We start from the raw sequence: 49,766 nt of genomic DNA on the forward strand, positions 1-49,766 counted from the left end.
GACAACGTTCTCCATTAGATTATGAAAAGGCCCATCAAAAGATGGTTATGTGTGTCTAGAATTTTGGTGGCTATTCAAACTCTAAAAGATTTATATACTCAATTTGGATTTGAAGAAGGTAAACAAAAATATTCAGATTTAAAACCAGCACCTATACCACCTTTTAGTTATAAATTACCAGCGAATAGAATGTTTATCGTTGGTTATTCGCATTTTGACTGATTAAGCACTGATGATGGTATATATGATTTAGCATTAGAAGATGAATTTTTAGAGAATCAATTTAACATAGTAAAGAATATGAATGAAAATAGTGGCTTACCAGATATCGATGCGGGTGGATATATTTTAGATATAGATCTTGATTATTTTCATACACAAAAATCAATTTCGCCTCATAATCAGTTTTTTTTAGTAAATTGGTAAAAGAGTCTGTTGCGATTACTATTGCTAAAGAAAGCAGATGTGTATTAGATTTACGTACAGATGGTGAAGAAATTACTAGTAAGAGTTTACTGAAAGACTTATTAGATCATATTGCAAGAATCTTAAGTAATTAGAAGTATAAGATTTCTTTTATCTACACTTATCATCAATAAATTGTTCTAATTCACGTCTTCAAAGATGATTTAAAATGTAGATTTTCTAATGCCCAAACAATCCCGCTTCCTCTGTATTGGTGGTTTCCTCAACGGAACCCAAGTCAAAGACCAAGGTGATAGTTTTATCTGTGTCGAAAAAGGTAAAAACGTCATCTACACCAAAAAGGAAATTTTCCATCCTGATTCATGGAATCATGACTACTATGTTTGTGAAACCATCACAGACAAACAGGCTCGTAATTGGGTCTATGACATTGAAAGCTGATTAAACCGTTATTTTTATAAATTTCAGATATTAAATAGCCCCAAGGTTAAGGGGCTATTTAATATACATGAGAAGACTTTATTGTATTTGGGTTTCCTGACTGCGACTTTCACCAGATTCTCATAAATCATCCATAATCTTTTGAGTTTACCAATACCCCAGTATTTTCCACCAAATTCCGCCTAATACTATAAAAATAAGCATATTGATTACACTCATGACAAAACCGGCTTTCCACCACTCAACGAGCGTTGTATAACCTGAACCGTAAATAATAGGTGAGGTCCCGGTCGCATAATGGGTAAGTGTCATCATGATACTTGAGGCAGCGGCCATCATTAAAGCAAAATACATTGGGGGAGCACCTACTGCAATACCAGCTATGTAAAATGCTGAAAACATTGCGGTAATATGAGCAGTTGTACTGGCAAAAATATAATGGGCATACATATAAGACAGTAATAAAAACATGGATGCGGGAACCCAGCTCAAACCCATTTGTTCAATGCTGGCTTGTAAGGCACTGGAAAACCATGCGATTAGTCCTAGCTTATTAAGAAAGGTTGCCATCATGACCAAGGCTGCGAACCATGTAATAGTGTCCCAGGCGCTCTTATGTGTCAAAACATCTTCCCAAGTTAGAACACCGGTTAGCAGTAAAAGTGATAATCCAATAAATGCAGTGGTCGTCGGGTCTAATGACCATATATCACCCAGAATCATGGCTGGAATCCCTGCCCAGAGTACCAATAAAACGCCGAAGACAAACAGCATTATCATTTCATCTCTGCTGATGGGCCCCATTTCTCTTAAACGATCTTTGGCAAACTGCGCAGCATCCGGTGTCTTTTTAATTTCGGGTGGATACATGAAATACAGTACAAGTGGCATTACAGCAAGCGCCACAATCCCGGGTAAAACCATGGCCAATGCCCATGTAGTCCAACTCAGACTAATTTGCATGTCGGTTGCATCTGCAATAAGTTGAACGATTAAAGGGTTTGGTGCAGTCGCAGTGATAAACATTGCAGACGTAATGGGATTGGAATGATAATTCACCAAAGCTAAGTATTTGCCGATTTTACCTTCCGTACCTTTTGCCGGATCGGAGTCAAAACTTGTAGCAATGGAGCGGACGATCGGGTGAATGATCCCACCGCCACGCGCAGTATTACTTGGCGTGACTGGAGCAAGAATTAATTCTGATAGGGCCATACTATAACCAATACCTATCGTTCTTTTGCCCCACACCGCAATAAAATAATAACCTAGCCGAGCTCCCAAACCTGTTTTTTGTAATCCTTTCGAGATCATGATGGATATACCAATCAACCAAATCAGTGGAAGAGCAAAGCCACTTAACGCATCTTTAATCGCATCAGCAGGGTTGTCGGAGGTCACGCGTGTAACTGCGACGAGAGCAATTGCAATAATTGAAATGGCACCGATCGGCATCGCTTTACCGATAATGGCAGCAATCACGCCTATGAACATGGCGAACAGCAACCAGGCATTCGCAGTAACGCCTTGTGGTATAGGAATAAGAAGCCAGATAATCAATGTGATAGCCACGGAAACTAATGTTGGTATTAATTTAAATCCCATCACGCCTTACTCCCACACATAATAATAATTATTATTTGATCATAATGATCACAACTGATATTGAAGTCTAGCGTTGGTAACATATTCTCCATAAAAAGAGCAGGGGCTTTAAGGTGGCCTCAATAAAATTTATTAAACTATTTATGTAAAATATATTTTAAATATAAATTAATAATAGTGAAGTTGATTTGCACTTAATTGCTGAAAAATTTTTTAAATATAATAATATTTAATATTATAGATAGTTTTAATCCCTGGTGTTTATCACTAAAAATATAATTGCAAGAGTGATAAAATTATTTTATATAACCCTCTATTATAATAAAAATGATATTGATGAGGGTTTATTTGTTTTAAAATAATTGTTTAGAAGGTTTTAAGATTTTTATTAGAGTTAACTGTTAGTAAATTGAATTTAAATGTTTTTTTTAAATTATGAGCTTGATTGAATAAATAATCTTAAGCTAGTTCAGTCATGCTGGTTATATTTTTATTGATGGATTTTAAATTTAATAATACTATTTTTGTGCAAAATTATAAAATTCTTATTAATAAAATATTAATATAGATGTTGGGGGTATAAATTTTATACCGTTTTTCTTATATGTTGAATATATCAAAATGGAAAAGGCAGAGAAGGTTGGTGGTTTTAGTGGATTTATCTAATTGCACATTCTAGATTTTATATTTTATTATGAGTTTTTATAATAAATCGAGATAATATATAGATTTCTAAAAAAATAAGTACCTTAGAATATATGGGTAAGGTATCTCTTCGATCGCTGGTTAATTGAAAAAAGATGTGTGTTGGAATTTTTTTAAATTAAAGCTAAGAAAACTTATAATTTGATATATTTCAAAATTTTGGAATATTTTAATTTCATTAAAGGTTTAACAAAAACAGTAAGATATATAACACTTATCTGATTGATTCACTGTGTAAAATTGCGGAAAACTACATACTAGAGGATAAATTTATTGCTGGACTGAATATGAATTATGAAATGGATGCCTTTCTGACCATTATCATCGCTGTTTTTGTTTTGATGGTCGGATTTTTGGTAGTAAATAAAATCAGAATTCTAAAACAATATAATATTCCTGAGCCTGTTGCCGGAGGGCTTGTCGCTGCAGTAATTACTTATATTTTATTTAAAAATTTTAATATTACAGTAAATTTTGATGCCAACATTCAGCAAATATTTATGCTGATGTTCTTTACCTCTGTAGGTCTCAGTGCCAGTTTGGTAAAGCTGAAAGAGGGAGGTAAGGCTCTTTTTCTATTTTTAGGTTGTGTCGTGGCTTTTGTTTTTGTGCAGAATGTCGTCGGAATCAGCCTGGCCAAGGTCTTGGGCCTAGATCCCCTGATTGGTTTGATTACAGGTTCAGTCACCCTAACCGGAGGTCATGGTACGGCCGGTGCATGGGGTATGGTTTTTGAAAGGGATTATGGTATTCAGGGTGCTGTAGTTTTAGGTATGGCCAGTGCAACTTTTGGTTTAGTCATCGGCGGTATGATGGGTGGGCCAGTGGCCAAGTTTCTGATTCGTCGTCATCAGCTGGCAGAAGAATTAGCACCAAGTTCAGGGCGAAATGAAGCCCCACCTTCATCTGAAACGGCGCCTTTTGAATACCCGGAAAAAACTCGACTGATCACAGCAGATGATGCAGTAAAAACGCTAGGCATGTTTGCGATCTGTATCAGTTTTGCCTATTTCATGACAATAGCGGCTAAAGGACAGTGGTTCGAACTTCCGTCTTTTGTATGGGCCTTGATGTGTGGAGTGATTTTACGGAACTTTCTGGAACATGTACTCAAAATTGAAATATTTGACCGGTGTATTGATGTTTTTGGAAATGCCTCATTGTCTTTATTTTTAGCTATGGCATTGATGTCATTGCAGTTATGGTTACTGGCAGATTTGGCTGGAGCATTGGTAATTATATTGATTGTACAAGCCTTTGTTCTTGCACTTTATCTATACTTTGTGACATTTAGGGTGATGGGTAAAAGTTATGATGCTGCAGTATTGTGCGCGGGACAATGTGGGGTCAATCTGGGTGCCACTCCAACAGCAATTGCCAATATTCAGGCAGTTACCAATACTTATGGACCTTCACATAAAGCTTTCCTGATCATCCCTTTAACAGGTGCTTTCTTTGTGGATATTGTGAATGCAGTGGTGATTCAGTTTATATTGAGCATCTTTGGTTAAGTTGCTGAATTTTTTCAAAAATCTATGAATATTATTTCAAAAAATTTAAGCATTAAAAAGCCCCATGGTTAGGGGCTAGTCGTATACAGGTCAAGCCCATATACTGTAAGAGGCTCATCTCAAACTGGGTGTATTAGAACACAGTCATCGTGAAATAACCACTTGAATCTGCTCTAGACCGCTAGTTGTTGTTCAATTACTGGCCATAAATTCTGATGCGATTTCTTGAACATCAGCATATGGCCAATGGTTTTATGCGCATAATTTTCAGGTTTGAGCTCAATCATCTGGGTTGATGCCTGAGGATATAGTCGTAGTAAATCCTTTACATTCTCTTCCGTGGCAATTTCGTCATCCGAGGACCAGATCGCAGTAATCGGGCAGGTGATTTGAGTATGAAAATTTGAGTCAGGTGAAACAAGTTTACCGATCGCATTGATGACATAACCCGGTTTGCTGCAAAATTGTGCCCATTGTTGTGCTACATCTTTCGGCAGGTTTTCCCCCATGCCAATTGCTTGGGTCGGGCCATAGCCTTTCGTGATCCGGAACAGAGGGAAAATAATATTAAACATGACTGGTGCCAGCAGTTTGGTTTTACCTTTAAGTCCTTTCAAATGTCCGGTTGAACCAGACACTGCCACTACTTTAGCGACTTTAGAATAATTTGGCACAATGCCTAAAAGTTGACCGCCAGCACTATGTCCCAGTAACGTCACTTTTTCTGCATGGGTTCGCGCCAATAAAGTATCAATCGCGGCCGGAATATCCAGTTGCCCCCATTGTACAATACTGGCTTTTGAATTTTTCAACGGACCTGCCAGTGAATCACCAATTCCCCGAAAATCAAAGACCATGACTGCATAGCCTTGAGCCTGCAACCAGACACAGAATTGATGATAAAACTGCTTGGTAATGCCGGTGGCTGGACACACTAATACAGGCAGTTCTTTAGATTCAGAAATAGCTGCATAAAAACGTGCACTTAAGTTATAGCCATCCTGGCACTGCAGAGTCAATGTTTCAAATTCAGACATACGTTACACTATAATTTTAGAGTCCTGATCAAGCTTTTACTCTACAGATTTTTAGCAGGGTAGCTTGGCTAAAACATGACTTAAAAGTCAGTAAAATAATAGAGAGGGAATGAACTTATGCAGCTAATGGAGCTTGAGCTGGCCGTTAAAATAGCCATTATTTTTAGTGGAATATTCTTGTGGGTGGGAATGTTTACCGGCGTCTGGAAATATTGGCAGATTCGTCAATCACCTCAGTCACGCGCACATTATTATGTCGATATTGCTCATCGTAGCAGCCTGCTTTATGCACCAGCCACATTAATTTTAGCAGTGCTGGCATATTGTTCAGCGTTGCCAAGTGTCGTGAACTTAATTTGCGTACTCATCAATATCGTGTTTTTCAGCTTTTCTATTGCGGCTTATATGCTGCATGGTTTCCTGCAAGACACGACCAATCAGTTTAAGCAGCCTCATCAATTAGGTAAGTTTCATTTACCTGGTAGTTTAATGACTTTAGCTATGCTGGGATTAATTGTTGCAGAATTAGGCGGGACAGGAATATTGCTTTATGGGGGATTTGCTGGATTGTTTTAATGATTATTTTTAATAAGTATTCTGAAAATGTGAGAATAATTGAAATATTAAGACTCTTTTTTCACCAGATGGATGACTGGCCAATCATCCATCTGGGCTAATTTAAAATTTGATTATCTGTATTTCTGGTCGATGGCCGCCCAAAGGAAAAAGGCGGCTGAGACAATCAGTGCATAACCAAAGTATTCAAGTTTTAAATTACCTTGAATTAAACAATGGACGGTTAAAGTCAGCATGAGAGCAAAAGTGGTGCATATAAATGTCACCAGATTGGTGTTGTTGGCTTTAAGAGCGTCAATGAAGACTTGCTTGTTGAAATGTAATGATAACATCTCCATCCCTCCCATTTATTTATGTTATTGAAGATTAAAGCAGATTTAATCAGTCAGAATTGAACATACAGTTGTACTGTTTAATTCAGACCTTTGCAACTGCCCTAACAGGCTTTTCCAGTCAAAATGGCCATCTTTAGTCGAATAACTACATAATTGATTGATTATGTGAGTATTTATTTTTAATGATTTCACCTCCAGATAGTTTGTCATACAAGCTGCGTCGAAATTCACTACGACAAGATAGAAAATGCAAATTCTACGCCAAATATATGTAGCATTAATCAGAACTATGTAAGACTACGTATCACTCGCTGGGGAACTTGGTATAGGTTGGCAACAATAGGTATCTAAAATTAGGAAATTAAAAGTTTTGTTTATATTTATATAAAAAATAAAATAATTTAAGCAGAACCTTATTTTATAAAAAGAATTTTATAGAAGGTCTAAATAGGAAAATTATAGCCGTGATTTGATGTCATTGTGTAGAAACAATAAATGTCCGTTTGGGTAAAACCTGACAATTATTGATCATGCTCAAACCGGATTTTGGGTAAAAATACGATTTATCAGACGTCCTAGAAATTTTAGTTTCTAATACGGTCAATCACAGCTGTAATCAGCAATACAATCATGGATGGAATAAACCAAGCCAGATTCTGCTCTGAAAGTGGTAGATTTTGTAACAATACGGGCAATTCAAAACCGGCAACTTTTATTCCGTCAAAAATACCAAAAATAAAGGCAACCAGGGTTACAGGAGCAATTACATGCGAGGGTTTCTTGAAGAAACTTGCACAGAAACTCAGCATAATGACACTAATCGCAGGCGGATAAATCGCACTCAATACGGGCACTGAAACGGCGATCAGTTTGGTTAAACCCAGATTTGAGATAACCAGTGAGAAGCCGACCAGAATAAAGACAAAAATCTTGTACGGAATTTTGGTTAAACTGGAGAAATACTCGGCACAGGCACAGGTCAGGCCAATTGCAGTCACCATACAGGCAATAAAAATCATGCCCGACAGGAAGTAAGCGCCCATATCGCCAAAGGCATGTTGTACATAGGCATGCAGGATAATGGCACCATTGGCTGCATTTGGTGCAATATCATGGCTACCAAGCCCAAGTTTAAACAGGCTTAAATACACCAGAGTTAAACCAATACCAGAGATAATGCCGGCATTGACTGCATATTTGGTAATCAGTTTTTTATCCGTTACACCACGTGAAGTAATGGCTTTGACAATTACAATACCGAAAACTAAAGCGCCTAAAGTATCCATGGTTAAATAACCATTCACGATGCCTTCAGTCACTGGACTGGTAATGTAATTATCAATCGCAGCAGGCGGATTGCTGGCAGGAATCATCACGGCTGCTACACCCAAAATCACCAGAGCGATAATTTTAATTGGCGAAAGGAAATAGCCGACGGTATCCAGAATCTTGTTTGGATATAAAGACACCACTGTCACTATGGCAAAATAGATAATGCTATATATGAGCAGGCTGCCAGATTCATTGCCAAAGTAAGATGAAAAACCGATTTCATAAGAAACGGTTGCAGTACGTGGGGTTGCAAATAAAGGGCCAACAGCCAAGTAACACACGACAGTCAGCAAAATACTGGCTGCTTTACCAAGAGGTGAACTTAGGGCCTGAATGGAACCTTCAACGCGAGACAGGGCAATAATGGTGATCACGGGTAAGCCCACTGCTGTAATAAGGAAACCTAAAGCAGCGAGCCATACGTGTTCACCGGCTTGTTGAGCCACAATCGGTGGAAAGATAATGTTGCCCGCACCAATAAATAATGCAAAGGTCATAAAACCTAAGGCGACAATATCCCGGGTACGCAGACTTGTCATAAAGGGAGATCAATAGAACAAAAGAAAGCAATTTTAGTGTATATGTCGAGTTTTTGGGAGCTTATTTTAAGGCGGGAAGCCTTGATTTTATTGAGTTTGCAAATTACATCACTCTACATTCAAAACTTGGTAGAAATATATAATTGATAATTCTTTGGAAAATAGATTTTTCTAGGTAAATTTATAAGATTTCGGTCGCTGCATTTAAAACGGGTTATTTATTGTTTGTATAAATATTCAACAGGAGAAATGCCAAGTCCTAAGAAAATTGCTGTATTAAAGGGCAAGAGGCGCGACATATTGCGTAAAAAAGGGATTATAATTCACGGATTCATAGTGAGGATAGGTATATGCGCGCTCCAGCGATTGGTCTTAAAACTGAGCAAGATATTGAAAAACTGCGGATATCCGGTCGTTTAGCTGCAGAAGTTTTAGCAATGATCGGGGAGCATGTCAAGCCTGGTGTCACAACTGAATATCTGGATGACCTCTGCCATGATTTTATTGTAAACACCTTGAAAGTGACTCCAGCCAATATTGGTTATTATGGCTATACCAAAACCACCTGTATTTCACCGAATGAAGTGGTCTGTCACGGCATTCCATCATCGAAAATCGTTTTGCAGGATGGCGATATTATCAATATTGATGTCGCGATTATTAAGGATGGTTATTTTGGTGATACCAGCCGGATGTACTATGTCGGAACGCCATCTCCAGAAGCCAAGCGACTGGTCAATACCACCTATGAAGCCATGGTGGCGGGAATCCATGCTGTAAAGCCGGGCGCAACCTTGGGCGATATTGGTCATGCCATTCAAACCGTTGCTCATCGTGAAGGTTATTCCATTGTGCGTGAATACTGCGGTCATGGTATTGGAAAAGTCTATCATGAACAGCCAAATATTCTGCATTATGGTCAGCCCGGTCAGGGCATTAAACTGGTTCCGGGCATGGTCTTTACCATTGAGCCAATGGTGAACATGGGCAAAGCGCGGGTAAAAGAGCTGAAAGATGGCTGGACTGTGGTTACTACAGATAAGTCATGGTCTGCACAATGGGAACATATGGTCTATGTGACTGAAACCGGTTTTGAAGTCTTGTCGCCTTGGCCTGAAGGTACGGGTGAGTATCCTGAAATTTAAAATATCAATTAGATGATTTTATTAGGATTCACTTACTTACAGAAATTACAAATCCATTGTTCTTGCTGACGAGAACATACAAAACACTACAAAAAACAGTGGTTTAAGATCATTTATTTGATTAAATTAAGAGTCAGATACATAGGTTCCCTTGTTTTTGATCACTAGGCTGTAGTGAAAGTTTCTCTGGCTCATTTTTCCCCAAGAATGAGCTATTTTTTTGTCTCGGGATTCTATTTTATTCAAAATATATTACTTAACTATAGTTAAGTATTTAAGTTATCGTGATTTAATTCGGCAACCAGATAATCAATGAAGACCCGGACAGCGGGCAATAAGCCGCGACGTGAAGGATATACTGCATGAAAAATACCATGCGGCGCTTTCCAGTCGGGAAGTACCCGAACCAGTTCACCACTTGAAATATAGTGTTCGACCACGTTATCTGGTAATAAGGTCACTCCTGAGCCTGAGGCGGCCAGTTGTGCCAGCATATTCAGGTCAGAACCCATAACGGTTGGATTGACACGGATTTTTTTCTGCTCTTGCTGTCCGTTTTGTAGGGTCAGAAACTGTTCGGGATGGTCTTCTGCCATACTCAGGATTTTATGTTCAGACAGTTGTTCTGGGTTTTTCAGGTCACCAAATTCATTCAGATAACCCTGACTGGCAAATAAATGCTGTTCAATTTTTTCAAACTGTCGAATCACCAGATTTGGATCGTCATCCAGGCTAGAGCGCACGCGTAAAGCCAGATCAAAACCTTCATTGATAATATCGACCCGGCGATTGGTGATCATCATCTGGACTTTAATTTCGGGATATTTTTTCAGGAAATTTGGCAGAATTTTTGCCATTTCGTTCTGGGCGATCGATACCGGAAGGCTGACTTTAATGGTTCCACGCGGTTCAGTGCTGAGATGATCGACCAGATCATGGGCGGCTTGCGCAGCATTAAGCATCACCTGTGCATGCCGGTAAATATTCATGCCGATATCAGTCACAGCAAAATGCCGTGAACTGCGCTGGATCAGGCGTACTCCAAGTCGTTCTTCAAGATTATAGACGCGGCGGCTGAGCTTGGATTTGGGAATATCAGTGGCTCTTTCGGCTGCACTAAAGCCGCCATGTTCAACCACTTGAGCAAAACAGTAAAAATCATCCAGATCCGTCAGCATCGTTTAATTCCATTTCTGCAACAATAGGCTGATTAAAAAGAGATTGTTGCGCCGTGTCAACTATAGAATGCAATTACTGAAAGACATTTAAACTTTAGGATCAAATAGGCTAAGCAATGTTTTCATGCCTTCTGTCGCAGTCTGGGAAATCTTATGAAACTGGGCTGGTAAGTACTGTTGATCTGCTTTGGGATCAATATAGTAGGCAGCGCATTCAGGCGGAATTTCATGGATTAAACCCGCCACCGGATAAACCTGTAAACTGGTGCCAATGACGACTAAAATATCGGCATCTTGTATACAGGCTTGCGCATCGGTATAAGCAGGCACAGCCTCGCCAAACCAGACCACATGCGGGCGCAGTGGATATCCCGCCTTACAGAAGTGCTTGTTTAAATCTAGCTCAGTACCTTCAATGGGGTAAAATTCGGTGGTGTACTGGCAATTTGGTCCTGAAGTTTTGGTCAAGCGGATATTGCCATGCAGATGAATGACTTTGGAGCTGCCGGCACGTTCATGTAAATCATCAATATTCTGAGTAATTATATGCACATCAAAGTTATCTTCAAGATTGGCGATCAGCTGGTGGGCTGCATTTGGCTGTGCTTCCAGAATATTTTTACGACGTGCGTTATAAAAGCGTTGCACCAGTTCCGGATTTTTGGCCCAAGCCTTAGGTGTGGCCACATCTTCTATACGATACTGTTCCCAAAGGCCATTACTGTCGCGAAAAGTGTTGATACCACTTTCGGCACTCATGCCTGCACCTGAAAAGATCACCATTTTTTTCATTATTCTGTCTCCTGAGTTTTTAGGCGACTACAGGGCTAAACTGAGTATTTTCCTTTAAAAATACGCCAAGTTCCTTTGCAAATTTTAAGGGCTCAGTCAGTAAAGGGGTATGGCCCGACTTGCTGAAAAGTACCTGTTTGGCCTGAGGCAGGCTTTGGGCAATCAGATGCTGTCCCTCAATCGGATAAAGCTTGGATTGTACACCGCTAAAGAAAGTCACCGGGCAGCTAAGTTGAGCCAGAGCTTCGCGGTAGTCCTCGCGATGGTACAAATAATTATTAATATACCATGCCATATAGTCCACCCGGCTGGAAGGTAATAACAGACTTTGCAGTCGTGGTTGATTCAAAATGAATTCGAAAGCTTTCAGACTATATTTTTGTTTATTTTGTAGCTGAATAAACTTTAACCATAGGGTGGCAATGTGTTTACGCACAGAAACGTCAAGGTTGCGGATCAATTCAACTTGCTGGTATTGCGCAAGTAGGGCAGAGAGCTGCTGCAGGATGTCGATAAATTCCTGATGGCGTGGACCAAAAAGGCCAAAAGCCCAGGCATCATCGACTGGTATTTTAGGGGTTTGATCAATATGCAAATAAGCTGTTATATGTTTGGCAAAGTTACCATAGTGCAGCCCATGCATGGTTGTCGTCGCGCCCATAGAGTAAGCAATCACAATGAATTTATCTAAATTGAGCTGCTGGACCACTGATTGAATATCCAGCCAGTGACTGGAAATCGCATCCAGATCTGGCGGAATTTTACAGCGACTGGAAGCCCCAAAGCCGCGCCATTCCGGAATAATAAAACGGAAATTTTTCTGATGCGGATAGAGAAAAGCTTTCCATTGCCAGCTCAGCATGCCAAGTCCCGAGAGGACCAGTACCGGTTGTCCTTGACCGTATTCGCGTACAAACAGCTGTTCACCATCGGGCATGCGATAAAAGGGCATGTGTATCTCCGTATTAAGGGTTATTTTGCATCAAACTGTTTGAGTCGCGGAATGACCTGTTCTAGCCAGGAAATCCAGCCCAGTTCCTGATCAATTCCCAGCTGCAGGATCATTTTATGAATATACAGGGTGCGGTCAGTTTCGTTCGCTTCGGCAAAGTCTTTGGCAAAAATGTGCTCATAGGTTTTCAGTTTTTCTTTATGCAGTTCCAGATGGCGTTCCAGTTCAGGCAGAGTCCTGTTCCCGCCAAGCTGGGCTTCGGCACGCAGACGCACCATCAGTTCTTCGCGCAGTTGTGCTGGTGAACTGTGTTCTAGCATCCAGCTGGCCAGTTCTTCCCGACCGAGGCGTTCTACCTGATAGGTTTTTTTACGGCTATTTGAATCTTCCTCTTCTATCGTCGAAATCCAGCCTTTTTGCAGCATGGCATTCAGTTCACGATAGATCTGCTGATGGGTAGCATTCCAGAAAAAGCCCATGGAACGGTCAAAACGACGTGCCAGTTCAATGCCGGTACTGGGCTTTTCGATCAGGCTAGTCAGTAGAACATGCGATAAAGACATAAACGTCTCAAAAAAATGACTCTGGATTATTATGCAACATGTTGCATAAAAATCAATTCTGCACTATAAATTAGTGCAACAAGTTGCATAAGGCTGATATCTGATAGAAATAATCAGTCAGCCTGAATAAAAATAGCCAGCACGTGTGCACGCTAGGGAGTTGAAATGTCTAAATATCCGAATTTACTTGCCCCACTGGATCTGGGTTTTACTACGCTTAAAAACCGTGTCCTAATGGGCTCTATGCATGTGGGCTTGGAAGAAGCACCGGGTGGTTATGATCGGATGGCTGCTTTTTATGCAGAGCGTGCCAAAGGTGGAGTAGCTTTAATTGTCACCGGCGGAATTTCTCCAAACGATCATGGAGTGACTTTTCAGGGTGGATCCAAGCTTGATACAGTTGAAGAAGCTGAAAAGCATAAGGTGATTACGCAGGCAGTGCATGAAGCTGGCGGTAAAATTGCCATGCAGATCCTGCATACCGGACGATATTCCTATCAGGCAGAAAATGTCGCGCCGTCACCGATTCAGGCACCGATTAATCCGGTCAAACCGCATGCTTTGACTTCTGCAGAAGTGCAGCAGACCATTGATGATTTCGCAAATTGTGCCAAGCTGGCTCAGTATGCTGGTTATGACGGTGTGGAAATCATGGGTTCGGAAGGCTACCTGATCAATGAATTTATCGCAGCACGTACTAACCACCGTGATGATGAATGGGGCGGCAGCTATGAAAACCGGATTCGCTTCCCGATTGAAATCGTGCGCCGTACCCGTGAAATGGTAGGTAAGAACTTTATTATCATTTACCGTCTTTCAATGCTGGATCTGGTAGAAGGTGGTTCAACATTAGAAGAAGTGATTCAGCTGGCCAAGGCAATTGAAAAAGCGGGTGCTACCATTATCAACACCGGCATCGGCTGGCATGAAGCGCGTATTCCGACCATCGCCACCAAAGTACCACGGGCAGCCTTTACCTGGGTAACACGCAAGCTGAAAGGGCAGGTAAGCGTCCCGCTCATCACCTCTAACCGGATTAATACACCGGAAATGGCTGAGTATGTATTGGCTTCGGGTGATGCTGATATGATCTCAATGGCTCGTCCAATGCTGGCGGACTCAGAGTTTGTATTAAAAGCTGAACAGGGCCGTAGCGATGAAATCAATACCTGTATCGGCTGTAACCAGGCCTGTCTGGATCATATTTTCTCGATGAAAATTGCCACCTGTCTGGTCAATCCGCGGGCCTGTTATGAAACCGAGCTAATTTTTAAAGAAACCAATGTAGCAAAAAATATTGCCGTGATTGGTGCAGGGCCGGCCGGTTTAAGTTTTGCTATTTATGCAGCGAATCGTGGTCATCATGTAACTATATTCGAAGCCGCTGCGCAGATCGGTGGGCAGTTCAATATCGCTAAAACCATTCCAGGCAAGGAAGAGTTTTATGAAACTTTACGTTATTTTAAGCGTCAGATTGAATTGCAACCACGTATCAAGTTATTGCTGAATCGTAAGGCGACTTTTGAGCAGCTGGTTTCTGCAGAATTCGATGATATTGTGGTGGCAACAGGGGTAACACCGCGTCAGCTTAATATCCCAGGTATTGATCATCCTAAGGTGCTGTCTTATCTTGACGTACTAAGAGAGCGTAAACCAGTTGGTCAGCGTGTCGCGATTATTGGTGCAGGCGGTATTGGTTTTGATACAGCCGAGCTTCTCAGCCATGGTGCCGAAAGTGGTAGCGTCAATCCGGAAAAATTCTATGATGAATGGGGGATCGATACCGACTATGAAAATGTCGGTGGACTTAAACCAGCCCATGTAGAACAACCGCAGCGTGAAATTTATTTGTTGCAACGTAAAGCAGCTTCTGTGGGTTCCAGTCTGGGTAAAACCACCGGTTGGATTCATCGTACAGGCTTGAAACACCGTCATGTAAAAATGATTGCAGGGGCAAGTTATGAAAGAATTGATGATCAAGGTTTACATATTGTTGTAAATGACAAACCTGCGTTGCTGGAGGTCGATCAAATTATCATTTGCGCCGGTCAGGAATCTTATACTGCTATGTTTGATGAATTGAAAGCGGCAGGTAAAAGTGTTCATCTGATTGGTGGTGCGAAAGAAGCAGGTGAGCTGGATGCCAAGCGCGCAATCCGTCAGGGCGCTGAATTGGCTGCGGTGATCTGAAAATATTAAAACCCGCTTTCCTCCCTCTCCTTTAATAAAGGAGAGGGTTAGGGAGCGGATTTATAATAAAAAATCCCCCTTGCGAAGCAGTACTTCTCACCTTTAATAAAGGGGGAATCCCGTCTATTAAAAAATATCAAAAAAAGGACTCCAAAATGACCATCGAAACTACAAGAAAGTCCATTGCGCGCTGGCATGAGATGCTGGAAAAGGATGATCTGTCGATCTTGAATGAGCTACTTGCTGAAAATGTGGTGTTTCGTTCGCCAGTGGCTTTTCAGCCTTATTCTGGAAAACAGGTGGTATTCTTTATCCTGTCCAATGTAATTCAGGTCTTTGAAAATTTCACTTATCACCGTGAATTCTTCAGTGAAGATGGTAACAATGTCGTACTTGAGTTTTCTGCTCAAGTGGGCGATAAGAAACTGAAAGGAGTTGACATGATTCATTTTGATGATGAAGGTCAGATCACTGACTTTGAAGTCATGCTTAGACCTAAATCCGGACTAGAAGCTTTAGCCTTACATATGGGCCAACGGATGCAGTCATTCCAAGCTAAAACTTAATTCGAATTATTGATATCAAGTCGGCATGAAATTTGTAAATCACAGCTAGTAACGCTAGAGGGGATGACAGATGAAAATGTTGCTTAAAAAAATGGGTCAGCTTTCCAGTGAATATCTGGATCGCTTCAGTGGAGCAGATCAGCCGACCCTCTATTACAATCCGAATGGTATTTTTTCAGGATTAATTGAATATTTACCACAACTTAAACAGAAATACCGTCCTACGCCATGGCTAGCCAATGCACATGCACATATTCTGTATCTGGATCTGATAAAAAAACGGACCATCAAGCTGAGATATGATTTGCTTGAGCAGCTAAAAATGTCAGATGGCGGTATTACCGGTATTGCATGGTATGGTCTGGATCTTCCTGCAAATACACCTACCATTGTTTTATTGCATACGATAACCGGTTCTCCTGAGTCAATGCGGGAACTGGTACGGGATCTGCATAAATATACCGGTTGGCGCGTGGCTTTATGCTTACGCCGTGGCCATGCCCACCTGCCAATGCCTGTCCCTAAAATGAATCTTTTTGGTTCGACCCAAGACTTGCGGGAACAGTTGCTTTATATCCAGGATAAATTTCCTCAATCCGATCTTTATGGGGTTGGCTCATCTGCCGGTACAGGTTTGCTTGTCCGTTATCTCGGCGAAGAAGGCGAACAGACACCATTAAAAGCCGCATTTGCCTTGTGTCCAGGCTATGACATGGAAACGGGATTCGATTATGTCCATCCATTTTATAGTAAGGTCATGACCAAAAAACTGATTAAGCGTTTTATCCAGCCTTATCAGGAAACCTGGCAAGTCTGTCCGAGCTGGAAAAGATTACTGGAAGTTAAAGATCTATCCGAGTTTGAACGACTCTATTTTGAGCTGGCCGGATTTAAAGATTATGTGAGTTATACGCAAGCCACCAATCCTATCTACGTCTTTGAAAATGTCAAAATTCCATTGATGATTTTGAATTCGGAGGATGATCCGGTTTGTAATATCCGGAATCTGGAGCCTCATAAGGATAAAATCAGAGCCATGCCGAATATTGTCGTGATTACCACTAAAAGAGGCAGTCATTGCGGTTTTTATCAAGGCTTGATGCAAACCGAATCATGGGCCACTCGTCTGATGGCAGATTACCTGATTCATTTATCTCGTACGCAAGTACAGGCATCTGCCTAAAAAGTCTTAATAAAAAACCCAGCAAATGCTGGGTTTTTTTGATGAATGATCTTGTAATTAGTTAAGTGCTGGCATTGCTGCGGCAATCGCATCAGCAACTGCATCATCTTCAGACTTGTTTTCTGGGTCAGAATTGGTTTTAGGTGCAGGTGCAGGTGCAGTTGAAGCAGGTTTTGAAACAGGCTCTTCACTGGTTTCCTTAACTGGTGTTGGCTCGCTAGTTTCCGGCTTTTTGATTTCACGGCGGATTTCAGTTGTTGTGTTTTCAGTTTGCTCACGTTGAATTTCAACCGTTGGCACCGCTTCTTCAATGACTTCTTCTTCTACAACTACCGGATCAAGCTGTTCAAATTGTACCGGTTCTGGAGTTGAGATTTCTGATGCTGGAGCAACTTCTACTTGTTCTTCTTCTTTTGGTGCTTCTTTTTTTACACACGCAGTTAATGTCAGGCCAGTCAGGATTAGGGTGGAGATTAAAAGTTTCTTCATCATCATTGCATCAAACATAAAAGTGTGGAGGGGATACACCATTATAGCAGCAAAATGCAAGATAGAAATCATATGAACTTACTGTAATTTTTTAGGGGAATTGCTGTTAGAATAGTCAATTGTTTATTGTTCTTTGAATTGATGCGGATTGACTTTGCTTTCTAGGTACAAGGTAAAGTAAAATTGCGCAACATTGCAGGCCGATTTAGGCTCGATTGTACGAGAAACCCAATGACCCATTTTATTTTCGTTACTGGTGGTGTAGTTTCATCACTAGGTAAAGGTATTTCAGCTGCTTCTGTTGCTGCACTTTTAGAAGCTCGTGGTTTAAAAGTGACCATGGTAAAAATGGATCCATACATTAATGTCGATCCAGGGACAATGAGCCCATTCCAGCATGGTGAAGTTTTTGTTACAGAAGATGGTGCTGAAACAGACTTAGACTTGGGTTACTACGAACGTTTCTTGCGTCGTGCGAAAATGACCAAACTAAATAACTTCACCTCAGGCCGTGTTTACCAGGATGTTCTGAACAAAGAACGCCGTGGTGACTATCTAGGCGGTACTGTGCAAGTTATTCCACACATTACTGACAATATCAAAGAGCGTGTACTTCGTGCAGGCGAAGGTTATGACGTTGCGATCGTAGAGATCGGCGGTACTGTAGGTGACATTGAATCTCTCCCATTCATGGAATCTGTACGTCAGTTGATGGTTGAACTTGGTCATAAACGTACCATGTTAATGCACTTAACGTTACTCCCATACATTAAGTCTGCAGCAGAATTAAAAACCAAACCAACACAGCACTCTGTTAAAGAACTCCTGTCGATTGGTATTCAGCCAGACATTCTGATCTGTCGTACAGAGTACGATGTAGATGCCGATACAACGCGTAAGATTGCATTATTTACCAACGTTGAAGCACGTGCCGTTGTGGTATGTAAAGATGCACGTTCGATCTATCAGATTCCACGTACATTCTACGAACAAAATGTTGATGATTTAATCTGTGAGCGTTTTGGCTTTAACGATCTTCCTGAAGCTGATTTAACAGATTGGGATAACGTGGTAGAAGCTTTACTAAACCCTGAATACACGGTTCGTGTGGCAATGGTTGGTAAATACGTTGAACTTCCAGATGCCTATAAGTCAGTAAATGAGGCACTTCTACATGCGGGTATTCAAAACCGTGTGAAAGTTCAGATTGACTACGTAAACGCTGAAGAGCTTGAAAGCCAAGAAGTAGCAGAGGTATTGAAAGATGCTGATGCGATTCTGGTTCCAGGTGGTTTCGGTGAGCGCGGTACTGAAGGCAAGATGCAGGCGATTCAGTTCGCACGTGAGAACGGTGTGCCGTTCCTCGGTATTTGCTTGGGTATGCAGTTGGCTGTGATCGAATACGCACGTAATGTTGCGGGTATTGCAGACGCGACCTCGACTGAATTTAACCGTTCAACCAAATCTCCATTGATTGGTCTGATTACTGAATGGCTAGATGAGCGCGGTGAAGTTCAGCAACGTTCTGCGGATTCTGACCTTGGCGGCACGATGCGTCTAGGTGCGCAAAAATCTGAACTGGTTGCAGGAACTAAAACTGCAGAAGTTTATGGTTCTGAAGAAATCATCGAGCGTCACCGTCACCGTTACGAGATGAATAACCGTTATATTCCTGTGCTGGAAGAAAAAGGCATGAAGATTTCTGGTTATTCTCCGGTACAACATCTGGTAGAAACTGTTGAAATTCCTGCACATCCTTGGTTTATTGCAGTACAATTCCACCCGGAATTTACCAGCTCGCCACGTGATGGACATCCATTATTTGCCAGTTTCATTGATGCTGCAAAAAAGCAGTACCAAAAAACCAAATAATGCGAGTTTAAGACACAACTAGGAAGTTTAAATGTCACAATTAAAACCACAAGAAATTGTACGTTTAGGCGATATACAAATGGCAAACCACTTGCCATTTGTACTATTCGGCGGCATGAACGTACTCGAGTCTAAAGACCTGGCTTTTGAAATTGCAGAAACTTATGTTGATATCTGCAAACGTCTAGATATTCCATATGTCTTTAAAGCAAGTTTTGATAAAGCCAACCGTTCAAGCCTTAACTCATTCCGTGGGCCTGGCCTGGAAAAAGGAATCGAGTGGTTAGCTGACATTAAAAAACATTTTAATGTGCCAATCATCACTGATGTACATGAGCCGTATCAGGCAGCTCCTGTGGCGGAAGTTGCTGACATTATCCAGCTTCCTGCATTCTTAAGTCGTCAGACTGACCTGGTTGAAGCGATGGCAAAAACGGATGCCATCATCAACATCAAAAAAGCCCAGTTCCTGGCTCCGCACGAAATGCGCCATATTCTGCATAAGTGTCTGGAAGCGGGAAATGACAAGCTGATTCTTTGTGAACGCGGTTCATCATTTGGCTATAACAATCTGGTTGTAGACATGTTGGGCTTCGACGTCATGAAAGAAATGAATGTGCCAGTATTCTTTGATGTCACCCATGCCTTACAGACGCCAGGCGGTCGTGCTGACTCTGCCGGCGGTCGTCGTGCCCAGATTACTACACTGGCACGTGCCGGTATGGCAACAGGTCTTGCAGGTTTGTTCCTGGAAGCCCATCCAAATCCGGATGTGGCAAAATGTGATGGTCCTTGTGCCTTGCGTTTATCTCAACTAGAGCCATTCCTCGCTCAACTCAAAGAGCTGGATACTTTAGTGAAAGGATTTGAAAAATTAGATACCCATTGATGCAGTTTTAAGCATCCTGTTATTCAATCAACTGAGGAATTGTTCATGAGTCAAATCGTTGACATTCGTGCACGTGAAATTTTGGACTCTCGTGGTAACCCAACCATCGAAGCAGACGTTATCTTAGCATCTGGCGTAGTTGGCCGTGCATGTGCACCATCTGGTGCTTCAACTGGTTCTCGTGAAGCTTTAGAACTTCGTGATGGCGATAAAGCGCGTTACTTGGGTAAAGGCGTTAAAACTGCGGTGAACAACGTAAACACGTTGATTCGTGAAGCGTTAATTGGTAAGTCAGTATTCGAGCAAAAAGACATTGATCACACGATGATCGCGCTTGATGGTACTGAAAATAAAGAAAAACTAGGTGCAAACGCAACTTTGGCAGTTTCTCTTGCTGCTGCGCGTGCTGCTGCTGAAGAAAAGAAAGTTCCACTTTTCCAATACATCGCAGACCTTCGTAATAACAGCATTTTAACCATGCCTGTTCCAATGATGAACATCCTGAATGGTGGTTCACACGCAGACAACAACGTTGACATTCAAGAGTTTATGATTGAGCCAGTGGGCTTCACTTCATTCTCTGAAGCGTTACGTGCAGGTGCTGAAATCTTCCATTCTTTGAAATCAGTACTTAAAAAACAAGGTTTAAATACTGCAGTTGGTGATGAAGGTGGTTTCGCACCAAACTTACGTTCAAATGAAGAAGCGATCACTGTTATTCTTGAAGCAATTGAAAAAACTGGCTATAAAGCTGGTTCTGACATTATGCTTGCGCTTGACTGTGCATCTTCAGAATTCTACAAAGATGGTCAGTATATCCTTGCAGGTGAAGGCAACAAAGCATTCACAAGCAACCAGTTCTCTGACTACCTTGCTGGTCTTGTGAACCAGTACCCAATCATCTCAATCGAAGATGGTCTGGATGAATCTGACTGGGAAGGCTGGTCTTACCTGACTTCTATCCTTGGCGACAAGATCCAGTTGGTGGGTGATGATTTGTTTGTAACGAATCCGAAAATCCTGCAACGTGGTATCAATGAGAAAGTCGCTAACTCGATTCTGATCAAATACAACCAGATCGGTACCTTGACTGAAACTCTAGATGCAATCTATCTTGCGAAAGCAAATGGTTACTCTACAGTGATTTCTCACCGTTCAGGCGAAACTGAAGATTCAACGATTGCAGATCTTGCAGTGGGTACAGCAGCGGGTCAAATCAAGACTGGTTCACTTTGCCGTTCTGACCGTGTAGCGAAATATAATCAATTACTTCGCATTGAAGAATTGACTCATGCTGCATATCGCGGTAAAGCTGAGTTCAAGGGTTTGAACTAAGCGACTTATGTCAATGTTATTAAATGTATTCGACTCTTTGATGAGTAAAGTACTGTTGGGCCTTGCGATCGTTCTGATCGCAGGGTTTCAATATTTATACTGGTTTGGTGAAGGTGGTTATCATGATCATCAGCAACTGACCCAGAAAATCCAGCAACAAGTAGAATTAAATGAAGAGCTAAAAGAACGTAATCGCGTTCTCGCAGCAGAAGTCTATGATTTGAAGAATGGTATTGAAGCCATCGAAGAGCATGCACGTTTAGATCTTGGCCTGATTAAGCCTCATGAAACTTTTGTTCAAATGAGTACCATCAGCACCCAATATAAACCGATCTATCTTAATCCCAATTCTAAAGTAGACCTGCGAACCAATGAGTCAGCTGAAGTACCAACCACACCCTAAACTTTGGGCCATTCTTCCAGCTGCAGGTTCCGGTAGCCGTTTCTCTAAAACAGAGCTGAAACAATACCAGATGATTCAGGAGCAGACAGTTCTTGAACATACGGTGGCACGTCTAAATCAACTGCCTTTGGCGGGTTATGTTCTGGCGATTGGTGAACAGGATAACGTGGCGAAAACCCTGCCATTTTCCAGTCTGGAGAAGGCCCATTTTTGTCAGGGTGGTGCCGAGCGGGTGAACTCTGTATTGAATGCATTGATTTATTTATCTCAAATCACTTCTGAAGATGACTGGGTGCTGGTCCATGATGCGGCGCGTCCGTGTGTCAGTCAGGATTGTCTTCAGCAGTTAGTCAATGCGGCGATGACCAAGGATCAGGCTGCAATTTTGGCGATTCCGGTACGAGATACCCTGAAACGGGTCATGACTGGTTCTGATATTGAGGAAACGGTCGATCGCTCGATGCTCTGGCAAGCACAAACCCCACAAATGGCGAAACTGGGAGTCTTGAAGCGCGCCATTCAACAGGCGTTGAAAAATGGTGCAACCATTACCGATGAAGCCAGCGCACTGGAGCATATTGGTGAGCAGGTGAGTGTAGTTCAAGGGCGTTCTGATAATATTAAAATTACTTATCCGGATGATCTGGAACTCGCCAGGCTGATTTTACAAGCTCAGGCGTAAAAATGTATTCAAATAAAATTTAAATAAAAGCAGAATAAATCTGGCTATGGCGATCTATTCCCTATGGCTTTCACTTATAATTTTGCCATCATTCTTTTTTCACCTTCTGGCCAATGATACCTTCACAGCAGTATCGGTTTTTACGTCATTCTTTGCGTGATGGACGTAGTATTAACCCGCAAGATTCATCTCGATGGACCAAGTTGCACCTTGATCCGTGGTTATTGTGCTTTCTGATTCTGAATGCAATCCTGGGTTTAATGGTGGTGTATAGCGCGACCTCCGAAGACTCTGGCATGGTGGTGCGTCAGGCGATCAGTTTCGGAATTGGCTTTGTGCTGCTGTTTATCTGTGCGCAGATTCCACCGAAAGTCTATCAGGCGATTAGTCCATACCTGTATGCCTTCGGAATATTCATGCTGCTTCTGGTCTTTGTGATTGGTGAAAAACGTTTAGGTGCAACCCGCTGGATTACCTTGCCAGGGGTAGGAAGTATGCAACCGAGTGAGGTGATGAAATTTGCGATGCCTTTGATGATGGCCTGGTATTTTGCACGCAAGCCGTTTCCTCCCAAATTTTTGCATATTGTCGGGGCTTTGATTTTATTGGGGATACCATTTGTTTTAGTGGCACTTCAGCCTGATTTGAATATTGGTTTGGTGATTCCCGGTATTTTTGTTCTATTTTTAAGTGGGATGTCGTGGCGTCTGATTGGTGGTGCAGCGGCGGCAGTAGCCGTGGCAGCTCCGGCTGCATGGATGTTCGTACTACAGGAATATCAAAAAAAACGTATCACCACGTTGTTCGATCCGGAGTCAGATGCCTTGGGCGCGGGCTGGAATATTATCCAGTCCAAAATCGCCATTGGTTCAGGCGGTTCCACAGGTAAAGGCTATACTGAAGGTACGCAATCGCATTTGGGTTATCTCCCTGAACATCATACTGACTTTATTATGTCGACCTATGCCGAAGAATTCGGTTTTATTGGTGTTTTCCTGCTGTTCAGTTTATTCACTGCCATTATTATTCGCTGTTTGATGATTGGTTTAAACAGCTTTCATAACTTTGGCCGTTTATATGCTGGAGCCATGGGACTGACTTTCTTCTTCTTTGTATTTTTAAACTCAGGCATGGTGAGCGGGATTTTACCTGTGACCGGAGATCCATTGCCGCTGATGAGTTATGGTGGAACGGCAGTGATTTCCATGCTGGCCGGGATGGGCATTGTGATGTCGATTCATACCCATCGATAAATTATTCTAAAAGTTGGACTTTTTCCGGCTTTCTTATAGACTTAAGATAAGTTGTTTTAAAAATCCAGTTGGGCCAGAAGAAAAAAAGAATATTCTAGAACTCGTATTAAATTAAAAAAGCCCTCATTTGAGGGCTTTTTTAATTTAATACTTTAACTGAAAAACCAGGTGTAATAGCCCCAGATCATTAAAGGCCAGGCTAAAAATGGACTAAACAGCCATTTCCAGAACCAGTGGCGCGGCATAAAGCCCACACCATGGACAAAGCCTCCAGAAATACCAATCATAATATACATCATGGCACTATGGCTATATTCACCATTGGCATCCAGCATTGCGGAAGGATGAACCAATAACACGGCTGCGAGAGGAAAAGCCAGGAGGCAGGAAATCATCATCGCAAATTTGTTTGGTTTCTTGTCTACAACGGTTTTCTCAAGCGCAGCTTCGGTCATGTTTTATTCCTCATCCAGGTCTTGATGTTGTTCCATGTAAATGGCAGCAATTACACTGGCAAAACACGCCATCAGTACACCCAGAATCCAAGCAAAATACCACATAGTTGTCTCTCCTTAAGACATAGCCTTAGTACAGGCTATGTGAATTATCTTCAATGTGTTTGTTGGTAATCACGCCCCACATCTTGTAATAACACCAGGTGGTATAGATGAGGATCAGTGGAACAAAGATACAGGCAGCAACGGTCATAACGGTTAAGGTATTTTTACTAGATACCGCATCCCACATAGTCAGACTTGCAACCGGGTTAATGCTTGAAGGCATCAGGAAAGGGAACAGGGCAAAACCGGCAGTCAGGATGGCACCGATGACAGCCAGAGATGAACCTAGGAAGCTCAAGCCTGCTTTGTTTTTACCTGCTGCCAAGACAATGATCAAGCCACCCAAAATTCCGGCAATAGGCGCTGCCCTCGTGATTGGATAAGTCGAATAGTTGTTCATCCAGCCTGGATTGGCATTGGTCAATACTTCTTTTGCGAGCGGATTAGCAACACCATTGGTATCAAAAGGTGTAACTAGGGTATAGCCTTGAATACCACCAAAGTACAGCCAAGCGCCTGCAGCCAGGAAGGTAACCAGATAAACCAGACCCATGATTTGTGTTGCTTTGGCAGAACGCTGACGTAGGTCACCATCTGTACGCAGCATTAACCATGCACCACCATGTGCACACAGCATCGATAAGCTGACCAGACCACAGACAATTGCAAACGGATTAAGCAGGGCAAAGAAGCTACCAGTATAAGTAGAACGTACAGTTTCATCTAAAGTAAATGGTACACCGAGGAACATGTTGCCGAATGCCACACCGAAAACCAAGGCAGGTACTGCACCGCCAATGGCTAGACCCCAGTCCCATGAATTGCGCCATTTGGTATTTTCCAGCTTTGAGCGATAGTCAAAGCCAACCGGACGCAGAAACAGGGCAAACAGGACCAGTAGCAGGGCCCAGTACATGCCGGAGAAGGCAGTTGCATAGACCATTGGCCAGGCAGCGAATAACGCACCGCCGGCAGTAATAAACCAGACCTGATTACCGTCCCAGTGCGGCGCAATGGTATTGATCGCTGCACGGCGCTCGCTATCATTTTTGCCCACAAATGGCATGATCGCCATGGAGCCCATATCGAAGCCGTCGGTGAGGGCAAAGCCAATCAGCAATACGCCGACCAGCACCCACCAAATGATTTTTAATAATTCATATTCGATCATGCTTGAGTCTCCCCATTTGACTTTTCTGCAGCTGCAAGCTTTTCAAAATGGTATTTACCAGTATGCAGTGAGCTTGGGCCAAGACGTGAGAACTTGATCATCAGATACATCTCGATAATCAGTAACACGGTATAGAATGCTGCCAATGCAAGGATTGAACCCCAGACATCACCTGTGCTTAAGCTTGATGCTGAAAGATGCGTCGGTAATACCTCACCAATAGTCCATGGTTGACGACCTACTTCTGCTACATACCAGCCAGTTTGCGCAGCAACCCAAGGTAAAGGCAGTGCAAATAAAGCAAATTTCAATAACCATGGTTTGTTTTCAGCATTACGTTTTGCTACCGCAAAAGTTGCCAGTGCAAATAGAAGTAGCATCAAGAAGCCAGAAGCCACCATGGCACGGAATGCCCAGAACAGGCTTGGTACGTGTGGAATGGTATCTTTAGCGGCTGCTTTGATTTGCTCTTCAGAGGCATCAACGACATTTGGCGTGTATTTTTTCAGAAGCAGACCGTAACCTAAGTCTTTTTGGCTTTCTTCAAAAGCGGTTTTTAGTTCTGGAGACTGATCACCAGCACGTAATTTTTCCAGTTGCGAATAGGCCACCATACCATTGCGGATACGCGCTTCATGCTGAACCAGCAGGTCCTTAATACCTGTGACTTGTTCTGTAGTAGAACGTGTGGCAATCAGACCCATCACATAAGGAATTTTCACTGCATAATCTGTAGTCATGGTTTCCTTATTCGGGATACCGAACAAAGTAAATGGCGCAGGTGCAGGATGAGTATCCCATTCTGCTTCAATTGCTGCCAGTTTGGTTTTTTGTACATCGCCCAGCTCATAACCTGATTCATCACCCAGTAAAATCACTGAAAGTGTAGAAGCAAGCCCAAAGATAGCTGCAATGGCAAAAGAACGGCGTGCAAAAGGCAGGTCACGTTTTTTCAGCATGTAGTAACTTGAAATAGCCAGTACGAAGATGGCACCTGTGACATAACCCGCAGATACGGTATGCACAAATTTAACCTGAGCGACCGGGTTAAAGATCAGTGCAGCAAAGTCCACCATTTCCATACGCATGGTTTCATAGTTAAATGCCGAACCGACCGGGTTTTGCATCCAGCCATTGGCGACCAGAATCCAGAGTGCGGACATGTTCGAGCCTAAAGCTACCAGCCAGGTTACGGCCAGATGTTGCACTTTGGAAAGACGATCCCAACCAAAGAAGAACAAGCCAATAAACGTCGATTCAAGGAAGAAGGCCATCAAACCTTCAATCGCCAGCGGTGCACCGAAAATATCACCGACATAATGCGAGTAATACGCCCAGTTGGTTCCGAACTGGAACTCCATGGTCAGGCCGGTGGTTACCCCTAAGGCAAAGTTAATACCAAACAGTTTTCCCCAGAACTTGGTCATGTCTTTATAGATTTCTTTGCCGGAAATCACATAGGTGGTTTCCATAATGGCAAGCAGAAATGCCAGACCTAGCGTCAGTGGAACAAAAATAAAGTGATACATCGCGGTCATGGCGAACTGGAACCGCGAGAGATCGACCACGCTTTCAGAAATCATCAACGTGTCTCCTGGATTTGGGAAGGATTGCCGGCGATACGCTCGGCGACTTGGTTATCAAAATTTTTAGGAATCGTAGGCGCATCAAACCAGATATTTTTAATTATCATTAGTAAAATAACCTTGATAATTAAAATGGCGGTTATTTCTCTAACCACTCTCTGGTTTAGATTTTTGGGAACTAAGCTCATTCGACTAAGCCTGTTATATGACTTGTTGTATATTATTAATCTATTGTAACTAAAAAATAAATAGACGATACAGTTTAAATAAATATATATTTATAAGTATTTGAAAATAATAAATATATATTTATATGAGTTAAAATTTATTCTAAATATTTTTTATTATTTTATGTAATTTTATTGGTTTTTAAATCCGACTAAAATGCTTATATTTATATATTCGAATGTAGATTGTTTTAGTTGGATTAATACTTTTTAATCTGATTAAAATGCTTGGTTTTAAAATAAAGAATAAAATTAATCAAACTATTTTGGTTGGTTTTATAAGGGGTGAATATCAATGTCACAATCTTTCACATCATTTTATATTGATAAAAAACACGCCAAAAAAAGAACATGCTGGAGGCATGTTCTTTTTAAGCTTTGTGAGGGGGACTGGACTTAGAAGTCGTAACGCATGCCTAGGGAAAGTCCTAAACTGTCTTCACCGCGTACTCCACCTACAGTATTGGTACGACCTTGTGCCCAAGGGGTAAGGTTTGAGTTTTCATCATTTAGTACAGTTGCTATGTTGCCATAAATGCGAACTGTTGGATCTAAACGGTGCTCAAGTCCGATTGCCAGCAAAGTTGCATTCGCATCATCAGCATCGACATCGCGGTGGAATACTTCACCACGGAATGAGGTTTTTGGTGCAAATTTATATTCACCGGCTACACCAAATACTTGTGCATCTGGGTTTGCTTCAGAGTTATCGTGTTGAAGGAATTGGTATAAACCACCCAGGTTGAATTCAGGTGTGATTTTGTAAGCACCTGCGATACGGAAACCATCGCGCTCACCACGGGCAGCTTCTTCTTCGTAATGTTCATATGCAGCGGCGAAATCAACTTTACCTTCTTTATAGGTTAAAGCGAGGTCGTATGCCTTGTCTTTGTCTTTAGCGCCATCTTTAGTGGCGTCCGGGCTATTTGCTTCATGAAGTGACAAAGCCCCCAACACATTGAAACCGCCAGCAAATTTAGGTGATTTATATTCAATCGTATTGGCATTACGTTCATCAAAACGTAAGTTGCCAGCGCGGGTGACATTACGAATATCACCAACCATGTCACCAAAAAAATTGACCGGGCCACGTGCAACTTTAAACGGGCTGTCAAAGCGACCTACACGTGCTTGACCAAAGTCACCTTTTAAACCGACAAAAGTATCGCGGGTTGCAAATTCGAGATCATCATTTGCAGAACCACTAGAAAAGTTAATTTCTTGTTCAATTTGAGCAAAAACAGTCATTCCGTTTTCTAATTCTTGTTCAGCTTTAAAGCCTAAGCGTGAAGAATTTGAAGAAAGCCCCACTTCATTATAATCTGCACCATCATCCAGATAATCTAAAGAAACGTGTGCGCGACCATACACTTTAACATCAGCAGCAGCTGCCATGACCGGTGTTAAAATTGTTGCCCCAACTGCTAATGCGCAAAGAGTTTTTTTCATGTGTAGCTCCAATAAGACTTTTTTGGTCCTAACAAAGGTGTTGTGGTAGCTTTGTTAAATTTTGCTACCGTCCTGTATTGGTGCTAAGTATTAATTACAAATAAGACAGTAAGATTAAGGAAATATTTCAAATCTATTAAATGTTTCGTTTTGTAAGAACATTGAGGATGGGCGAATTTGTGTTCTAAAAATTATTACTATTCAAAATTTTGTCTTGGTATTTTTTATCAGCTTTTCTAAAGCGTAAATTAAAATGCACGATGAGGGCGAAAAAAATGGAGCCGAAGCTCCATTTTTGGATGTTAAGAATTTCTTAAAGGGCAGCTTTGATTTTCTCGGCCAAGGCTTTGATTTTTTCCTGATCGCCCATCTGCACAGCATGTTTGCCAAGATTGTGTAAAGAGGTTGGCACCAGATGAAAATGTATATGCGGTACCGTCTGACCCGCTGCAGCGCCAGATAACTGCATCAGTACGATGCCATCTACCCCTAAACCTTTTTCAATGGCTTTTGCAACTTTCTGTACGATCTGAATCGTATAAGCAGCCGCTTCAGGTGGCAAATCCAGTAAAGTGATTGCAGGAGTCTTCGGAACTACCAGTGTATGACCGTCTGCCTGAGGCATGATGTCCATAAATGCAAGAACTTGGTCATCTTCATACACTTTTATCGCAGGAAGTTCACCGCGTAGAATTCGTGCAAAAATATTCTGATCATCATAAGTCATAAGTACATTCCTTGAGCGTCATTAAACTGAATTATTTACAGTTCAATTCTTTCTGACGTTCTTTGATCGCGTCAAGACGTTGTTGCTCTTTTTCCGAGAATTTTGGCTTGGTTGTATAACAATTATCATTACCGAACTTGGCTTTTGCTTCAGGATCTTTGAAACAGAAACCTTTAGACGCGTAAATTACGTCGTGATCATTTTTTAATTTTTTGCACTCTTGTTCAGATGCAAGAACCGATGTTGAAGCCCCGAACAAAGTTGCAAAGCCAATCAATGCTGCAACAGAAAATTTCTTCATGAGAGTTTCCTCTGGGTTATCCACTATTTGTACCTGCTTAACAGTCACAATATGAGGTTTCGTTATCATTATTCAATGGCGAGATATTACTCAATGGTAATATTACTCCATGATTCATACATTTTTACAGCACTGGAAAAATCACTGTTTTTATCCGATAGATCGCTAGCTGCCTGAATCAGGTTCTGGGTTAAAGATAACACAGGTGCAGAAAGTTTGGCTTCGCGGGCGAGATCGATTGCAATCCCGGTGTCTTTGGCCAGAAGTGGCAGGGCAAAGGTTACAGGAAAACTTCGATTTAAAATCCGCTGTGGCAATACGGTTTCGGTCACCATGCTTTTCCCACTTGAAGCATTAATGCAATCTAGTGCTTCATGCAGATTTACTCCATGTGCTTTCAGGGTAGTAAAGCCCTCAGCAACGGCACACAGGTTTACAGCCATTAACATATTATTTACCGCCTTCACAGCAAAACCCGCACCAGATTCACCCACATGCTTGATCAGTTTGCCAAAAGCCCGCATCGCAGGGAGAGCATGTTCATAACCCTGTACATTGCCACCCACCATCACAGTTAAAGTACCATTTTCAGCACCAATGGTCTGGCCACTGACAGGTGCATCCAGAAAAATCACCCCACGTTCAGCCAGTTGTACTGCCAGTTTTTGCGCTGAATCCGGTACGCCACTGGTACAGTCGACCCAGACTGAGCCGGATTTAAGCGGTAAATCTTCCAGAAGTTGCTCTACATCGGTACTGGTTGGCAGGCAGGAAAAAATCACATCTGCCTGAACAGCCTGTTCAAGGCTAACAGCCTGGGTGCCATATTCAGCAGCATGCTCTTCTGCCTTGTTGAAAGTACGGTTCCAGACATAGACCGTATCAAAATGCTTGGGTAAATGTGCTGCCATACGATAACCCATTGCACCTAAGCCGATAAATGCGACTGACTGAATCATGCTGTACCCTCTGCATATGTATAAATATATTGATAAGTTTGAATATTTTTACTGGTACTTAAATCTGCTTTAAGCGCCGAGACATTTTGAGCGTTGCACCAGCCAGGTCGTCATTTTTGGCCAGAATGTATTGGCTGTTTTCTGATTGGACATCAGGCCGAGATGACCGCCTGGAATCAGAGTAAACGTCTTATCCTGGCTACTTGTCAAATCCAGCAATGGTCTGGCGGATGATTCTGTCACAATCTGGTCAGTTTGACCTGCACCTACCAAAAGGGAGCAGCTAATATTCTTGAGCTCAATGGTACGACCATTCAAAGTAATAGAACCCTGCTTTAATGGATTTTGTAGCCACAAATGCAGCATCATGTCCTGATTAATCCCACCTGGATAATCGATCATTTTATTCAGGAAATTTCCCATAGTTGCGTGTTCATAGACATCTTCGGCACGATCAAGATTTAGCAAAAACCGCTTTTGGCTTTTGAACCAGCCAATCGGGTCAAGTAATTTAAAGCCCAAGGCATTTAAAATACCCGGTGTATGAATATACTGTTTTGGAATCAGCCCTTGATGAATGGCCTGTTTTAGATTTTTATTTTTAGAAATCAGTTTATTGGTTGTAGAAAACAGTTTGCCGACACGTCCTGAAGCATAACTGTCAATCGGACTGCCGACTACGATCAGATTCTTGACATGTTCCGGCGAATGCAGGGCGGTATAAAGCGTGACAAATACGCCTGCCATACTCCAGCCATGTAGGGAAATCAGCTGACTACCTGAATGATTGCAGATCGTTTCAATAGACTGGGGAATAGCAGAATCGATAAAAGATAAAAAGTTCAGATGACGATGCTTAAAGTCAAAACGTTTCCACTCCACCAGATAGACATCAAAACCGCTATGCTGAAAATGCTTGACCAGTGAACGATAGGGATACAGGTCATAGATATCCATATTAACGGCCAGGGGAGCAATAAAGACCAATGGTTCCTTATATTTTTTGTCGGGTGAGGCGTAATATCGGATTTTGTAAAACTGGGTGCCAGCAATATATTCAAAAAGGGTTTTTTGCGACAGAATCAGTGAGGAGGCATTAAACACCCGGGTCTTGAGGTGTTTCAATTTTTTTTGCTGACGCTGAAAATTTTGTTTTAACTGAATCATGTAAATAAAATATCCGTATCCGCGGAAGGATTGATCGAAGTCTAAGCAATAATCGCTTATTATGCCTTGACCTGAAATAGCTTAGGCGCTCAAAATGTTGGCAATTTTTTACAAAAGGCAGCCTTAGGGCTGAAGTAAAGTGATGAGCCAGCAAGACGATATTAACTACCAATTAGAAACTTTAGCCATCCGTACTGGTCACACCCGTAGCTTTGAGGGTGAGCATGGCGAACCGATTTTTCTAACATCGTCATTTGTTTATGAAAATGCCGCAGAAGCTGCCGCAAAATTTTCAGGCCAAGAGCCGGGTAATATCTACTCTCGCTTTACTAACCCGACCGTTGCCATGTTTGAAAAGCGTCTGGCTGCTTTAGAAGGTGCAGAGCGCGCCGTTGCCACCAGTTCAGGTATGGCAGCGATTATGGCAGTAGCAATGGCATTTTTGAAAGCAGGCGATCATGTAATCTGTTCACGTGCAGTATTTGGTTCCACCGTTTCTTTATTTGAAAAATATGTTGCTAAATTCGGTGTAGCAGTTGATTTTGTCGACTTGACTGATCTGGATGCCTGGAAAAATGCCATCAAGCCTGAAACCAAATTACTTTTTGTAGAGTCTCCATCCAATCCGCTGGCAGAAGTGGCAGACATTCAAGCCCTGGCAGATATTGCCCATGCCAATAATGCTTTGCTGGCCATTGATAACAGCTTCTGTACCCCAGTATTACAACAACCAATCAAATTTGGTGCTGACCTCGTTGTATATTCAGCTACGAAGTACCTTGATGGTCAGGGTCGTGCATTAGGCGGTGCAGTCGTGGGTAATCACAAGGTACTGGAAGAAATCTTCGGTTATGTGCGTACTACCGGCCCGTCAATGAGCCCGTTCAATGCCTGGGTGTTCCTAAAAGGCTTGGAAACGCTACGCTTACGTATGCGTGAACATTCTGCCAGTGCTCAAAAACTGGCGGAATTTCTGAATGCGCATCCGAAAGTTGAAAAAGTGTATTACGCAGGTTTGCCTGAACATGTTGGTCATGCACTGGCAGCAAAACAGCAAACCGGTTTTGGCGGTATCGTGTCTTTTGAAGTGAAAGGTGGTCGTGAAGGCGCCTGGACAGTAATTGACAATACCAAGTTCATTTCAATTACTGGTAATCTGGGTGATGTGAAATCAACTATTACTCATCCGGCAACCACGACTCATGGCAAACTGTCTCCAGAAGCCAAGGCGGCAGCAGGTATCCGTGAAGGTTTAATTCGCGTTTCTGTTGGTTTGGAAGAGATTGGTGATATTATTCGTGATATTACTCGCGGTTTAGATCTTATCTAATTTTATAAATTTATGTTCGGAGATATTTATGAACATTAACATGTTGATGCAGCAAGCTCAGCGTATGCAAAAAGAAGTTGAAAATAACGTAAAAAAAGCCAAGGAAGAGCTGGCACAAACTGAAGTGCATGCGGAAGCGGGTGGTGGTCTGGTGAAAGTGACTATGACTTGCCGTAATGTAGTAAAGCGTATCGAAATCAATCCAGAATTACTTCAGGATGATCCAGACATGATTGAAGACCTGATTGCAGCTGCAATGAATGATGCAGCGCGTCAGGCAGAACTGGTTTCTGATGAAAGAATGAAAGCAGCAAATTCGGGCATGGGTTTACCACCTGGCTTGGCTGGCATGTTCTAAGGAAGAATGCGCAATGTTTAGTGATCGTTTTGATCAACTGGTTCAAGCATTACGCATATTGCCAAGCGTGGGGCCGAAATCGGCTCAGCGCATGGCATTGCACTTGATCATGAAAAATCGTGAGGGTGCAGTAGGTCTGGCACATGCCTTGACTGAGGCAACCAACCACATTCATGAATGCTCGATCTGTCATTCACTTACTGAAGATGAAGTCTGCAATATCTGTACGTCTCTTGATCGTGATGATGAACTGCTGTGCGTAGTGGAATCTCCGGCAGATGTGATGGCGATTGAACAAAGCGGCAGTTTTCGTGGTAAATATCATGTATTGGGCGGACATCTGTCTCCACTTGACGGGATTGGTCCGGAAGAAATTGGTATTCCGTATTTGTTGCAACGCTTGAGTCAGGGGCGGGTCAAAGAAGTGATTCTGGCCACCAATGCGACAGTTGAAGGGCAGGCCACGGCACATTATCTGGTAGAAGCCAGTAAACATTTGCCAATCCAGATGACCCGTATCGCACAAGGTGTACCGCAAGGCGGAGAACTGGAATATGTCGATAGTCACACTTTGAGTCAGGCTGTGCATAATCGTATGCGAATTAAGTAAAATATTAATTATCTTTTTTCGATATATAATATAAAAAATATATTATTAAGAAGTTTTAGTGTCTTATTATCTGCAGTTATCTGAGAAAAATGAAACAAATAGTTTAAGTAAGGCATAATATTTTTATATATAAATTCTATATATGGGGTAATATGGTTTTATCGAGCATCTAAATTTAGACTCAGTCTTTATGTTTCAATTTATTCAACACCAGCACGACTTAACTCCTGTACTGAAACTAATGGACCAGAATTCAGTTTACGGGTTGGATACCGAGTTTATCAAGGTCGATACCTTGTGGCCTAAGCTGGGTGTGTTCCAGATTAATGTAGACAACCAGGTTTATTTGCTGGATGGTACCACACTGGATTTGACTGAGTTCCTTAATAAAATTTTTGACGCACAGCAAAATATTTTTCATGCCTGTAGTGAAGATATCGACCTGATCTATCACTATACCCAGAAAAAATCGCTGAGTAATGTATTCGATACCCAGATCGGTATGTCATTTCTGGGACATGGTTTGCAAGTTAGCTATCAAAATGCACTCAAGCAGATGCTGGAAGTCGATATTGAAAAAGACCAGACCCGTTCTGACTGGCTGGCACGTCCACTCAGCTCAGACCAATTACTGTATGCGGCCAATGATGTGCATTATCTGGTACAACTGTCGGAAAAAATCAAACATGAGCTGGATGCGAAAGATCTGCTGGATTTTGCCTTACAGGATTGTCGTTTCCTGACACAGGAAATTGGTAAAGATACACCTACGGCCTTGTTGTATCAGGATGTTGGAAATTACCGGCATTCACGCCGTCAACTGATGCAATTGCAGCAATTGATGGTCTGGCGTGATCAGATTGCCAAAGCATTGAATCAGCCACGCAGTTTTATCCTGAAAAATTCGAGCATGATTGATCTGGTCGAAAAGTTTCCGCGCAATAATTTTCAGCTTAGCCATGTTAAAGATATTCGGGGCAATATTTTACGCGAACATGGCAAAACGATTTTAGATCTGTTGAAATTCCTGCCTGACCAGGCCGAATGGCCCTTACGCCTGGCACGTCCAATCCGCCACTCTTCCCGAGATATCGGCGACAGAATTGATGCAATTATTCAACATGTGGTCAATGAAACCTCGATTCCCAAAGAAGTGCTGATGCGCAAGAAATGGTTGAATGCACTGTATCAGCATGTAGTCTTTCACAAGGATGAACAGGATCTGCCGGATTATCTGCTTGGATGGCGCTATGAGTTATTAACTCGGCCCCTGATTGAGGTATTGCATCAGGATGAATCTTATCTGTCTACCCAGATGAAAGTCAGCGAGTAATTGGCTGCAGGATTGGTTAAAGAAAAAGCAATTATACAAAATCACGACTGATGCATGAGACGTGGCTAATGTTTCTGTCTTTTTTTTGATGTATCCTTGCGGTTGTTTTTCCAGAAAAGTCGTTTGAAATATGCAAGTGTCTATCTACAAATCCAGCAAAAAAAGTGAGATGTATCTGTATGTGGCGCGTCCTGCGAATGAAAGCGAAGCTGAAACATTCGAGCCTTTAAGTGTATTAACTGAAGCAGTACAGGCAGCATTTGGGCGTGCGACTTTTGTCATGCATCTTGAATTAAGCGAATCGCGTAAACTGGCACGTGCCAATGTTCTGCATGTGATGGATTCTATTGAAACCCGCGGTTTCTTTCTGCAAATGCCGCCCGAAGGTTTAATTGACCCGAATGCTGTAGAGCCAGAAGGGCTTCGTGGTGCTTAATGTTAATTCAGGAGTTGTGAAATGAATGGTTATGTCGCTGTATTAGACTCAATTCCTGAACAGAGCATTGCCGTAGCAGTTTACCTGCTCGGCAGCTTGATTGCTTTATGGTGCTGGTATGGTGTGACCAAACGCTTGCCTAAACCTATGGGTGGTTTTTTGTGGATTATAGCCTTCGCCGTTTTGCTGACACCCACTGTGTCTGAGGGACCGAATGCTTCCATTGCACCCGCGATTTTTGGGCTGTTATTCGGGATGCTAACCAAAGAGCAGCCTTTAGTTTGGATTAATGCGTCACTTATTTTATTTGTCATTGGGATTGGTTCTGTGATTGGCTATTGCTGGTCGACTTATGTGTCGAACAAAAGCAATATTCGTGTTCACGAGAAAAGTTCACCGCTGTAAGTAAAAAAATAAGGTTCAATCATGTCTGCTGATATTCAACAATTTTCAGGTACCGATCAGTACATTGCGACTGACAGTTTAAAACTTGCGGTGAAAGCTGCCCGCAGCTTGCAAAAACCGTTACTGGTCAAAGGTGAGCCGGGTACAGGTAAGACTTTACTGGCCGAGCAAGTCGCACAAAGTCTGGGTTTAAAATTGATCACCTGGCACATTAAATCCACCACCAAAGCACAGCAAGGCCTGTATGAATACGATGCCGTATCGCGCCTGCGTGACAGTCAGTTGGGTGATGATCGTGTCTATGACATCAAGAACTACATTAAGCCTGGCAAATTGTGGGAAGCCTTTACCAGTGAAGAGCGCTGTGTCCTGCTGATTGATGAAATTGACAAGGCAGACATCGAGTTTCCAAATGACTTGCTGCATGAACTTGATAAAATGTCGTTCTATGTATACGAGACAGGCGAAACCATTACGGCAATACAGCGTCCAATCGTAATCATTACCTCAAATAATGAAAAAGAATTGCCAGATGCTTTCCTGCGCCGTTGCTTCTTCCATTACATCGAATTCCCGGATGAAGCCACTATGCGTGAAATCATCGATGTGCATTTTGCCAATATCTCTGCAACATTGGTGAATGAAGCCTTACAGGTATTCTTCCAACTTCGTAAAGTTCCGGGTTTAAAAAAACCACCTTCAACTTCTGAACTGATCGACTGGCTCAGCCTGCTCATGGCAGATGATATGCCGGAAGATATTCTGCGCAATACTGATAAATCCAAAGCAATTCCGCCTCTATACGGCGCCTTGATTAAAAATGAGCAAGATGTACAGTTGCTTGAACGTCTAGCATTTATGTCACGTCGTTAAGGGAGAAACACGCATGTTTGTGCGACTGTTTTATACCTTACGCAAATACGGCGTACCGGTATCGACCCGCGAATTGATTGACCTGAATCAGGCGGTTGCTGCAGGTCTGGTGTTTGCCGATCAGGACGAGTTCTATCAGCTGGTCAAAACCGTCATGGTCAAAGACGAGCGCTATTTCGACAAGTTCGATCGTGCCATGAAAGACTATTTTGATGGTATCGCGACCTTTGATCTGGATGAACTGCTAAATCAGGTGCATAAGCTGCCCAAAGACTGGTTCGATCTCGAATTACTCGAGAAGCATCTGACCCCGGAGCAGCGCGAAGAGCTGAAAAAAGCCGGATCGCTAGAAGAACTGATGAAAATGCTGGAAGAGCGTCTGCGCGAACAGCATAAAAAACATCAGGGCGGTAACAAGATGATTGGTACCGGTGGTACTTCACCCTTTGGTGCCTATGGCGATCATCCTGAAGGTGTGCGTATTGGCGGGCCGGGACGTAAGCGTTCTGCGGTGAAAGTCTGGGAGCAGCGTCAATACCGCAATCTGGATGATGAACAGATTTTGGGTAGCCGCCAGATGCAGATGGCATTGCGCCGTTTGCGTAAGTTTGCCCGTCAGGGTGCAGCCGAAGAACTGGATATTGATGGTACGATTCGTGAAACGGCCAAGCAGGGTATTCTGGATGTACAACTGGTGCCCGAGCGTCGTAACCGTATTAAAGTTTTAATGCTGTTCGATGTCGGTGGTTCGATGGATGCGCATATTGCCCAGTGTGAAAAGCTGTTCAGTGCTGCGAAAACCGAATTCAAAACCCTGGAATATTTTTATTTTCATAACTGTCTGTACGACTATGTCTGGAAAGATAATGTCCGTCGTTCCAGTTCACGCATGAATACCTGGGATTTGTTCAATACCTATGGCCGCGATTACCGCGTGATTGTGGTCGGTGATGCCAGTATGGCACCGTATGAGCTGAATTCTGTCGGTGGTTCGGTTGAATATATGAATGATGAAGCTGGACAGGTCTGGTTACAGCGTCTGCGTCAGCATTTTGATAAAACTGCCTGGCTGAATCCGGAAGAAGAAAAATACTGGCATTACACCCATACCATTGGTCTGATCCAGCAAATATTTGAAAATCATATGTTTCCAATGACGCTGAAAGGCATTGAAGACATGACCAAATATCTTGCGCGTTAATTCTATTTATCTATAAGTGACTTTAGTTAGAGTTATTAGTGATTTAAAACAAATTATTCTAGTATAAAGTCACTCATTATCTTTTATTTAAAATCTCGGGCATGATTATGACTCATCAAATTAATGGTATTGCATTACCCAATGAAGAGGGTTTTTTTGGTCGATATGGCGGTCAGTTTATTCCACCCGATCTGAAACAGGCCATGGATGATATTAATGTGGCCTATCAGGAAATTCGTCAGACTGAAGAATTTCAGAATGAACTGAAAGACCTGTTTGCTCATTATGTCGGTCGTCCAAGTCCACTATTTCATGCCAAACGCCTTTCTGAACAGCTTGGCGGGGCGCAGATTTATCTGAAACGTGAAGATCTGAATCATACCGGCGCGCACAAGATCAATCACTGTCTGGGTGAAGCTTTACTGGCCAAATATATGGGCAAGACCAAAGTCATCGCAGAAACCGGTGCCGGCCAGCATGGTGTTGCTTTGGCAACTGCATGTGCCTTGGTGGGTATCCCATGTGAAATTCATATGGGGCAAGTGGATATCGAAAAAGAACATCCAAACGTCGTCAAGATGAAAATTCTGGGTGCCAAACTGATTTCTGTGACTCGCGGTACAGCTACGCTTAAAGATGCAGTCGATAGTGCTTTTGAAGAATATTTGAAAGATCCGAAAAATTACATCTATGCTATCGGTTCGGTGGTTGGACCGCACCCATTCCCGATGATGGTACGTGATTTTCAGTCGATTATTGGCGATGAAATTAAAGTTCAGACCAATGAACGTTTTGGTGCAAATCCTGATTACATCGTTGCTTGTGTTGGTGGTGGTTCTAATGCAGTCGGCGCATTCACTGCATTTTTAAATGAACCGGATGTGAAGCTGGTCGGTGTGGAGCCAGCAGGTCATGGTTTAGATACTGATATGCATTCAGCTACTTTGACCTTAGGTAAACCGAGCCAGTTACATGGTATGGCCTGTTATGTTCTGGAAAATGAACAAGGCGAGCCATTGCCAGTGCATTCAATTGCTTCTGGTCTGGATTACCCGGGTGTGGGACCACAGCATAGTTTGCTGAAAGATTTGGGGCGGGTCGAGTATACGACTGCGACCGACCAGGAATGTCTGGATGCATTTATGACACTGTCACGCGTAGAAGGTATTGTACCTGCACTGGAAAGTTCGCATGCGGTGGCTTGGGCCATTCGTGAAGCAGGGAAACTGCCAAAAGATACCAAGATTGTGGTGAACTTATCGGGCCGTGGTGATAAAGACTCAGATTATGTAGCAGAAAAACTCGGTTTAAACTGATTGTATTCAAAATGTTGATATAAAAAATCCCGGTACATGTGCCGGGATTTTTTATATCTCAAATATGATGGTTTATCTTTGTGTTGTTTAAATTTTGGATATTTACATGGTCTTTCTATGTTGGGGGGAGTGGTGATATTATTTTAACCTGAGATATATTGCTGTAATTGCTCAATCAGTTTGCGTTGGTCCTCCATAGCTGCTTTGACCAAATCTCCAATTGAAATCAAACCGATCAGTTTTTCATGTTCGACCACGGGTAAGTGACGCAGGTGACGATCAGTCATCAGCGATAAACAGTCTTCTACCGTAGTGGCTGATGTCACGGTAATCACTTTAGAAGTCATGATCTCATTGACTGTAGTATCAAATGAGGTTCTTTGCATCAGGGCAATCTTACGGGTGTAATCCCGTTCTGACAAAATTCCCACCACGCTGTCTTCATGGGTGACTACCAGCGCCCCGATTCCTTTTTCGGCCATCAAGGTGATGGCCTCTAAAACTGTAGAATCTGGACGGATGGTATAAATAGCTTGATGCATTTTTTCACTGAGCACCTGTGCCACATTGGTCATGCTTAATCATCCTTATCGGTCAATTTATTATTAATCCTTGAGTATGTATTCAACCTGAACATCTCTAGGTTTTTAAGTTTTACTCTTTATAAATAGCATGTTATTTAAGCAATGTGCAGTCTTTGTTGCGAAAAAAATAGGTGACGCATTTGTGCAGCAGTTAGTTTAAGTCTGGTGCCATTGGTATTGCATAGGGCGGGTGTAACATTCAGTCGTGATAAGGTTGGTAATAACGCATTTTCAAAATCTTCAGAATTAATTTTACGTGGAATGTAATGCGGCCAATGTTGTTGAGCGTAATTTTGGGCATCGAGTGGATTAAGCCAAAATGGAAAGATGCAGTCTTCGTGGTCGCGCATCATTGCCCAACCTTTATGATATGCGCCCCATAGCTCGCCACAATTCATCATGGATTTCAGCATTGTAATCTTCAGAAGAAATTCTTTGCAGATCGGATCAATTTGAATAATTGTTCGTGGTTTCATTGGAATTAAGTGCTATTGGATGACAGCCCCTATTCTAGAAACTTTATAAGTAATTACTGTTTCAGCTTTGCAAGTAATCGTAAGAAAATATGTATTGATTGCGGTTTATTGAAAATATGGCATAAAAAAACGCCACCTAGGTGACGTTCTTTTATGCTTTCATCGTGGCCATGTTTTGCCAGTACTGGGCTTTGAGTGAATCTCGTTCTACACGGAAACCCTGATAGTAAAGTTCTGCTAAAAAAAGTGCTGCTTTACCATGGCCGGCGCGAGCTGCTTCTTCAAGCTGTTTTACCGCATCGACAAAGTTCATTTGTGATTGAATGGTATTCACGGCATCTGCATACAGATGTTCCAGATCATGCTGAGAGAATTGTTGAATCATATATAAACTCCTTAATTTTAATTATGATTTCAGGATAGACTTATGAGTCTAAATACAAATATAAATTAGTATTGTTAAACTAATATTACAAAATAATGGAAAAGTCAACCATTCGAATTTGTTTGTTTACTTCAGTTATAGTTTAACTGATTAAACTATACACAACTATAAATATTATTAAGCTACATTGTAAATGGATAGCAAACAACAAGGAGAAAGCCATGACGACAAGAACTTTAGATGGTGTGAAATTTGATATGCCGCCGACTGCAGGGCAAATTATGGAGCTTGCAGATTTGCATCGCAAAAAGCTTGATGCTGCTATATTTAGTAAATACACCCATTTGGGTGAATATGGTCTGGCACAGCGTAAAGAAGTATATGATTTCACTCGTGAGCTGGACGAAAACCAGCGTGAGCAGTTTTATAAACTCTATAATGGCGAATTAGTCCGTATTGCAGACGAAGACCGCTTGCATCCACCTGAAGCAGAAGCAGGTTTAAGTAAATTTGCGATTCTACTCGTACTGGCAGTGGTAGCGGCGGTACTCTATTCTACAATTCTAACCAAAGCAATGAATTAAGCTTGGCATAAGCAGATTTTCAGTCCTTATGAATATTCGCTGTGCTGACTTGAACTTGTGCAATGGCAATCATACACTACCTTTAACCTGAGGTAGTGTATGTCTATAGATTCAGAAAAACTAAATCAACTTTTCAGCAGAATTAATCTGGAACAGATTTATAATAGTGTTGTTATCTTTATTGTTGTGGTGATCCTGTTTTTAGCCGCATTTGCTTTATACCGTCCGTTGAGCATGTCGCAAGTTACTCAAATTCAGCAATTGTCTAAGCAGCAAAATCTTCCCCAAACTCAGGATATGGCACTCGCTCTGTTAGAGCAGCAGCATATCCGTAGTGGGCAATATCTTAAATTGATGCAGGCTTATCAGCAGGAGTCGTTACGGGCACGTCAGCTTCCACCGGTCTCTGTGGAGATGCGCTAGGTAGAGGACGAGCGGGCAAGTAAAAATTTGCATCAATCAAATTTTGTTCCAAACGCATTTCCAATGCAGTTTTATCCAGTTCTTTACTAACGATGATTAGTGTTAAGCGATCGGGATGGAAGTGCTTGCGTATGGCATTTTGTACATCTGTAGCCGTGACTTGAGCCAAACGTTCCGAATAACTGGATAGATAATTACTTTGCTCGCTATAAAAGCCCATATTGCCTAACTGGGCATTGATAGTGGCATTACTGCTGTAAACATTAGGGAAGGCACGCAGCATGCCAGCTTTGGTTTCTTCCAGACGCTGACCATTAATGGGTTGGCTAACGAAGTTGATAAATGCCCGATGTGCGACCTGAATGCTGTCTAGCAGTTGATCCTGACGTGTAGCATATTTGAAGCTGAATACTCCTGGCGACTGAGTAAAGCTGAATGAACTATAAGCTCCGTAGGTAAAACCTCGTTTTACCCGAAGCTCCTGCATGAGTACTGAATTAAAACCACCACCCCCAAATATTCGATTAGCGATCTCTAAAGCCAGTTTATCCGTAGTAAAGCGGGTCGGTCCTAGATGTCCAAAGATGACATGTGCCTGAGACGAGTTATAGGGTAAATGTACTACTTCAAAACCAGATTTAATCTCAGGCGTTGGTAATGCTGCTGCTTTTTGTCCTTGAGGTAAATTACCGGCAATTCGTTCAGACAGCTCGAGTGCCTGTTTAGGACTCAGTTTTCCGGTAATGGCAATATTCATATTTTGTGCCACCAGAAATTGATCACGGAATTTTTTTAATAATTCTGCGTTAATTTTTTTGGTACTGCCTTGGGTGCCAGTGACTGGTTCTGCATAAGGATGTTGACCATAAAGGGTGCGATAAAAACGGATATCCATCAGCCGGCTGGGGTTTTCCTGTAGTTGCTTTTGCCCCACTTGGGTATTACTTAAGGCCAAATTGATGCTAGACGGTTTAAAGGAAGCATTCTTTATAACCTCCATCATCATTGCTAAGGCGGGTTCTAATTTTTTTGGGTCTGAGAGCGTACGTAGACGAATTACGAACATGTCCCGATATGCTTGTACGCTGAATTGTGCGCCAGTTTGGTCAAAAACAGCCGCTACCTGATTTGCGCTATATTTATCTGTGCCTTCACGCATCAGTTTGGCTGCCATATTGGATAGACCATACAGTCCTTTAGCAATTTCCTCGTCGCGGGCCGAGCCGGCATTGAAGGTCAGCTGGATATCTACCATGGGAAGATCTTGGGTTTCAACAAATAGCGTACGTACCTTGTAGCGATTATTCAGGTCATGAATATAAGGGGCCTGAAATTCACGTTGCGGATTGATATTTTTAAGACTTTGTAACAGAGGAATAGACTGTAACTGACTCGGATTATCATTTTGGTCAGGCTGATGGTCCAGATAGTTTTCTGCATGAATAGCCGTACTCAAACTTAAAACATAAATAAGCAAAATTGGATAAACTTGAAGCATTTATAATCCCCGTTAATGGGTGTTTTGTTCGGGTGAGAGATAAAGTGTACTGAGGTTTTCTCTGACAAAATAGGCATTGGCGACGCGCTGGATATCTTGAGTACTGACGCTTTCAAAGTGTTTTGGTAACTCATCCATCAGGCGATAACTCAAGCCATTGACCTCCAGATTTCCAATCATTCTGGCCTGTCCAGCCAGATCATCCTGACTATAAATCAGACTTGAAATAAAACGTGTGCTGATGCGCTCCAGTTCTCGCTCGGAAATAGATTCAGTTTTTAGTAAATCAATTTCATCCTGAATTGCAGCTTGTGCTTCTGCCAGGCTAACACCTGAAACAGGAAGTGCTGAAATACCAAACAGGCTGTCACCACGATTATAAGGATCATAAGACACGCTGACAGAGGTTAGAATTTTACGATCTCTTATCAGGCGATCTTGCAGGCGGGAAGAAATCCCACTGTCCAAAAGACTGCGAATAATACTCAATGCATAGGCATCTTGCGGGTTTTTAGCTGTGGTTAATGATTTTACGTTCCAGGTCATATAAAGATTGGGCACCTGAACATTGCTGTTGATCTCCATATGCCGATAACCCAAACGCTCAAACTCCAGTACATCATTGCGTGCTGGGGTTAGGCGTGCGGGAATGTCGGCAAAATATTTTTGTACCTGAGCCAAAGCAGCTTCAGATTCGATATTTCCGACAATCACCAAAATAGCATTATTCGGACTGTACCAGTCCCGGTACCATTTTTTGACATCATTCAACTGAATATTATTCAGGGTTTTCATATGTCCAATCACTGGCTGACGGTAGTGACTGGTCGGATAACTGATCCATTTAAACCGTTCAAAGGCTTGCGCTCGCGGATTGTCATCGGTACGCTGGCGCCGTTCCTCCATGACAACTTTAATTTCTGGCTCGAAGTCCTGCTGCCGCAGTAATAAATTGCTCATACGGTCAGACTCAAGTTCCAGTGCCATAGGAAAATAGGCCTTAGGATAGAGCTGATAATAATTGGTGTAATTGGTAAAGGTAGCCGCATTGATACTGCCGCCATAAATCCGGCTAAGACGGGTGAATTCATCATTTGGGACTTTGTGGGTGCCTTTGAACATCATATGTTCAAGTGCATGTGATACCCCCAGAATATTCCCGGATTCATCACTACTGCCGACTTTATACCAGATTTGTGTCATTACCATGGGCGCACGATGGTCTTCCCGAATTATGACTTTTAAACCGTTACTTAACGTGGTTTCAAAAGTAGTCCGTGATAATTCACTTCTGGTTTGAGCTTGAACTGCGCTACAACTCAGGCTAAACAAGACCGCTGCACCGAATGGATAGATCATCTGTTGGATCATTTGAGAGAAAGAGGAGACAGTAAAAAAGGTAGTGAACACTAGATCTCCCAAAATAGGCATTTGTATTTAGAGTTATTTTTAATAAATGCGTGCTTGAAAGCAACCGAGAGCTGTAGCTTTTTGGTATGTTTGTCCAGCAATTGCATTGCTAGCTGCAAAGCAGGCAAGTTATGGTAGAATCTGGGTTTTTAACGCAATGCTTTTCAAGGATTCGGCATGCAACAGCAATCTAATGGGCAAAACAAATTTTTGATTGATGCTGATATCGGAGATGATGATGTCACATTACCGAGCTTACCTGCGGTCAATGTGCCTATCGTAGAAACGCCAAGCGAAGCAGCTGTAGTTTCTGCACCTGTTACCACAGAAACTGAAAATGAAGATTCTGCGGCAAAAGGTGGCTTCTTTAGCCGTATGAAAGAGGGTTTAACCAAAACCCGTAAAAACCTTGCCGATGGGATGGTCAATATCCTGATCGGTGGTAAAGAAATTGATGATGAATTATTAGAAGAAGTCGAAGAGCAGCTTCTGGTGGCTGATATTGGTGTCGATGCAACTAAGACCATTATTACTAACCTGACTGAACGTACGGCACGTGGTGATTTGATCTACTCGCATTCCCTCTATAAAGCGCTTCAGGAAGAGTTGGTGGCTTTATTGGCACCACGGGTAAAACCGCTGCATATTGATCCAAACAAATCACCTTATGTAATTTTGGTGGTGGGTGTAAATGGTGTTGGTAAAACCACGACGATTGGCAAACTGGCCAAACGCCTACAAGGTGAAGGCAAGACTGTTATGCTGGCAGCAGGTGATACTTTCCGTGCAGCTGCAACGGAACAGCTACAGATCTGGGGTGAGCGTAATAATATTGCAGTCGTGGCTCAAGGTCATGGTGCTGACTCGGCTTCGGTCATTTTCGATGCTTTTGAAAGTGCCCGGGCCAAGGGTGTAGATGTATTAATTGCAGACACAGCGGGTCGTTTGCATAACAAAGGTCATTTGATGCAGGAATTGACCAAAGTAAAACGTGTCATGCAGAAAATTGATGCGACTGCACCGCATGAAGTCATGTTGGTGGTGGATGCCGGAACAGGTCAAAATGCCATTAATCAGGTTGAAATGTTTGATGAGGCAGTGGGCTTAACAGGTTTGACCATTACCAAACTGGATGGGACTGCCAAAGGTGGTGTGCTGTTTAATATTGCCAGTCGTACCCATGTGCCGATCCGGTTTATTGGTGTGGGTGAAAAAATTGATGATTTGCGTCCATTTTCCGCTAAGTCATTTGTCGCTGCATTGTTTGAAACTGAAAAATAAATAATGCGTTATAGTTCACATAAACTCCGCCAAGTGCGGAGTTTGTTGTTTTTAACGGGTTTGAATGCTCTAAAAAGCAGCTTGAAAAAATCAAGCAAAGTTATTTAGCTCAATAAAACCATTATAATTCTACGGGATTATTCAGGCTGTTTTAGCTTGGTTTTGTGGGGTAGAAAATGGCATTGCTAGATAAGATTGGTCAGGTATTAACAAGCGATATAACCAAGGACTTTAAGTTTTCAAAAAAAAATAAACTGAATGAGGATCTGGAGCTGACCTTTATTGATCAGTTGAAAAAGCGCCGCAGTATTTATGCGTTGGGTAAACGGGTGCATTATAGTCAGGCCTATCTTTGCGAAATCATTCAGGAAGCAGTGCGTAGCTGTCCTTCCGCCTATGATTCCCAAAGTACGCGCATTGCCGTGTTATTTGCAGATGCTCATCATCAATTCTGGGAAATTGTGAAACAGGTTCAGCGCCAGCATGTACCAGAGCATATTTATGAAGGAGTGGAGCTGAAACTGAATCAGTGTGCTGAAGCCTATGGCACGATTTTATTTTATGAAGATCAGTCTGTGATTCAACAATTGCAAAAGAAAATGCCATTAAATAGTGAAGATTTTCCAGCATGGTCTGAACAAACTTCCGGTATGGCACAATTTGCTGTATGGGCGACATTGGCAGATTCTGGCTTGGGAGCCTCCTTGCAGCATTATAATCCCCTAATTGATGAAAAAGTCGCTGAGCATTTTGACATCGACAAGAATTGGTTGTTGCGTGCCCAGCTGTGCTTTGGATCAATTGAGCAAACGGTAGAAGAAAAATTGCAACAGTTGGATCAGTACCGTTTTAAAATATTGAATTAAAACACTGTGAATAGAGTGGTAGTGAATAGCATGGTGGCTGTGATGAAGTCAGATCCATACCTGCTACTCAGATATAAATCCAAGCGTTATATAAATGAAACACAATGTTATCGAAATGCACCTGTTATGGGTGCTTAAAACACGTAGTATGACTTGATCGATTTATTAATAATCAAGGTATACAGAGGTGAATTCATGACATTTTTAGATCAGATGAAGAAACGCCGTAGCATTTATTCGATTGGAAAAAATGTAAAACTGGATCAGGCAGAAATCGAACAAATTATTAAAGATGCAGTGAAATTCAGTCCTTCATCTTTTAATTCGCAAACCTCACGTGTGGTCATTTTATTTGGTCAATCACATGATACCTTCTGGCATATTGTACGCGAAACTTTGCGTGACCTCGTGTCAGCAGATGCATTTGAGGCAACCAATAACAAGATCAATGCGTTTGCTGCAGGTTACGGTACTGCGCTATTCTATGAAGACCAGGATGTAGTGAAGTCGATGCAGGAGCAGTTCGCACTCTATGCCGATAATTTTCCGGTCTGGTCAGAGCATTCTTCTGCGATTGCACAGTTTGCAACCTGGACTGCTTTGGCAGAAGTAAATATTGGTGCTTCGTTACAGCATTACAATCCGATTATTGATGAAGAGGTCGCACGAACTTTTAATATACCGCCTTCCTGGAAACTTCGCGCTCAACTGGTATTTGGTTCAATAGAAGCCCCTGCAGGTGAGAAAACCTTTATAGATGATGCGGAGCGATTCAAGACTTTTACCTAATGAGCTTTAGTTAAAAAAACCAGATTAAAAGAAGCAGGATAATGCTTCTTTTTTTATGCGTTAGAGTTGTGTTCACCTACTATCTAATATGTCTAGCTGAATAAATTCTAGAAGTTCAGGCTATATTATTTTCAACTTTTGTCATTGGATTGTCATTTAAAAGGCAGATAGTGCTTATTTTTAATAAACAGCCAATAATGAGTAATGGATATGGATTTAGGTATTGCGGCAACAGCAGCAGTGTTTTTATTTAGTACATCGGCTTTTTCAGCTGTAACCGTTACAGTACCTGAAGAAATAAAAATTGTTGCTATAAATGATCAGGAAGTGAAATCAGGTTTCTTGCGTTCAAATCAGGCTTATACCTTGAATGCGGGGGTAAATGCGATTAGCGTACGTTATAACGAATTTTTCCAGCACTCAGATAATTCACATGACATCTTGAAATCTGGCGTAGTAACTGTAAAAACTCCTGAGCTGATCGAGGGTGAAACTTATAGGTTGGCTTTGATGAGCGCTCCTAAAGATTTTGATGCAGCGCAAAAATACAAAGATCAGCCTATTATTGGCCTATATGATGCAAAAAATCAGCTCTTAGTCCAGCAGACGGGTGCTAAAGATGCAGTGAAAACATGGTTTGGAAATCATGTGTTGACTAAAAAAGTAGATATGACAACTCAAGCTATGACAGCAGTTAATCAACCAGCAGCTGTATATACTCAGTCAGCAGAACTGAATAATCAGCAGCTGATTCAATTATGGCAGAAGGCTTCTAAAGCTGAGCGTCAAAAATTTATGACGTGGCTCGCTGAGCAGGCAAATTAAAATATTTTAATAAAGAATCAAAAAGATCACCATTAAGGTGATCTTTTTTTATGAAGGCAGAAGAGTAAAATTAACATTTGCTTAAAATTTGCATGCTGAAATAGGTAGAAAAACTCAAAAAAAGTGTTAAAAATAGAGTTTCAGGTTAAAAAATAAACGTACGATGGTTTTTTCTGAATATTTTCAAGAAAAGCTCTTGCGCTTGTTTTGAAACTGTATAGAATACGCAGCACGCCAACGCAATGCATGAAACGAAACGTTAAATGATTGGGTTGGAGCTTAAAACTGATGAGGTTTTAAGGAAATCATTAAGAGATTATGAAGAACAACTTGTGTGGATTTTTACTGGTTGATTGATCGAAATTATTTTCATTGATTGATGGTAGAAATTACTCGAAGTTTATTTGAGAAATATTTGTCAGAAAATTGATGAGCCAAGATTGGCACCCTTTAAGGTGCTACTGATTTTAAACTGAAGAGTTTGATCATGGCTCAGATTGAACGCTGGCGGCAGGCTTAACACATGCAAGTCGAGCGGGGAAGAGTAGCTTGCTACTTTACCTAGCGGCGGACGGGTGAGTAATGCTTAGGAATCTGCCTATTAGTGGGGGACAACATCTCGAAAGGGATGCTAATA

General features: G+C 42.0%; 53 protein-coding genes and 1 rRNA gene. 30 read left to right on the forward strand and 24 right to left on the reverse strand.

The genetic code is table 11. The annotated features are described in order from the left end of the window. Nucleotides 1-66 precede the first annotated feature (66 nt). Together AY605_RS04540 and AY605_RS04545 are read left to right on the forward strand one after the other, a co-directional pair. Nucleotides 67-222 (forward strand): hypothetical protein, encoded by a 156-nt coding sequence (locus tag AY605_RS04540; protein WP_155857653.1) that lies wholly within the window; start codon nucleotides 67-69, stop codon nucleotides 220-222. 426 nt (nucleotides 223-648) lie between these two features. Continuing rightward, nucleotides 649-867: a hypothetical protein gene (locus AY605_RS04545; RefSeq protein WP_064095283.1), complete on the forward strand. Its 219-nt coding sequence runs from the start codon at nucleotides 649-651 to the stop codon at nucleotides 865-867. 147 nt (nucleotides 868-1,014) lie between these two features. Here AY605_RS04545 and AY605_RS04550 read toward each other — a convergent pair whose 3' ends face one another. After that, nucleotides 1,015-2,472 (reverse strand): DASS family sodium-coupled anion symporter, encoded by a 1,458-nt coding sequence (locus AY605_RS04550; protein WP_064095284.1) that lies wholly within the window; start codon nucleotides 2,470-2,472, stop codon nucleotides 1,015-1,017. Between the two features lie 992 nt (nucleotides 2,473-3,464). Between AY605_RS04550 and gltS the strand changes: the two genes are divergently transcribed. After that, the gene (gene gltS / locus AY605_RS04555) at nucleotides 3,465-4,688 is read left to right on the forward strand and encodes a sodium/glutamate symporter (protein WP_064095285.1); all 1,224 of its coding nucleotides are present in this window, start codon (nucleotides 3,465-3,467) and stop codon (nucleotides 4,686-4,688) included. Between the two features lie 173 nt (nucleotides 4,689-4,861). Here gltS and AY605_RS04560 read toward each other — a convergent pair whose 3' ends face one another. Continuing rightward, the gene (locus AY605_RS04560) at nucleotides 4,862-5,725 is read right to left on the reverse strand and encodes an alpha/beta fold hydrolase (RefSeq protein WP_064095286.1); all 864 of its coding nucleotides are present in this window, start codon (nucleotides 5,723-5,725) and stop codon (nucleotides 4,862-4,864) included. A 117-nt stretch (nucleotides 5,726-5,842) separates the two neighbouring features. On the opposite strand from AY605_RS04560, the gene AY605_RS04565 reads away from it, so the two are divergent. Then, complete coding sequence (locus tag AY605_RS04565) at nucleotides 5,843-6,301, forward strand: hypothetical protein (RefSeq protein WP_064095287.1); 459 nt, start codon at nucleotides 5,843-5,845, stop codon at nucleotides 6,299-6,301. Between the two features lie 113 nt (nucleotides 6,302-6,414). On the opposite strand, the gene AY605_RS04570 is transcribed toward AY605_RS04565, so the two are convergent. Then, nucleotides 6,415-6,633: a hypothetical protein gene (locus AY605_RS04570; RefSeq protein WP_004645284.1), complete on the reverse strand. Its 219-nt coding sequence runs from the start codon at nucleotides 6,631-6,633 to the stop codon at nucleotides 6,415-6,417. Between the two features lie 587 nt (nucleotides 6,634-7,220). Continuing rightward, a complete protein-coding gene (gene brnQ / locus AY605_RS04575; protein ID WP_064095288.1) occupies nucleotides 7,221-8,507 on the reverse strand; it encodes a branched-chain amino acid transport system II carrier protein in 1,287 nt (428 codons plus the stop codon). 350 nt (nucleotides 8,508-8,857) lie between these two features. On the opposite strand from brnQ, the gene map reads away from it, so the two are divergent. Next, entirely contained in the window at nucleotides 8,858-9,652 is a 795-nt protein-coding gene (gene map / locus AY605_RS04580; RefSeq protein WP_064095289.1) for a type I methionyl aminopeptidase, read from the forward strand. 266 nt (nucleotides 9,653-9,918) lie between these two features. On the opposite strand, the gene AY605_RS04585 is transcribed toward map, so the two are convergent. The 4 genes from AY605_RS04585 to AY605_RS04600 all read right to left on the reverse strand — a co-directional run bounded on the left by AY605_RS04585 (nucleotide 9,919) and on the right by AY605_RS04600 (nucleotide 13,137). After that, on the reverse strand, nucleotides 9,919-10,830 hold the full coding sequence (locus tag AY605_RS04585; protein WP_064095290.1) for a LysR substrate-binding domain-containing protein: 912 nt from the start codon (nucleotides 10,828-10,830) through the stop codon (nucleotides 9,919-9,921). Between the two features lie 87 nt (nucleotides 10,831-10,917). Continuing rightward, nucleotides 10,918-11,622: an SIR2 family NAD-dependent protein deacylase gene (locus AY605_RS04590; RefSeq protein ID WP_064095291.1), complete on the reverse strand. Its 705-nt coding sequence runs from the start codon at nucleotides 11,620-11,622 to the stop codon at nucleotides 10,918-10,920. Between the two features lie 19 nt (nucleotides 11,623-11,641). Further along, nucleotides 11,642-12,574: an alpha/beta fold hydrolase gene (locus tag AY605_RS04595; RefSeq protein WP_064095292.1), complete on the reverse strand. Its 933-nt coding sequence runs from the start codon at nucleotides 12,572-12,574 to the stop codon at nucleotides 11,642-11,644. A gap of 20 nt (nucleotides 12,575-12,594) precedes the next feature. Next, nucleotides 12,595-13,137, reverse strand: a complete 543-nt coding sequence (locus tag AY605_RS04600; RefSeq protein WP_064095293.1) for a PadR family transcriptional regulator — start codon at nucleotides 13,135-13,137, stop codon at nucleotides 12,595-12,597. Nucleotides 13,138-13,302: 165 nt separating this feature from the next. On the opposite strand from AY605_RS04600, the gene AY605_RS04605 reads away from it, so the two are divergent. The 3 genes from AY605_RS04605 to AY605_RS04615 all read left to right on the forward strand — a co-directional run bounded on the left by AY605_RS04605 (nucleotide 13,303) and on the right by AY605_RS04615 (nucleotide 17,076). Further along, nucleotides 13,303-15,327, forward strand: coding sequence for an NADPH-dependent 2,4-dienoyl-CoA reductase (locus AY605_RS04605; RefSeq protein WP_064095294.1), 2,025 nt, complete (start codon nucleotides 13,303-13,305; stop codon nucleotides 15,325-15,327). A gap of 155 nt (nucleotides 15,328-15,482) precedes the next feature. After that, on the forward strand, nucleotides 15,483-15,893 hold the full coding sequence (locus AY605_RS04610; protein ID WP_064095295.1) for a nuclear transport factor 2 family protein: 411 nt from the start codon (nucleotides 15,483-15,485) through the stop codon (nucleotides 15,891-15,893). 70 nt (nucleotides 15,894-15,963) lie between these two features. Continuing rightward, nucleotides 15,964-17,076, forward strand: coding sequence for a YheT family hydrolase (locus AY605_RS04615; protein ID WP_064095296.1), 1,113 nt, complete (start codon nucleotides 15,964-15,966; stop codon nucleotides 17,074-17,076). 57 nt (nucleotides 17,077-17,133) lie between these two features. Here the strand turns inward: AY605_RS04615 and AY605_RS04620 are convergent, their stop codons facing one another. After that, nucleotides 17,134-17,571 (reverse strand): hypothetical protein, encoded by a 438-nt coding sequence (locus tag AY605_RS04620; protein ID WP_212839203.1) that lies wholly within the window; start codon nucleotides 17,569-17,571, stop codon nucleotides 17,134-17,136. Nucleotides 17,572-17,796: 225 nt separating this feature from the next. Between AY605_RS04620 and AY605_RS04625 the strand changes: the two genes are divergently transcribed. The 6 genes from AY605_RS04625 to rodA all read left to right on the forward strand — a co-directional run bounded on the left by AY605_RS04625 (nucleotide 17,797) and on the right by rodA (nucleotide 23,999). After that, on the forward strand, nucleotides 17,797-19,437 hold the full coding sequence (locus AY605_RS04625; protein WP_064095298.1) for a CTP synthase: 1,641 nt from the start codon (nucleotides 17,797-17,799) through the stop codon (nucleotides 19,435-19,437). Between the two features lie 31 nt (nucleotides 19,438-19,468). Continuing rightward, complete coding sequence (gene kdsA, locus AY605_RS04630; RefSeq protein WP_064095299.1) at nucleotides 19,469-20,326, forward strand: 3-deoxy-8-phosphooctulonate synthase; 858 nt, start codon at nucleotides 19,469-19,471, stop codon at nucleotides 20,324-20,326. 45 nt (nucleotides 20,327-20,371) lie between these two features. Then, the gene (gene eno, locus AY605_RS04635; RefSeq protein WP_064095300.1) at nucleotides 20,372-21,661 is read left to right on the forward strand and encodes a phosphopyruvate hydratase; all 1,290 of its coding nucleotides are present in this window, start codon (nucleotides 20,372-20,374) and stop codon (nucleotides 21,659-21,661) included. 7 nt (nucleotides 21,662-21,668) lie between these two features. Beyond that, nucleotides 21,669-22,064, forward strand: coding sequence for a cell division protein FtsB (ftsB, locus tag AY605_RS04640; protein WP_081406324.1), 396 nt, complete (start codon nucleotides 21,669-21,671; stop codon nucleotides 22,062-22,064). After that, on the forward strand, nucleotides 22,033-22,746 hold the full coding sequence (gene ispD, locus AY605_RS04645; RefSeq protein ID WP_064095302.1) for a 2-C-methyl-D-erythritol 4-phosphate cytidylyltransferase: 714 nt from the start codon (nucleotides 22,033-22,035) through the stop codon (nucleotides 22,744-22,746). Before ftsB ends, ispD begins: the two co-directional genes overlap by 32 nt. Before the next feature lie 113 nt (nucleotides 22,747-22,859). After that, complete coding sequence (gene rodA / locus AY605_RS04650; protein WP_064095303.1) at nucleotides 22,860-23,999, forward strand: rod shape-determining protein RodA; 1,140 nt, start codon at nucleotides 22,860-22,862, stop codon at nucleotides 23,997-23,999. Nucleotides 24,000-24,151: 152 nt separating this feature from the next. On the opposite strand, the gene AY605_RS04655 is transcribed toward rodA, so the two are convergent. The 10 genes from AY605_RS04655 to AY605_RS04700 form a co-directional block, all read right to left on the reverse strand. Next, a complete protein-coding gene (locus AY605_RS04655) occupies nucleotides 24,152-24,454 on the reverse strand; it encodes a cyd operon YbgE family protein (protein ID WP_064095304.1) in 303 nt (100 codons plus the stop codon). Nucleotides 24,455-24,457: 3 nt separating this feature from the next. After that, on the reverse strand, nucleotides 24,458-24,559 hold the full coding sequence (gene cydX / locus AY605_RS04660) for a cytochrome bd-I oxidase subunit CydX (protein WP_004278713.1): 102 nt from the start codon (nucleotides 24,557-24,559) through the stop codon (nucleotides 24,458-24,460). A 25-nt stretch (nucleotides 24,560-24,584) separates the two neighbouring features. Next, complete coding sequence (gene cydB / locus AY605_RS04665; protein ID WP_064095305.1) at nucleotides 24,585-25,730, reverse strand: cytochrome d ubiquinol oxidase subunit II; 1,146 nt, start codon at nucleotides 25,728-25,730, stop codon at nucleotides 24,585-24,587. Next, entirely contained in the window at nucleotides 25,727-27,313 is a 1,587-nt protein-coding gene (locus AY605_RS04670) for a cytochrome ubiquinol oxidase subunit I (protein WP_064095306.1), read from the reverse strand. Before AY605_RS04670 ends, cydB begins: the two co-directional genes overlap by 4 nt. Next, the gene (cydP, locus tag AY605_RS04675; protein ID WP_004645265.1) at nucleotides 27,313-27,504 is read right to left on the reverse strand and encodes a cytochrome oxidase putative small subunit CydP; all 192 of its coding nucleotides are present in this window, start codon (nucleotides 27,502-27,504) and stop codon (nucleotides 27,313-27,315) included. The genes AY605_RS04670 and cydP overlap by 1 nt, the downstream gene beginning before the upstream one ends. Nucleotides 27,505-27,939: 435 nt before the next feature. Further along, nucleotides 27,940-28,992 (reverse strand): porin, encoded by a 1,053-nt coding sequence (locus tag AY605_RS04680; RefSeq protein ID WP_064095307.1) that lies wholly within the window; start codon nucleotides 28,990-28,992, stop codon nucleotides 27,940-27,942. Nucleotides 28,993-29,305: 313 nt separating this feature from the next. After that, nucleotides 29,306-29,719, reverse strand: coding sequence for an HIT family protein (locus AY605_RS04685; protein WP_064095308.1), 414 nt, complete (start codon nucleotides 29,717-29,719; stop codon nucleotides 29,306-29,308). A gap of 31 nt (nucleotides 29,720-29,750) precedes the next feature. Further along, a complete protein-coding gene (locus tag AY605_RS04690; RefSeq protein ID WP_064095309.1) occupies nucleotides 29,751-30,020 on the reverse strand; it encodes a YARHG domain-containing protein in 270 nt (89 codons plus the stop codon). A gap of 86 nt (nucleotides 30,021-30,106) precedes the next feature. Then, complete coding sequence (locus tag AY605_RS04695) at nucleotides 30,107-30,979, reverse strand: NAD(P)-dependent oxidoreductase (protein ID WP_064095310.1); 873 nt, start codon at nucleotides 30,977-30,979, stop codon at nucleotides 30,107-30,109. Between the two features lie 69 nt (nucleotides 30,980-31,048). Next, nucleotides 31,049-32,146: an alpha/beta fold hydrolase gene (locus AY605_RS04700; RefSeq protein WP_064095311.1), complete on the reverse strand. Its 1,098-nt coding sequence runs from the start codon at nucleotides 32,144-32,146 to the stop codon at nucleotides 31,049-31,051. A 142-nt stretch (nucleotides 32,147-32,288) separates the two neighbouring features. Between AY605_RS04700 and AY605_RS04705 the strand changes: the two genes are divergently transcribed. From AY605_RS04705 to trpB, 9 genes are all read left to right on the forward strand, one after another. Continuing rightward, nucleotides 32,289-33,476: an O-succinylhomoserine sulfhydrylase gene (locus tag AY605_RS04705; protein WP_064095312.1), complete on the forward strand. Its 1,188-nt coding sequence runs from the start codon at nucleotides 32,289-32,291 to the stop codon at nucleotides 33,474-33,476. Between the two features lie 28 nt (nucleotides 33,477-33,504). After that, nucleotides 33,505-33,834, forward strand: a complete 330-nt coding sequence (locus AY605_RS04710; protein WP_004731251.1) for a YbaB/EbfC family nucleoid-associated protein — start codon at nucleotides 33,505-33,507, stop codon at nucleotides 33,832-33,834. 13 nt (nucleotides 33,835-33,847) lie between these two features. Beyond that, on the forward strand, nucleotides 33,848-34,444 hold the full coding sequence (gene recR, locus AY605_RS04715) for a recombination mediator RecR (protein ID WP_064095313.1): 597 nt from the start codon (nucleotides 33,848-33,850) through the stop codon (nucleotides 34,442-34,444). A 190-nt stretch (nucleotides 34,445-34,634) separates the two neighbouring features. Then, a complete protein-coding gene (locus AY605_RS04720) occupies nucleotides 34,635-35,777 on the forward strand; it encodes a ribonuclease D (protein WP_064095314.1) in 1,143 nt (380 codons plus the stop codon). A gap of 130 nt (nucleotides 35,778-35,907) precedes the next feature. Next, entirely contained in the window at nucleotides 35,908-36,213 is a 306-nt protein-coding gene (locus AY605_RS04725) for a YcgL domain-containing protein (RefSeq protein ID WP_064095315.1), read from the forward strand. Between the two features lie 21 nt (nucleotides 36,214-36,234). Further along, nucleotides 36,235-36,618 (forward strand): hypothetical protein, encoded by a 384-nt coding sequence (locus AY605_RS04730; protein ID WP_064095316.1) that lies wholly within the window; start codon nucleotides 36,235-36,237, stop codon nucleotides 36,616-36,618. Nucleotides 36,619-36,639: 21 nt separating this feature from the next. Continuing rightward, the gene (locus tag AY605_RS04735; RefSeq protein WP_064095317.1) at nucleotides 36,640-37,491 is read left to right on the forward strand and encodes an AAA family ATPase; all 852 of its coding nucleotides are present in this window, start codon (nucleotides 36,640-36,642) and stop codon (nucleotides 37,489-37,491) included. A 13-nt stretch (nucleotides 37,492-37,504) separates the two neighbouring features. Beyond that, on the forward strand, nucleotides 37,505-38,692 hold the full coding sequence (locus AY605_RS04740; protein WP_064095318.1) for a vWA domain-containing protein: 1,188 nt from the start codon (nucleotides 37,505-37,507) through the stop codon (nucleotides 38,690-38,692). Nucleotides 38,693-38,799: 107 nt separating this feature from the next. After that, the gene (gene trpB, locus AY605_RS04745) at nucleotides 38,800-40,008 is read left to right on the forward strand and encodes a tryptophan synthase subunit beta (RefSeq protein ID WP_064095319.1); all 1,209 of its coding nucleotides are present in this window, start codon (nucleotides 38,800-38,802) and stop codon (nucleotides 40,006-40,008) included. A 143-nt stretch (nucleotides 40,009-40,151) separates the two neighbouring features. Here the strand turns inward: trpB and AY605_RS04750 are convergent, their stop codons facing one another. The 3 genes from AY605_RS04750 to AY605_RS04760 form a co-directional block, all read right to left on the reverse strand. Continuing rightward, a complete protein-coding gene (locus AY605_RS04750) occupies nucleotides 40,152-40,583 on the reverse strand; it encodes a CBS domain-containing protein (RefSeq protein ID WP_064095320.1) in 432 nt (143 codons plus the stop codon). Nucleotides 40,584-40,687: 104 nt separating this feature from the next. Beyond that, a complete protein-coding gene (locus AY605_RS04755) occupies nucleotides 40,688-41,068 on the reverse strand; it encodes a DUF2750 domain-containing protein (RefSeq protein ID WP_064095321.1) in 381 nt (126 codons plus the stop codon). A 151-nt stretch (nucleotides 41,069-41,219) separates the two neighbouring features. Next, nucleotides 41,220-41,453, reverse strand: a complete 234-nt coding sequence (locus AY605_RS04760) for a hypothetical protein (RefSeq protein ID WP_064095322.1) — start codon at nucleotides 41,451-41,453, stop codon at nucleotides 41,220-41,222. A gap of 221 nt (nucleotides 41,454-41,674) precedes the next feature. On the opposite strand from AY605_RS04760, the gene AY605_RS04765 reads away from it, so the two are divergent. After that, nucleotides 41,675-42,037, forward strand: coding sequence for a hypothetical protein (locus AY605_RS04765; RefSeq protein WP_064095323.1), 363 nt, complete (start codon nucleotides 41,675-41,677; stop codon nucleotides 42,035-42,037). A 99-nt stretch (nucleotides 42,038-42,136) separates the two neighbouring features. Continuing rightward, entirely contained in the window at nucleotides 42,137-42,460 is a 324-nt protein-coding gene (locus AY605_RS14780; RefSeq protein WP_081406325.1) for a hypothetical protein, read from the forward strand. Here AY605_RS14780 and AY605_RS04770 read toward each other — a convergent pair. Further along, nucleotides 42,384-43,958, reverse strand: a complete 1,575-nt coding sequence (locus AY605_RS04770; protein WP_064095324.1) for a M16 family metallopeptidase — start codon at nucleotides 43,956-43,958, stop codon at nucleotides 42,384-42,386. The two genes, AY605_RS14780 and AY605_RS04770, sit on opposite strands and share 77 nt — an antisense overlap. Nucleotides 43,959-43,970: 12 nt before the next feature. Then, nucleotides 43,971-45,368 (reverse strand): M16 family metallopeptidase, encoded by a 1,398-nt coding sequence (locus AY605_RS04775; protein WP_155857654.1) that lies wholly within the window; start codon nucleotides 45,366-45,368, stop codon nucleotides 43,971-43,973. A 177-nt stretch (nucleotides 45,369-45,545) separates the two neighbouring features. Between AY605_RS04775 and ftsY the strand changes: the two genes are divergently transcribed. From ftsY to AY605_RS04800, 5 genes are all read left to right on the forward strand, one after another. Further along, complete coding sequence (gene ftsY / locus AY605_RS04780) at nucleotides 45,546-46,649, forward strand: signal recognition particle-docking protein FtsY (RefSeq protein ID WP_064095325.1); 1,104 nt, start codon at nucleotides 45,546-45,548, stop codon at nucleotides 46,647-46,649. Between the two features lie 176 nt (nucleotides 46,650-46,825). Continuing rightward, nucleotides 46,826-47,515: a nitroreductase family protein gene (locus AY605_RS04785; RefSeq protein ID WP_064095326.1), complete on the forward strand. Its 690-nt coding sequence runs from the start codon at nucleotides 46,826-46,828 to the stop codon at nucleotides 47,513-47,515. 195 nt (nucleotides 47,516-47,710) lie between these two features. Further along, a complete protein-coding gene (locus tag AY605_RS04790; protein ID WP_064095327.1) occupies nucleotides 47,711-48,304 on the forward strand; it encodes a nitroreductase family protein in 594 nt (197 codons plus the stop codon). 210 nt (nucleotides 48,305-48,514) lie between these two features. After that, complete coding sequence (locus AY605_RS04795; protein ID WP_064095328.1) at nucleotides 48,515-49,129, forward strand: DUF2057 family protein; 615 nt, start codon at nucleotides 48,515-48,517, stop codon at nucleotides 49,127-49,129. Nucleotides 49,130-49,598: 469 nt separating this feature from the next. Next, nucleotides 49,599-49,766, forward strand: a 16S ribosomal RNA gene (locus AY605_RS04800); the annotation flags it as partial.

It is taken from the genome of Acinetobacter sp. SFD, assembly GCF_001647575.1.
GTDB classification, from domain to species: domain Bacteria; phylum Pseudomonadota; class Gammaproteobacteria; order Pseudomonadales; family Moraxellaceae; genus Acinetobacter; species Acinetobacter pecorum.

What these genes read in the sequence shown, in the direction of transcription:
- AY605_RS04545 (WP_064095283.1), top strand. Translation starts at nt 649, where the DNA reads ATGCCCAAACAATCCCGCTTCCTCTGTATTGGTGGTTTCCTCAACGGA.
- AY605_RS04550 (WP_064095284.1), bottom strand. Translation starts at nt 2,472, where the DNA reads ATGGGATTTAAATTAATACCAACATTAGTTTCCGTGGCTATCACATTG.
- gltS (WP_064095285.1), top strand. Translation starts at nt 3,465, where the DNA reads ATGAATTATGAAATGGATGCCTTTCTGACCATTATCATCGCTGTTTTT.
- AY605_RS04560 (WP_064095286.1), bottom strand. Translation starts at nt 5,725, where the DNA reads ATGTCTGAATTTGAAACATTGACTCTGCAGTGCCAGGATGGCTATAAC.
- AY605_RS04565 (WP_064095287.1), top strand. Translation starts at nt 5,843, where the DNA reads ATGCAGCTAATGGAGCTTGAGCTGGCCGTTAAAATAGCCATTATTTTT.
- AY605_RS04570 (WP_004645284.1), bottom strand. Translation starts at nt 6,633, where the DNA reads ATGTTATCATTACATTTCAACAAGCAAGTCTTCATTGACGCTCTTAAA.
- brnQ (WP_064095288.1), bottom strand. Translation starts at nt 8,507, where the DNA reads ATGACAAGTCTGCGTACCCGGGATATTGTCGCCTTAGGTTTTATGACC.
- map (WP_064095289.1), top strand. Translation starts at nt 8,858, where the DNA reads ATGCGCGCTCCAGCGATTGGTCTTAAAACTGAGCAAGATATTGAAAAA.
- AY605_RS04585 (WP_064095290.1), bottom strand. Translation starts at nt 10,830, where the DNA reads ATGCTGACGGATCTGGATGATTTTTACTGTTTTGCTCAAGTGGTTGAA.
- AY605_RS04590 (WP_064095291.1), bottom strand. Translation starts at nt 11,622, where the DNA reads ATGAAAAAAATGGTGATCTTTTCAGGTGCAGGCATGAGTGCCGAAAGT.
- AY605_RS04595 (WP_064095292.1), bottom strand. Translation starts at nt 12,574, where the DNA reads ATGCCCTTTTATCGCATGCCCGATGGTGAACAGCTGTTTGTACGCGAA.
- AY605_RS04600 (WP_064095293.1), bottom strand. Translation starts at nt 13,137, where the DNA reads ATGTCTTTATCGCATGTTCTACTGACTAGCCTGATCGAAAAGCCCAGT.
- AY605_RS04605 (WP_064095294.1), top strand. Translation starts at nt 13,303, where the DNA reads ATGTCTAAATATCCGAATTTACTTGCCCCACTGGATCTGGGTTTTACT.
- AY605_RS04610 (WP_064095295.1), top strand. Translation starts at nt 15,483, where the DNA reads ATGACCATCGAAACTACAAGAAAGTCCATTGCGCGCTGGCATGAGATG.
- AY605_RS04615 (WP_064095296.1), top strand. Translation starts at nt 15,964, where the DNA reads ATGAAAATGTTGCTTAAAAAAATGGGTCAGCTTTCCAGTGAATATCTG.
- AY605_RS04620 (WP_212839203.1), bottom strand. Translation starts at nt 17,571, where the DNA reads ATGATGATGAAGAAACTTTTAATCTCCACCCTAATCCTGACTGGCCTG.
- AY605_RS04625 (WP_064095298.1), top strand. Translation starts at nt 17,797, where the DNA reads ATGACCCATTTTATTTTCGTTACTGGTGGTGTAGTTTCATCACTAGGT.
- kdsA (WP_064095299.1), top strand. Translation starts at nt 19,469, where the DNA reads ATGTCACAATTAAAACCACAAGAAATTGTACGTTTAGGCGATATACAA.
- eno (WP_064095300.1), top strand. Translation starts at nt 20,372, where the DNA reads ATGAGTCAAATCGTTGACATTCGTGCACGTGAAATTTTGGACTCTCGT.
- ftsB (WP_081406324.1), top strand. Translation starts at nt 21,669, where the DNA reads ATGTCAATGTTATTAAATGTATTCGACTCTTTGATGAGTAAAGTACTG.
- ispD (WP_064095302.1), top strand. Translation starts at nt 22,033, where the DNA reads ATGAGTCAGCTGAAGTACCAACCACACCCTAAACTTTGGGCCATTCTT.
- rodA (WP_064095303.1), top strand. Translation starts at nt 22,860, where the DNA reads ATGATACCTTCACAGCAGTATCGGTTTTTACGTCATTCTTTGCGTGAT.
- AY605_RS04655 (WP_064095304.1), bottom strand. Translation starts at nt 24,454, where the DNA reads ATGACCGAAGCTGCGCTTGAGAAAACCGTTGTAGACAAGAAACCAAAC.
- cydX (WP_004278713.1), bottom strand. Translation starts at nt 24,559, where the DNA reads ATGTGGTATTTTGCTTGGATTCTGGGTGTACTGATGGCGTGTTTTGCC.
- cydB (WP_064095305.1), bottom strand. Translation starts at nt 25,730, where the DNA reads ATGATCGAATATGAATTATTAAAAATCATTTGGTGGGTGCTGGTCGGC.
- AY605_RS04670 (WP_064095306.1), bottom strand. Translation starts at nt 27,313, where the DNA reads ATGATTTCTGAAAGCGTGGTCGATCTCTCGCGGTTCCAGTTCGCCATG.
- cydP (WP_004645265.1), bottom strand. Translation starts at nt 27,504, where the DNA reads ATGAGCTTAGTTCCCAAAAATCTAAACCAGAGAGTGGTTAGAGAAATA.
- AY605_RS04680 (WP_064095307.1), bottom strand. Translation starts at nt 28,992, where the DNA reads ATGAAAAAAACTCTTTGCGCATTAGCAGTTGGGGCAACAATTTTAACA.
- AY605_RS04685 (WP_064095308.1), bottom strand. Translation starts at nt 29,719, where the DNA reads ATGACTTATGATGATCAGAATATTTTTGCACGAATTCTACGCGGTGAA.
- AY605_RS04690 (WP_064095309.1), bottom strand. Translation starts at nt 30,020, where the DNA reads ATGAAGAAATTTTCTGTTGCAGCATTGATTGGCTTTGCAACTTTGTTC.
- AY605_RS04695 (WP_064095310.1), bottom strand. Translation starts at nt 30,979, where the DNA reads ATGATTCAGTCAGTCGCATTTATCGGCTTAGGTGCAATGGGTTATCGT.
- AY605_RS04700 (WP_064095311.1), bottom strand. Translation starts at nt 32,146, where the DNA reads ATGATTCAGTTAAAACAAAATTTTCAGCGTCAGCAAAAAAAATTGAAA.
- AY605_RS04705 (WP_064095312.1), top strand. Translation starts at nt 32,289, where the DNA reads ATGAGCCAGCAAGACGATATTAACTACCAATTAGAAACTTTAGCCATC.
- AY605_RS04710 (WP_004731251.1), top strand. Translation starts at nt 33,505, where the DNA reads ATGAACATTAACATGTTGATGCAGCAAGCTCAGCGTATGCAAAAAGAA.
- recR (WP_064095313.1), top strand. Translation starts at nt 33,848, where the DNA reads ATGTTTAGTGATCGTTTTGATCAACTGGTTCAAGCATTACGCATATTG.
- AY605_RS04720 (WP_064095314.1), top strand. Translation starts at nt 34,635, where the DNA reads ATGTTTCAATTTATTCAACACCAGCACGACTTAACTCCTGTACTGAAA.
- AY605_RS04725 (WP_064095315.1), top strand. Translation starts at nt 35,908, where the DNA reads ATGCAAGTGTCTATCTACAAATCCAGCAAAAAAAGTGAGATGTATCTG.
- AY605_RS04730 (WP_064095316.1), top strand. Translation starts at nt 36,235, where the DNA reads ATGAATGGTTATGTCGCTGTATTAGACTCAATTCCTGAACAGAGCATT.
- AY605_RS04735 (WP_064095317.1), top strand. Translation starts at nt 36,640, where the DNA reads ATGTCTGCTGATATTCAACAATTTTCAGGTACCGATCAGTACATTGCG.
- AY605_RS04740 (WP_064095318.1), top strand. Translation starts at nt 37,505, where the DNA reads ATGTTTGTGCGACTGTTTTATACCTTACGCAAATACGGCGTACCGGTA.
- trpB (WP_064095319.1), top strand. Translation starts at nt 38,800, where the DNA reads ATGACTCATCAAATTAATGGTATTGCATTACCCAATGAAGAGGGTTTT.
- AY605_RS04750 (WP_064095320.1), bottom strand. Translation starts at nt 40,583, where the DNA reads ATGACCAATGTGGCACAGGTGCTCAGTGAAAAAATGCATCAAGCTATT.
- AY605_RS04755 (WP_064095321.1), bottom strand. Translation starts at nt 41,068, where the DNA reads ATGAAACCACGAACAATTATTCAAATTGATCCGATCTGCAAAGAATTT.
- AY605_RS04760 (WP_064095322.1), bottom strand. Translation starts at nt 41,453, where the DNA reads ATGATTCAACAATTCTCTCAGCATGATCTGGAACATCTGTATGCAGAT.
- AY605_RS04765 (WP_064095323.1), top strand. Translation starts at nt 41,675, where the DNA reads ATGACGACAAGAACTTTAGATGGTGTGAAATTTGATATGCCGCCGACT.
- AY605_RS14780 (WP_081406325.1), top strand. Translation starts at nt 42,137, where the DNA reads ATGTCTATAGATTCAGAAAAACTAAATCAACTTTTCAGCAGAATTAAT.
- AY605_RS04770 (WP_064095324.1), bottom strand. Translation starts at nt 43,958, where the DNA reads ATGCTTCAAGTTTATCCAATTTTGCTTATTTATGTTTTAAGTTTGAGT.
- ftsY (WP_064095325.1), top strand. Translation starts at nt 45,546, where the DNA reads ATGCAACAGCAATCTAATGGGCAAAACAAATTTTTGATTGATGCTGAT.
- AY605_RS04785 (WP_064095326.1), top strand. Translation starts at nt 46,826, where the DNA reads ATGGCATTGCTAGATAAGATTGGTCAGGTATTAACAAGCGATATAACC.
- AY605_RS04790 (WP_064095327.1), top strand. Translation starts at nt 47,711, where the DNA reads ATGACATTTTTAGATCAGATGAAGAAACGCCGTAGCATTTATTCGATT.
- AY605_RS04795 (WP_064095328.1), top strand. Translation starts at nt 48,515, where the DNA reads ATGGATTTAGGTATTGCGGCAACAGCAGCAGTGTTTTTATTTAGTACA.